This is a genomic window from Microbacterium sp. I2 (genome assembly GCF_051364985.1).
GTDB lineage: Bacteria > Actinomycetota > Actinomycetes > Actinomycetales > Microbacteriaceae > Microbacterium.
Map to the genome: position 1 here is coordinate 57,672 of NZ_JBLWIH010000012.1, position 55,818 is coordinate 113,489.

Genomic DNA, 55,818 nt, shown 5'->3' on the forward strand with positions numbered 1-55,818 from the left:
ACGTGCCTTCGCTGACCGAGCTGCAGCGCGAGCTGCTCGACGCCGCGGTCGGCGCCCTCAAGCCCGGCGGTGTCGTCGCATATGTCACCTGCTCGCCGCACCTCGCCGAGACGGCCGGCGTGGTCGCCGACGTGCGTCGCGAGTGGGGAGCGGCGATCGAAGAGATCTCGGCCCGCGATGTGATCGCGACGCTGTCGGATGCCGATCCCGGTCTTCCGGAGCAGGCTGACGGCAGCGGCCGGGCACAGCTGTGGCCGCACCGGCACAACACCGACGCGATGTCGGTGACGCTGTTGCGCCGCGTGTGATCTGTCGGGTCACGGCCGGGCGCCCGAGTGGTGCTCGACCATAATGGACGCGTGCCCACCACTGACCAGACCGGCCGCGAGGTCGGCATCCGGATCAATCCCAGCGTCCTCGCCGCCGACTTCGTCAACATGCAGGCCGAGCTGGCGCGCATCGCCACCGCCGACTTCGTCCATGTCGACGTCATGGACAACCACTTCGTCCCGAATCTGACGTTCGGGCGCCAGATGGTCGAGCGCATCCAGGCCACCAGCCCGGTGCCGCTCGATGTGCACCTGATGATCTCCGATCCCGATCGGTGGGCTCCGGGTTATGCCGAGCTGGGGGCGGCATCCGTCACGTTCCACCTCGAGGCGGCCACCGAGCCTGTCGCGCTCGCGCGGCGCCTGCGGTCGATAGGAGCGCGGGCGGGGGTCGCCGTCAAGCCCGCGACGCCCGTGGACGGGCTGTTCGACCTGCTCGACGACTTCGACCAGATCCTCGTCATGACCGTGGAGCCCGGCTTCGGTGGGCAGTCGTTCATGCCCGAGACGATGCCGAAGCTGCGTCGCCTGGCCGACGAGGCGCGGCGCCGAGGCTCGTCCGTGTGGCTGCAGGTGGACGGCGGGATCGGCGAGTCCACGATCGCTCAGGCTGCCGAGGCGGGCGCCGACACCTTCGTCGCCGGCTCGGCGGTCTTCGGTGCAGACGATCCCACGAACGCCATCGCGGGTCTCCGCGCCGCCGCGAAACAGCATCGGGTATGAGCGATCAAGAGGTCCCGGCCCGCCGGGGCATCCGGCGCGTCCTCGACGCCTACAGCGGCGAGCACGCCGTGTACGGCCTCGTCCTGGTCACCGCGCTCATCGCGGTCGGCTGGGAGGACGAGACCGACCTCGAGGTGCTGATCTTCGTCGTGGGGACGGTCCTGGTGTTCTGGCTCGCTCACATCTACGCCGCTGTCGTCGCGAGCCGCGCGTCCCGGCCCGCGAAGCCGCTCGGCACGGCCGTAGCCGATGGCGTGCGCCACTCGTCGGGCATGGTCGTCGCGATGCTGGTGCCCGCCGTTCTGCTCCTCCTTGGGGCGACGGGGGTCGTCGAGGAGTACACCGCGTACTTCCTGGCCCTGGGGAGCGGGGTCGTGCTCCTCGCGGTCATCGGGTACGCCAACGCCGCGCGCAACGGCAGCCCGCTGGGCTGGCGCATCCTCGGCACCCTCGCGACGACGGCCCTCGGGCTGCTCGTGGTCGGACTCAGCATCCTCGTCCACTGACGTCACGCGGGTCCGCGGGTCATCCCAGTGGCGATAACCTGGCATGGTGAAGACGTTCGACACGCTGTTCGCCGAGCTCGCCGCGAAGGCGGCCGAGCGGCCTGAGGGATCGGGTACCGTCGCGCAGCTGGACGCGGGCGTCCACGCCATCGGAAAGAAGATCGTGGAAGAGGCCGCCGAGGTGTGGATGGCGGCCGAGTACGAGTCGACGGATGCCGCAGCCGAGGAGATCTCGCAGCTGCTGTACCACCTTCAGGTGCTGATGCTCGCGAAAGGGCTGACCCTCGAGGATGTCTACCGACATCTCTGAGCGCGCATCCCCGTCCGCCCACGAACCCGAAAGCCCCGCTGCCATGCTGCGAATCGCCGTGCCGAACAAGGGCTCGCTCGCCGAGACCGCCTCCGAGATGCTTCACGAGGCCGGCTACACCGGTCGCCGCGATCCGAAGGACCTGCACGTCATCGACCCTCAGAACGAGGTCGAGTTCTTCTATCTGCGCCCCAAGGACATCGCGACCTACGTCGGCTCCGGCGCCCTCGACGTGGGCATCACCGGCAGAGACCTGCTGCTCGACGCCCGCATGCCCGGGGCGCGCGAGATCGAGGCGCTGGGCTTCGGCGATTCGACGTTCCGCTTCGCGGGCCCGCCCGGCCGGTTCTCGACGGTGAAGGATCTCGAGGGCGTGCGCGTCGCGACCGCGTATCCCGGTCTCGTCGACGGCTTCCTCGACGATCACGGTGTGGCCGTCGACCTCGTGCCCCTGGACGGCGCCGTCGAATCGGCGGTCAGGCTCGGGGTGGCGGATGCGGTGGCCGACGTGGTGTCGACCGGAACCACGCTCCGTCAGGCGGAGCTCGAGATCTTCGGACCGGTGCTCCTGCAGTCCGAGGCGGTTCTCATCACGGGCCCGACCGACGTCGAGGCGACGCAGACGCTGCTGCGGCGCCTGCGCGGCGTGATGGTCGCCCGCCGCTATGTCATGGTCGACTACGACCTCCCCGCCGAGCTCGTCGACGAGGCGGTGAAGATCGCGCCCGGCGTGGAGTCTCCGACCATCTCGCCGCTGCGGGATCCCGCGTGGGTCGCGGTGCGCGTGATGGTGGCCCGCACCGGGGTCAACCACGTGATGGACGCGCTGTACGCCATGGGCGCGCGCGCGATCCTGGTGACGGCGATCCACAACGCGAGGCTCTGATGCCTGAGGTGATGCCATGAGCCTGGTCTGCCGTGTGATCCCCTGCCTGGACGTGGCCGCGGGCCGGGTCGTCAAGGGCGTGAACTTCCAGAACCTGCGCGACATGGGCGATCCGGTCGAGCTCGCGGCGGAGTACTTCCGTCAGGGCGCCGACGAGATCACCTTCCTGGACGTCACCGCGACCGTCGACGACCGCTCCACGACGTACGACGTGGTGCGCCGCACGGCCGAGGAGGTGTTCATCCCGCTCACCGTGGGCGGCGGAGTGCGCTCGACCGACGACGTCGCCCGGCTGCTCTCGGTCGGCGCCGACAAGATCGGCGTCAATTCGGCGGCGATCGCGCGTCCAGTCCTCCTCGACGAGATCGCCGACCGGTTCGGCGCACAGGTGCTCGTGCTCTCGCTCGACGTCAAGCGCACCGACAAGACGGAATCCGGCTTCGTGGTGACCACGCACGGCGGACGCACCGAGACGAGCCTCGACGCCCTCGCGTGGGCGCGCGAGGCGATCGAGCGCGGCGCGGGCGAGCTCCTCGTGAACTCGATCGACGCCGACGGCACGAAGCAGGGGTTCGACCTCGAGCTCGTCGCACTCATGCGGGAGCTGTCGAGCGTTCCGGTCATCGCCTCCGGGGGAGCCGGGCGCGCAGCCGATTTCGGCCCCGCCATCGAGGCGGGTGCCGACGCCGTGCTGGCAGCATCCGTCTTCCACTCCGGCCAGCTGACGGTGGGCGACGTCAAAGCCGCCATCGCCGCTGCGGGAATCGCCGTCCGAGAGGTGCCGTCATGACCGAGTCCGTCGACGAGCGCGTGGGCAGGGTCGCCTTCAACGGCGACGGCCTCGTTGCCGCGATCATCCAGCAGTGGGACTCGCGCGAGGTGCTCATGCTCGGCTGGATGGATGCCGAAGCCCTGCGCCGCACACTCAGTGAAGGTCGTGTCACCTTCTGGTCGCGTTCACGCCGCGAATACTGGCGCAAGGGCGACACGTCCGGGAACATCCAGCTCGTGCGCGGCGCCCGCCTCGACTGCGACGGCGATGCCATCCTCGTCGAGGTCGAGCAGGTCGGTCCGGCGTGCCACACCGGCACGCGGACGTGCTTCGACGCCGATGACCTGGACCCCGTCGTGGCGGAGCGCCAGGCGTGATCCGCCGCGCCCGCCTGCTGGCGGTGGTGGTCACCGTCGCGTGCGGCGCGATCGGCGTCATCTCTTCGACGCAGACATGGCTGACAGCGGTCCTCGACGACGGCGTGGAGCACGCGCTTGAGGTCCCCGGCGCCTCGGCCGTCCCGGTGCTCGCGCCGCTGAGTCTCGCCGTGCTCGCCCTGGGAGCCGCGCTGTCGATCGTCGGCCTCGTGCTGCGGTACGTGTTCGGCGCGCTGTCGGTGCTGATCGGCCTGGTGCTGGCCTGGCTGAGCGCGCAGGTGGCGTTCGCACGCCCGGTCTCGGCCGTGGCGTCCGTCGTCACGGAATCCACCGGCATCGCCGGCGAGTCGTCGGTATCGGATCTCGTCGCGTCGATCACGGCGACGCCATGGCCCGCGATCACGCTCGCGGGATGGGTTCTGCTCGTCGCGGCCGGCTTGTTCACCGTCGCCACAGCGCGGAAGTGGACGGCCACCGGACGCCGCTACCGCACGGAGGAATCCGCCCGTTCCGCGTCCGGCGGATCCCGGCCGCACGACGCCATCGACGACTGGGACGACCTGTCGCGTGGCGAGGATCCCACCACCTGACCGCTAGACTGGCGGCATTCCGCGCTTTTCCAGGAGGACACCCATGAGCAACAACATCGGCGATCCCGGCCACGGACACTCGCCCGCAGCCTGGACGGCCGTCGTGATCATGCTCGTCGCCGTCACCCTGGGAGTGGTCTTCTACTGGTTCGACATGCCCGCTCTGGTGTGGGCATCCGCCGCGCTCCTGGTCGTCGGGCTCATCGTGGGCTGGGCGCTCGCGAAGGCGGGCTACGGCGTGAACGGCTCGAAGTACACCCCGAAAGAGCACTGATCATGCTCGCCGACCTCACGGCCGGCGCGGTTGAGGACGCCGAGCGACGCGCGTCGGCACGCCCGGTTGCGGCGGTCGAGGCCGCAGCTCTCGCACAGCCACCGGCCCGCGACGTCCTCGCCGCTCTCGCCCCCGCTGATCGCGTGAAGATCATCGCCGAAGTCAAGCGTGCCAGCCCGTCCCGCGGCGATCTGGCGGAGATCCCCGACCCCGCGCTGCAGGCCCGCCGGTACGAGGAAGGCGGCGCCTCGGCCATATCGGTGCTCACCGAGGGGCGCCGGTTCAAGGGGAGCCTCGCAGATCTCGAGGCTGTCACCGCTGCGGTGTCGGTGCCGGTGCTCCGCAAGGACTTCATCGCGACCGAGTATCAGGTGCTCGAGGCGCGCGCTTCCGGCGCCGACCTGGTTCTGCTGATCGTCGCGGCACTCGAGCAGGACGTGCTCCAGCGGCTGCACGGGCTCGCCCTCGAGCTCGGCATGACGCCGCTGGTCGAGACGCACTCGAAGAGCGAGATCGACCGCGCCGCCGACATCGGCGCGCGACTGGTCGGTGTGAACGCGCGCGACCTGTCGACATTCGAGCTGGACCGCGACCTCTTCGGCCGCCTGGCCGATCGCATCCCCGCCGACGCCGTCAAGATCGCCGAGTCCGCAGTGCTCGCGCCCGCCGATGTCGCCCACTACCGCGCGGCCGGTGCCGACGTGGTGCTCGTGGGGGAGGCCCTCGTGACGAACGACCCCGTGTCCACCCTGCGCACATTCCTGGAGGCCGGCGCATGACTCTTCGCCAGGCGCCCGGACCCCTCTTCGGAGAGTTCGGCGGCCGCTTCATGCCCGAGTCGCTCATCGCCGCGATCGATGAGCTGACCGAAGAATACGAGGCCGCCAAGGCCGACCCGGCGTTCCAGTCCGAGCTCGCGCGCCTGCTGCACTCGTATGCGGGGCGGCCGTCGCCGATCACCGAGGTGCCGCGCTTCGCCGCCCACGCCGGCGGCGCGCGCGTGTTCCTCAAGCGCGAGGACCTCAACCACACCGGCTCGCACAAGATCAACAACGTGCTCGGGCAGGCGCTGCTGACCAAGCGCCTCGGCAAGACGCGCGTCATCGCCGAGACCGGTGCCGGGCAGCACGGCGTCGCGACCGCGACGGCCGCCGCACTGTTCGGCTTCGACTGCACGATCTACATGGGCGAGGTCGACACCGAGCGCCAGGCGCTGAACGTCGCGCGCATGCGCCTGCTCGGCGCCGAGGTGATCCCCGTCACGACCGGCTCACGCACCCTCAAGGACGCGATCAACGAGGCGTACCGCGACTGGGTGGCGAGCGTCGAGACGACGAACTACATCTTCGGCACGGCCGCCGGCCCGCATCCGTTCCCGGCGATGGTGCGCGATTTCCAGAAGGTGATCAGCGAAGAGGCGCGCGCCCAGCTGCTCGAAGAAGCCGGACGACTTCCGGATGCCGTCCTCGCGTGCGTCGGCGGCGGCTCGAACGCGATCGGCATGTTCGACGCGTTCCTGGACGATGACGGTGTCGCTCTGTACGGGGTGGAAGCCGCCGGCGACGGCGTCGACACCGACCGCCATGCCGCGTCCATCGAACGCGGCCGTCCCGGCGTCCTCCACGGCGCGAAGACCTTCGTCCTGCAGGACGAGGACGGCCAGACCATCGAGTCGCACTCGATCTCGGCCGGGCTGGACTACCCGGGCGTCGGCCCGGAGCACGCGTGGCTCGCGTCGATCGGGCGGGCGCAGTACATTCCCGCCACTGACGATGAGGCCATGCAGGCGCTGCGCCTGCTCTCCGAGACGGAGGGCATCATCCCGGCGATCGAGTCGGCGCACGCCCTTGCCGGCGCCCTCCGGGTGGGGCGTGAGCTCGGTCCCGACGCGATCCTCGCGGTGTGCCTCTCGGGCCGCGGCGACAAGGACATGGACACCGCCGCCCGCTACTTCGAGCTGTACGACGCCGCCGTCGTGGATGCCGCGCCGGCGGACGAGGCGGCCAAGGGAGAGGGCACCAAGCTATGACCTCGCGGGTGGCCGCGGCGATCGACGCCGCACACGCCGCGGGACGCGGCGCCTTCATCGGCTATCTGCCGATCGGCTTCCCCGATCTCGAGACCAGCATCGAGGCGGCGGTGACCCTCGCCGAGAGCGGCGCGGATGTGCTGGAGCTCGGACCGCCGTATTCCGATCCGGTCATGGACGGCACCGTCATCCAGGAGGCGACGCAGGCCGCGCTCGCAGGCGGATTCCGCCTGCGAGACACGTTCACCGCCGTGCGTGAGATCACCCGACGAGTGGATGTTCCGGTGCTCGTCATGACGTACTGGAATCCGGTGCTGCAGTACGGGGTCGACCGTTACGCGGACGACCTGGCGGCCGCCGGCGGCGCGGGGCTCATCACACCCGACGTCACGCCCGAGGCTGCGCCGGAGTGGATCGCCGCCAGCGAGCGGACGGGCCTCGACCGGGTCTTCCTCGCCGCCCCGACGTCGACCGACGAGCGTCTGGACCTGATCATCGCGAACTCGACCGGTTTCGTGTACACCGTCTCGACCATGGGGATCACGGGGGAGAGGGAGCAGCTGGATGCCGCGGCCCGGACGCTCGTCGCTCGGCTTCGTGAGCGCGGCACGACGAGTCCCGACGGTGTGGTGCGCGCATGTGTGGGCATCGGGATCTCCAACGCGGCGCACGTGAGCGGCGTGCTCGAATACGCGGACGGCGCGATCGTCGGCACGGCACTCGTTCGCGCACTGCGGGACGGCGGCCTGGAGGGCCTCTCCGCGACCGCGCGCTCCATCGCTTCGGGCACCACGCGGGCCTCGAACTAGACTTCTGAGGTCGGCCGCCGCCGAACTCCCACCAGCAAGGACACGGTTCTGCCATGATCACCGCCGCCGCGAGCGTCGTCGCCAGCATCCCGAGCCCGTCGATCAGCTACTTCGACTTCGGTCCGCTGCGTATCCACATCTACGCCCTCTGCATCATCACGGGCATCATCATCGCGGTGCTGCTGACCAACCATCGCCTCACAAAGCGCGGCGCCGAGCCGTGGGTGGTCATCGACATCGCGCTGCTCGCGGTGCCGCTGGCGATCATCGCGGCCCGCATCTACCACGTCGTCACGCACTGGGACTTCTACTTCGGCGAGGGGGCGAACCCGCTCTCGGCGCTGTACATCTGGGAGGGCGGCATCGCCATCTACGGCGCCCTCATCGGCGGCGCGGTCGGCGCATGGCTCGGATGCCGATGGACCGGAATCCGGTTCTGGACGTTCGCCGACGCACTGGCGCCGGGTCTTCTGCTGGCACAGGCCATCGGCCGCTTCGGCAACTGGTTCAACCAGGAGCTCTTCGGCCTGCCGACGGATGTCCCGTGGGGTCTCGAGATCGACTATCCGAACCCCGCTTGGCCGATCGGGCTGCCCGAGGGCACCCTCTTCCACCCGACGTTCCTGTATGAGGTGCTGTGGAACGGCCTGGGCGTGCTGGTACTGCTGTGGGTGGGCGCCCGCTTCCGCCTGCAGTGGGGCCGGCTGTTCGCGCTCTACCTGATCTGGTACAGCGCCGGCCGTATCGTGTGGGAGTCGATCCGCATCGATCCGAGCGACATCTTCCTCGGCATCCGCACGAATGTGTGGGCCGCCATCGCCGGGGTCGTCCTCGGACTCGTGATCTTCTTCGTGCAGAAGCGCCGCCATCCCGGATACGAGCCGTCGCCGTATGTCCCCGGACGCGAGTGGACGCCGGAAGGGGCTGTACAATCGCAGGACACCGACGACTTCGTCGACGTCAGCGAACCCCCGACGTCCGTCGTCGACGAACGGGCGCCACAAGCGCAGCCGTGAGCCGGGCTCTCACTCAGAGCCGCCACGATCAACGCGGTCTTCCCCCGAGAACGCGCCCCAGGGCCGACGTCGTCCCATCATGAGCATCAATGTGAGGACGGTAGGTATGGCTTCGAGCCCCCGTCGTCTCGCCTCCACGAAGGCGAACACCCCCGCTGCAGGCCTCGCGGGTCTTCCCCTGAAGCAGGGCATGTACAACCCCGCGTTCGAGAAGGACGCGTGCGGCCTGGCGATGGTCGCGACACTGCGCGGCCACGCCGGCCACGACATCATCGATCTGGCGCTGACCGCGCTGCGCAACCTCGAGCACCGCGGCGCCATCGGGTCCGATGCCGGCACGGGCGACGGCGCCGGCATCCTCACCCAGATGCCTGACGAGTTCCTGCGTGCCATGGTCGACTTCACGTTGCCGCCGGTGGGGGAGTACGCGGCGGGAATGATCTTCCTTCCGCGAGACGACGCGGCGCGTGCCGCCCAGAAGGCCGGGATCGAACGCATCGCGGCATCCGAGAACCTCACCGTGCTGGGCTGGCGCGAGGTGCCGACGTCCGACGAGCACCTGGGAAAGCTGGCGTTCGAGGCCCGCCCCGCGTTCGAGCAGCTGTTCGTCTCGCACCCGGCGGTGGGGGACGCGCCCGCTCTGTCGGGCATCGCGCTCGACCGCCGCACCTTCCGGCTGCGCAAGCGCGCGCGCACCGAGCTCGACGCCTACTTCGTCTCACTGTCGACCCGCACTCTCGGGTACAAGGGCATGGTCACGACGCTGCAGCTCGAGCCGTTCTACCCCGACCTGCAGGACGAGCGCTTCGCCTCCGAGCTCGCCGTCGTGCACTCGCGCTACTCGACCAACACCTTCCCGTCCTGGCCGCTCGCCCAGCCCCTGCGCATGCTGGCGCACAACGGCGAGATCAACACGGTCAACGGCAACCGCAACTGGATGCGCGCGCGCCAGTCGCAGCTCGAGTCCGAGCTGCTCGGCGACATCCGCCCGCTGCTGCCCATCTGCACCGAAGGTGCCAGCGACTCGGCGTCGTTCGACGAGGTCCTCGAGCTCCTCACGCTCACCGGCCGCAGCCTGCCCCACGCCATCATGATGATGGTGCCGGAGGCGTACGAGAAGCAGGCCGACATCGACCCCAAGGTCCGTGCGTTCTACGAGTACCACTCCATGCAGATGGAGCCGTGGGACGGTCCGGCGGCGCTCATCTTCACGGACGGCACGCTCGTCGGAGCGACGCTCGACCGCAACGGTCTCCGTCCTGGCCGCTGGACCGAGACCACCGACGGCCTGGTCGTCATCGGCAGCGAGACCGGTGTGCTGGACTTCGAGCCCGAGCGCATCAAGCGTCGCGGCCGGCTGCGTCCCGGGCGCATGTTCCTCGTCGACACCGCGCAGCGGCGCATCGTCGAGGATGACGAGATCAAGTCTCAGCTGGCCGGCCTCGCCCCGTGGCAGGAATGGCTCGACCACGGCCGGGTCCGCCTGGCGGATCTGCCCGAGCGGGAGCACATCGTGCACCCGATCGCCTCGATCACCCGACGTCAGCGGACGTTCGGCTACACCGAGGAAGAGGTGCGGATCCTCCTCACGCCCATGGGTCAGACCGGAGCCGAGCCGCTGGGCGCCATGGGCTCCGACACCCCCGTCGCGGTGCTGAGCGAGCGGCCCCGGCTGCTCTTCGACTACTTCACGCAGCAGTTCGCGCAGGTCACCAACCCGCCGCTGGACTCCATCCGCGAAGAGGTCGTCACGTCGCTGTCGCTCGGGCTCGGCCCCGAGCGCAATCTGCTCGACTGGGGCGCCGACCACGCACGCGCGATCACCCTGGACTTCCCGGTGATCGACAACGACGAGCTGGCCAAGCTCCAGAACATCGACAAGGCGCTTCCGGGACGGCGATCCGTCACGATCCGCGGCCTCTACCACTTCGACGCCGGCCCCGGCACGATGAAGGCGCGCATCGACGAGATGTGCGCCGAAGTGGATGAGGCGATCGATCACGGCGCGGAGTTCATCATCCTGAGCGACCGCGACTCGAACAAGGACCTCGTCCCCATCCCGTCGCTGCTGATGCTCTCGGCGATCCATCACCACCTGATCCGACGCGAGAACCGCATGAAGGTCGGCCTGGTCGTCGAGGCCGGCGACGTGCGCGAGGTGCACCACGTCGCGACGCTCATCGGCTACGGCGCGTCGGCGGTCAACCCGTACCTTGCGATGGAGACGGTGGAGTACCTCGTCCGCGCCGGCTTCATCACCGGCGTCTCGCCCGAGAAGGCGGTCAAGAACCTGATCTACGCGCTCGGCAAGGGCGTGCTGAAGATCATGTCCAAGATGGGCATCTCGACGGTCTCCTCCTACGCCGGCGCGCAGGTCTTCGAGGCGATCGGCCTCTCGCAGGAGTTCGTCGACACCTACTTCACCGGTACCGAGACCAAGCTCGGGGGCATCGGCATCGAGCAGATCGCGGCCGAGAACCAGGCCCGGCACGACTTCGCGTATCCCGAGGACGCGGCCGTCCGCGCACACGAGCGGCTGTGGACCGGCGGCGAATACCAGTGGCGCCGTGACGGATCGCCGCACCTGTTCAACCCCGACACCGTGTTCCGGCTGCAGCACTCCACGCGCACGCGTCGATACGACATCTTCCGTGAGTACACGAAGCTGGTCGACGACCAGGCGAACGAACTCAAGACCTTGCGCGGCCTCTTCCGCTTCAAGACGGAAGGGCGCAAGCCTGTGCCGATCGACGAGGTCGAGCCGGTCTCGTCGATCGTGAAGCGGTTCTCCACCGGCGCGATGAGCTACGGCTCGATCTCGAGGGAGGCGCACGAGACGCTCGCCATCGCGATGAACCGTCTCGGCGGCAAGTCGAACACCGGCGAGGGCGGCGAGGACGTCGACCGGCTGCTCGACCCGGAACGACGCAGCGCGATCAAGCAGGTGGCATCCGGTCGCTTCGGCGTGACGAGCCTCTACCTCACCGAGGCCGACGACATCCAGATCAAGCTCGCTCAGGGCGCCAAGCCCGGCGAGGGTGGCCAGCTTCCGCCGACCAAGGTGTATCCGTGGGTCGCCCGCACGCGGCACGCGACGGCGGGTGTCGGCCTGATCTCGCCGCCTCCGCACCACGACATCTACTCGATCGAGGATCTCAAGCAGCTGATCTTCGACCTCAAGCGCGCCAACCCGGGCGCCCGCGTGCACGTGAAGCTCGTGAGCCAGTCGGGCATCGGCGCGGTCGCCGCCGGCACTGCCAAGGCGCTGGCCGACGTGATCCTGGTGTCCGGCCACGACGGCGGCACCGGCGCGAGCCCGCTCAACTCGCTCAAGCACGCGGGCACGCCGTGGGAGCTCGGCCTGGCCGAGACGCAGCAGACGCTCATGCTCAACGGCATGCGCGACCGCGTGGTGGTGCAGGTCGACGGGCAGCTGAAGACCGGCCGTGACGTCGTCATCGGCGCCCTGCTGGGCGCCGAGGAGTTCGGCTTCGCGACGGCGCCCCTGGTCGTCTCCGGCTGCATCATGATGCGCGTGTGCCACCTCGACACCTGTCCGGTGGGAGTCGCCACGCAGAACCCGGTGCTGCGCGCGCGCTTCAACGGCAAGCCCGAGTTCGTCGTGAACTTCATGGAGTTCATCGCCGAGGAGGTGCGCGAGTACCTCGCCGAGCTGGGCTTCCGCTCGCTCGACGAGGCGATCGGCCACTCCGAGCTGCTCGACGTGAACGGCGCCATCGAGCATTGGAAGGCGAGCGGGCTCGACCTCACCCCGGTGCTCGAGGGTCCGGTCTTCTCCGCCGAGGAGCCGCGGCGCAACACCACCGTGCAGCTGCACGAGCTCGACAAGCACTTCGACGTGCAGCTCATCGAACCGGCCCAGGACGTCCTCGCCCACGGCGGCCAGATCACGATCGACCTGCCGATCCGCAATACGGAACGCGCCGTCGGCACTCTGCTCGGACACCACGTCACGCGGGCACGAGGCGAGAACGGGCTGCCGTCGGGCAGCATCGTGGTCAACCTCACCGGGTCGGCAGGGCAGTCGCTCGGAGCCTTCATGCCGGCCGGCATCACGCTGCGGCTGGAGGGCGACTCCAACGACTACGTGGGCAAGGGTCTCTCGGGGGGCCAGATCGTCATCCGGCCGCCGCGTCGCGCCGCCTTCGACGCATCGCAGAACGTCATCGCCGGAAACGTCATCGGCTACGGCGCGACGCAGGGCACGCTGTTCCTGCGCGGCGTCGTGGGGGAGCGGTTCTTCGTCCGCAACTCCGGCGCGACCGCGGTGGTGGAAGGGGTCGGCGACCACGCCCTCGAGTACATGACCGGTGGCCTGGCCGTCATCCTCGGCGCCACCGGCCGAAACCTCGGCGCGGGCATGTCGGGCGGCACCGCCTATGTGTACAAGCTCGACCGCAAGCTGGTCAACCGTGAGGCGCTGGCCACCGGTGAGCTCGAGCTGGGCGAGCTCGGATCCGGGGATGCCGCGATCCTGCGCGACCTGCTCGTGCAGCACATCGCCGAGACCGAGTCGTCGCTCGCCCAAGCGCTGCTCGACGACTTCGAGAGCGAGCTCGACAATTTCGTCAGGGTCATGCCGCGCGACTACGCCGCGGTGCTTCAGACCCGTCAGGACGCCGTCGCCGAGGGGCTGGACCCCGACGGCGACGTCGTCTGGAACCGCATCCTGGAGGTGACGGGTGGCTGACCCGAAGGGCTTTCTGAAGGTCACCGAGCGAGAGCTGCCTCCGCGGCGGCCCGTGCCGGTGCGCATCATGGACTGGAAAGAGGTCTACGAGCCGGGTGACACAGCGGTGCTGCGCCGCCAGGCCGGGCGCTGCATGGACTGCGGCGTGCCCTTCTGTCACAAGGGCTGCCCGCTGGGCAACCTCATCCCGGAGTGGAACGACCTGACGTGGCGCGGCGAAGGCCGCGCGGCGATCGAGCGGCTGCACGCGACCAACAACTTCCCGGAGTTCACCGGTCGCCTCTGCCCGGCCCCGTGCGAGAGCTCCTGCGTGCTGGGCATCAACCAGCCGGCGGTCACGATCAAGCAGGTCGAGGTCTCGATCATCGACGAGGCCTTCTCGAACGGCTGGGTCGAGCCCGAGCCGCCCGGGCGCCTCACCGGCAAGACGGTCGCCGTCGTGGGTTCGGGGCCGGCGGGCCTCGCGGCCGCACAGCAGCTGACCCGTGCCGGGCACACTGTCGCGGTGTTCGAGCGCGACGACCGCATCGGCGGACTCCTGCGCTACGGCATCCCCGACTTCAAGATGGAGAAGAAGCACCTCGAGTCGCGTCTTCGCCAGATGCAGGACGAGGGCACGCGCTTCCGTGCCGGCGTCGAGATCGGCACGGACATCTCGTGGAGCGATCTGCGGGCGCGCTACGACGCGGTCGTCATCGCCACTGGCGCGACGGTCCCGCGAGACCTCCCGATCCCTGGCCGGGATCTGGCCGGCGTTCACTTCGCGATGGAGTACCTCGTCGAGTCGAACAAGGCGGTCGCCGGTGATGCGGTGCCCAATCAGATCACCGCGGAGGGCAAGCACGTCGTCGTCATCGGCGGTGGCGACACCGGTGCGGACTGCATCGGCACGGCGCACCGGCACGGCGCGCTGAGCGTGACGAACCTGGCCATCGGTCGCCGCCCTCCGGGCGAGCGCCCCGAGCACCAGCCGTGGCCCATGACGCCGACTCTCTTCGAGATGCAGTCGGCGCACGAAGAGGGCGGCGAACGGTCCTTCCTCGCCTCCACCGTCGAGTTCCTCTCGAACGACGTGGGCGAGGTGCGCGCGCTGCGCGTCGCCGAGACCGAGTTCGTCGATGGCCGGCGCGTACCCAAGAGCGGCACCGAGCGCGACATCCCCGCCGACCTCGTGCTCATCGCGATGGGCTTCACCGGTCCCGAGCAGGCGCTTCTCGACCAGCAGCTCGGAGCGCAGTTCAGCGACCGCGGCAGCGTGCACCGCGACGACGACTACCAGACCACTGCTCCCGGGGTCTTCGTCGCCGGCGACGCCGGCCGAGGCCAGTCGCTCATCGTGTGGGCGATCGCCGAGGGCCGTGCGGCTGCCGCGAGCGTCGACCGCTACCTCATGGGCGAGACCCAGCTGCCTTCGCCCGTCCGCCCGCAGGATGTCGCCATCGGTCTGCAGCCCGCGTAGGCTGGCCGAGGCATTCGCCACCTTCACACCCACCCGGAGAAAAACCACGGATGAGACGCGCCAAGATCGTCGCCACCCTGGGACCCGCCACGTCGACGTATGAGATGGTCCGCGCGATCATCGACGCCGGCGTGGATGTGGCCCGATTCAACCTGAGCCACGGGGACTACTCGGTCCACGACAACAACTTCGCCAACGTACGCAAGGCCGCGGATGACGCCGGTCGCGCGGTCGCGATCCTGGTCGACCTGCAGGGCCCCAAGATCCGCCTCGGCAAGTTCGAGAACGGACCCCACGAGCTCGCCGCCGGCGACATCTTCAAGATCACCACCGAAGACGTCCTCGGCACCAAAGAGATCGTCGGCACGACCTTCAAGGGTCTTCCGAACGACGTCAAGCGGGGCGACTTCCTGCTCATCGACGACGGCAAGGTCCGTGTCGAGGTCGTCGAGACCGACGGCACGGTCGTCACCACGAAGGTCATCGTGGGCGGTCCGGTGTCGAACAACAAGGGCATCAACCTGCCCGGCGTCGCCGTCAATGTCCCGGCTCTGTCCGAGAAGGACGAGGCCGATCTGCGCTGGGGTCTGCAGGCCGGAGCCGACATCATCGCGCTGTCGTTCGTCCGCAGCGCCAAGGACGTCCAGCGCGTCCACGTGATCATGGCCGAAGAGGGACGCCACGTCCCGGTCATCGCGAAGATCGAGAAGCCGCAGGCGGTCGACAACCTCGAAGAGATCATCGACGCGTTCGACGGCATCATGGTCGCCCGCGGCGACCTGGGCGTGGAGCTTCCGCTGGAGGCGGTGCCGATCGTCCAGAAGCGCGCGGTCGAGCTCTGCCGCCGCATGGCCAAGCCGGTCATCGTCGCGACGCAGATGCTCGAGTCGATGATCGAGAACCCGGTTCCCACGCGCGCCGAGACCAGCGACGTCGCCAACGCGGTGCTCGACGGCGCGGACGCGGTGATGCTGTCGGGCGAGACCAGCGTCGGCAAGTATCCGGTCATCGTGGTCGAGACCATGGCCCGCATCATCAACTCGACCGAGGAGCACGGCCTGGAGCGCATCCTGCCGCTCACCACGAAGCCGCGCACCCAGGGCGGCGCCATCACGCTGGCTGCGATGGAGGTCGCGGAGTTCGTCGACGCGAAGTACCTCTGCATCTTCACCGAGTCCGGCGACACGGCGCGTCGCATGTCGCGCCTGCGTCCCCGTATCCCCATGATCGGGTTCGCTCCCGATCCGGCGATCCGCCGCCGCATGGCTCTCACGTGGGGCGTGCGCTCGACCCTCGTCGAGCACGTCGCCCACACCGACCTGATGTTCATCCAGGTCGACGACTATCTGCTGTCGAACGACCTCGCGAAGGTCGGCGACAAGGTCGTGGTGATCTCCGGCTCGCCCCCCGGGATCATCGGCTCGACGAACGACATCCGCATCCACAAGGTGGGCGACGCCGTCCACGGCAAGGCCCCGATCTACAAGACACGGGACTGACGGATCCTTCTTGACGGGAGGGTGCGACCACTACTGTGGGTCGCACCCTCCCGTTCTCTGTGAAAGGTGACGCCGATGTCCTTGTTCGGTGAACTGTTCTGGTTCCTGCTGTGGAGCTTCTATTTCATCGCGTACCTCTACGTGGTGATCGTCATCATCACGGACCTGTTCCGCGACCACGAGCTCAACGGCTGGTTCAAGGCGCTGTGGATCATCGCCCTGGTGTTCGTACCGTTCCTCACGGCGCTGATCTACATCATCGCCCGCGGCAAGGGCATGGCGCAGCGCTCGCAGTCGTACCGCCGCGGTGTGGTGCCGGAGTCCGACGACTATCGTCCGGCTGCTTCGACGAGCCCCGCGGACGACATCGCCAAAGCCAAGGCGCTCCTGGACGCCGGCACGATCTCGCAGGGCGAGTTCGACGCCCTCAAGAGCAAGGCGCTCGGAAACCAGTACTTCGGCGCGTAGCAGCCGATGACATGAGCGGATGCCTCGGCCCGGGGCATCCGCTCATCGCTGTCTTGACCGTGCCGGTGGTGGGAGTCGTCCCCACGGCCCCTCTGCGGTGCCGGTGGTGGGAGTCGTCCCCACGGCCCCTCCACGCGCCGCTGGCGCGTCGCGCGGAGCCTCTGGCCGCGTGGGCCCACCCACAAGCGCGCTCTTCCCAAGCCCCGACCGGCACGGCAGAGGGGAAGGCACCCTTCGGGCGGCTTCCCCTCAGCCGTGCCGGTGGTGGGAGTCGAACCCACACGCCCTTTCGGGCAACCGAGTTTGAGTCGGTCGCGTCTGCCATTCCGCCACACCGGCCCGCGCCTCGCGGCGCGTCCGCGAACGACCATACCGTAGGATTCAATGGTGACTGAGCAGGAGCAGACCGCCGCATCGACGGCTTCCACCCCACGTCGTGTCGTGGTGGCCGAGGACGAATCGCTGATCCGACTCGACATCGTCGAGATCCTCCGCGACAACGGCTTCGATGTCGTCGGAGAGGCAGGTGACGGCGAGACCGCGGTGGCGCTTGCCACCGAGCTGCGCCCCGACCTCGTCATCATGGACGTCAAGATGCCGCAGCTCGACGGCATCTCAGCCGCCGAGAAGCTCAGCAAGAATCACATCGCCCCCGTCGTGCTGCTCACCGCCTTCAGCCAGAAGGAACTCGTCGAGCGTGCGAGCGAAGCGGGCGCTCTCGCCTATGTCGTCAAGCCGTTCACGCCGAACGACCTGCTGCCCGCGATCGAGATCGCCCTGGCCCGCTACGAGCAGATCATCACGCTCGAGGCCGAGGTCGCCGACATGGTCGAGCGCTTCGAGACCCGCAAGCTGGTCGACCGCGCGAAGGGCCTCCTCAACGAGAAGATGGGCCTGTCCGAGCCCGAGGCGTTCCGCTGGATCCAGAAGGCGTCCATGGACCGCCGTCTCACCATGCAGGACGTCGCGAAGGCGATCATCGAGCAGCTCGCGCCCAAGAAGGGCTGAACAGGACTTCGACGACAGCGGATGCCCCGACCGGGGCATCCGCTTCGTTCATGTCTGGGGGAGTGTCTTGATGTGGTTGGTGATGCGGACCGTCGAGCAGCGCCGGCCCTGATCGTCGGAGACGACGATCTCGTGGACCGCGATGCTGCTGCCGAGGTGCACCGGCGTGCAGACGCCGGTCACGTATCCGCTCGTCGCCGAACGCGTGTGGGTGGCGTTGATGTCCACGCCCACCGCGAGCCTGCCGGGACCGGCGTGATAGTTCGCGTGCATCGATCCGAGAGACTCGCCGAGCACGACGTATGCCCCTCCGTGGAAGAGCCCGACCGGCTGCGTGTTGCCCTCGACCGGCATGCGCGCGACGGCTCGCTCGGGGGTGAACTCGAGCCATTCGAACCCCATGCGCTCCGCGAGCGCGCCGAGTCCCCGCCCGAGCGCCCATTCCAGCGCGTTCTGGTGAGAGACGGACTGTTCGGGCATGGCGGCACCTTCGGTCTTGCAGGTCGTGGGGGCGATCTGGCTGTCCGCGGGCCTGGCTAGGCTTGCAGGGTGACGGACTTCGCAAAGCCTACCCTTCTCGTCGTGGACGGCCATTCGCTGGCGTATCGCGCCTTCTACGCCCTCCCGGTCGACAACTTCTCGACGAAGGACGGCCAGCACACGAACGGGATCTACGGGTTCCTGGCCATGCTGATCAATCTCATCAAGGCCGAGAAGCCCACGCACCTGGCGGTGGCGTTCGACACGTCCAGGCAGTCCTTCCGCAGCCGCGAGTACCCGGAGTACAAGGCCAACCGCTCCGAGACGCCGTCCGAGTTCAAGGGGCAGATCCCGCTGCTGCAGGACTGCCTCGCAGCGATGAGCATCCGTGTGCTGCAGCAGGAGGACATCGAGGCCGACGACATCCTCGCGACGCTCGCCACGCAGGCGGCGGCCGACGGCTTCCGCGTGCTCGTGTGCTCCGGCGACCGAGACACGATCCAGCTCGTCAATGACGACATCATCCTGCTGTATCCTAACGTGCAGGGAGTGTCGCAGCTCAAGCGCTACGACCGGGAGGCGGTCATCGAGCGGTACGGCGTGCCGCCCGAGCAGTATCCCGACATCGCCGCACTGGTCGGCGAGACCAGCGACAACCTTCCCGGTGTCCCGAAGGTGGGGGAGAAGACCGCCGTCAAGTGGCTCACCCAGTTCGGCTCTCTCGACGCGCTGCTCGAGGGCGCCGAGACCATCAAGGGCGTCGTCGGCAACAACCTGCGCGAGCACGTCGAGGACGTCCGGCGCAACCGCATGCTCAACCGCCTCATGACCGACGTCGAGCTGCCTCTCGGCCCGGGAGATCTCGAGGTGCAGCCGATGGATGCGCAAGCGGTCCGCGACATCTTCGCCCGCCTCGAGTTCAAGACCCTCATCCCCCGCGTGGCCGAGCTCGCCGGCATCGAGCAGCAGATGGCGGCCGTGACCTCCGCCGCGGCGATGCTGGCGCCGACGGCCGAAGAGCCGGCACCGGGCGATCTCGTGGCGTGGCTGGACAACGCGGCCGGCGACGTCGGCGTCACCGTCGTCGTCGAAGGCGGCCTGCCGCGACGGGTCGGTTTCGCCACGAAGGATTCTGCGGTCGAGGCAACGCTCACTCCGGAGGTCGAGCAGGCCATCTCTCCGTGGCTCGCCTCGGACGCCGCGAAGGTCTTCAGCGACGCGAAGCCGCAGATCAAGGCGCTGCGGCGCGCAGGGCTCGCGATCGGCGGGCTCTCGTTCGACGTGATCGTCGCCGGCTGGCTGCTGCGGCCGAGTTTTCCCGACAAGTCGCTCGCGCATCTGGTCGACAGGTACCTCGACGAGGAGCTGCCCGAAGCCGATCCCACGCAGCTCGTTCCCGAGACGGAGGGTGCCACTCCGGGCCAGCTGTCCTGGTACATCCTGCGGGTGGCCGAAGCCGTGCGAGCCGAGATGGCGCCCAGCGTCGCGACCGTCCTCCGCGACATCGAACTGCCCACGCTCCTGGCCCTTGCCGACATGGAGCTGGCAGGGGTCGCGGTGTCGCATGACACGCTGGCGGAGTTCTCGGGCGAGCTCGCCCAGCGCGCCGACGCGCTCGCCCAGGCCGCGTACACGGCGATCGGGCGCGAGGTCAACCTCGGGTCGCCCAAGCAGCTTCAGGAGGTGCTGTTCGACGAGCTGCAGCTGCCCAAGACCCGCAAGACCAAGACCGGCTACTCCACGGATGCCGCGGTGCTCGCCGATCTGCAGGAAACCAATCCTCACCCCTTCCTGGACCTCCTCCTGCAGCATCGAGAGGCGACGAAGCTGCGCCAGATCATCGAGTCGCTCGACAGCGCCATCGGCGGCGACGCGGCGATCGGACCCGACGGCCGTATCCACACGACGTACGTGCAGACCGGCAGCCAGACGGGCCGCCTCTCGAGCACCGACCCCAACCTGCAGAACATCCCGATCCGCACCGAAGAGAGCCGCCGCATCCGCTCCGCCTTCGTCGTGGGCGAGGGCTACGAGACGCTTCTCACGGCCGACTACTCGCAGATCGAGATGCGCATCATGGCCCACCTGTCGGAGGATCCCGGCCTCATCGAGGCCTTCAACTCGGGGGAGGATCTCCACCGCTTCGTCGGAGCCCGGGTGTTCGCCGTGGCGCCTGAGGACGTGACGCCCGCGATGCGCACGAAGGTCAAGGCCATGTCGTACGGTCTCGTCTACGGGCTGTCGGCCTTCGGGCTCTCGAAGCAGCTGCGCATCGAGCAGTCCGAGGCCAAGCAGCTCATGATGGAGTACTTCGCCCGCTTCGGCGCGGTCCGCGACTACCTGCGCTCCTCGGTGGAGCAAGCGCGCATCGACGGCTACACCGAGACGATCTTCGGTCGCCGGCGACCGTTCCCGGATCTCGCCAGCCCGAACCGCGTGCTGCGCGAGAACGCCGAACGCGCCGCACTGAATGCGCCCATCCAGGGCAGTGCCGCCGACATCATGAAGATCGCCCTCTTCCACATCCACGACGACTTCGCGGCTCGCGAGATGCGGTCGCGCGTGCTGCTGCAGATCCACGACGAGCTCGTGATCGAAGTCGCACCGGGGGAGTGGGATGCCGCGGAGCAGGTGGTCAGTCAGCGCATGGGCGATGCCGCGGAGCTCTCGGTGCCGCTCGAGGTTCAGATCGGGCGCGGCGGAGACTGGAACTCGGCCGGCCACTGAGCGTGGTCGCGGCATCTCGGTCTGATGCGACCGGGACGCGCGTTTGTCGAGACCCCGTGTCATCCCTAGGCTCGACGCATGACTGAAGAAACCCGCACGCCCACGCAGATCGACAAGATCGCCGATGCATGGGTGGACACACTCGCCGAGCTCGAACCGACGCTGGCGACCTACATCGGCCGTGACGAATTCAACGACCGCTTCGGCGACTACAGCCCGGCCGGCCAGGAGCAGCTCATCGCCGAAGGGCGCAAGACTCTGTCGGACCTGAAGGCCGCAGACCCCGTCGACGACATCGACGCCGTCACCCAGGAGGATCTCGCACGCGAGATCCAGCTCGGAATCGACCTGCACGACGCCCAGTGGCACCTGCGCGACCTCAATGTGATCGCGTCGCACGCGCAGAACATCCGTCAGGTGTTCGACCTCATGCCGACCGCCTCGACGGACGACTGGTCCGTCATCGCCACACGCCTCGGCGCGGTCTCGGGTGCGATCGACGGGTACGTCGAGTCGCTGCGCGAGGGCATCGCCCGCGGTGTCGTCCCTGCCCGACGACAGGTGGTCGAGGTGGTCACGCAGATCGCGCGCTACACCGAGGACGGCGGGTTCTTCGCCTCGTTCGCGGCGCATGCTGCTCCGGACGAGGGTCAGCTCCCGGCATCCCTGGCCCGCGATCTGGCCGACAACGCCAACGCTGCCCGCGTCGCGTACGACACGCTCGCACAGTTCCTGTCGTCCGAACTGGCGCCCGCCGCAGCCGAGAAGGATGCCGTCGGTCGCGAGCTGTACGCGCTGCACTCGCGTCGCTTCCTCGGGGCGACAGTCGACCTTGACGAGACCTACGAGTGGGGCGTCGAGGAGCTCGCCCGCATGGTGGCCGAGCAGGAGTCGATCGCGAACGAGATCAAGCCCGGCGCGTCGGTCGAAGAGGCCGTCGCCTTCCTCGAGCAGGACGCGAGCCGCAAGCTGCACGGCACCGAGGCGTTGCAGAAGTGGATGCAGGAGACCAGTGACCGCGCCGTCGCCGAACTGGGCCGGACCCACTTCGACATCCCCGAGCCCATCCGTCGCCTGGAGTGCATGATCGCGCCGACGAAGGAAGGCGGCATCTACTACACCGGCCCGACCGACGACTTCTCGCGCCCCGGTCGCATGTGGTGGTCGGTTCCCGAGGGCGTCGAGGACTTCGACACGTGGCGAGAGCTCACCACGGTGTACCACGAGGGCGTTCCCGGCCATCACCTGCAGATCGCGCAGGCGGTCTACAACCGCGCGCAGCTCAACTCGTACCGACGCCTGCTCGGCGGCACGTCGGGGCATGCCGAAGGATGGGCGCTCTACGCCGAGCGCCTCATGGAGAAGCTGGGCTACCTCGACGACCCGGCCGACCGGCTGGGCATGCTCGACGGCCAGCGCATGCGTGCTGCACGCGTCGTGCTCGACATCGGTGTGCACCTCGAGAAGCAGCGACCCGACGGCGCGGGCACCTGGGACGCCGACTTCGCTCTCGAGTTCATGCGCCACAACGTGAACATGTCGGACGAGTTCGTGACCTTCGAGGTCAACCGCTATCTCGGATGGCCGGGGCAGGCGCCGTCGTACAAGGTGGGTCAGCGGATCTGGGAGCAGCTGCGCGACGAGGTGGCCGAGCGCGAGGGCGCCGACTTCTCGATCAAGCGCTTCCACAAGCGCGCGCTCGACATCGGCGGCGTCGGGCTCGACACCCTGCGCATGGCGCTCTCGCGCTGATGAGATGCCCGGCCGCTGAGCGTGTCGACGCTCAGCGGCCGGGCATCGAGCCGTGCAGCAGCTCCACGACCTGCTCGTCGGTCGTCTGTGTGAAGTCGTCGTAGAACTGCCCGACCGCCCAGAAGTCTCGCTCCAGGTGCCGGCAGACGAACTCGTCGATCGCATCGGGGGGCGGCTGCCACCGCGCCGGCGCCACCGGCACGGCCAGCACGATCCGGTCAGGGTCGCGTGCTCGCAGCGCGCGGCAGGCAGCGGCGGCGCTCGATCCCGTGGCCACGCCGTCGTCGACCACGATCACCGTTCGGCCGGTCAGCTCGGCCGTGCCGGAGCCGAAGGCATCCGTCCTCCTCGCGAGCTCGTCGCGTTCGGCCGCCTCGACGACGTCCAGGTCCCGTTGCGACATCCCCGCCCACTCCATGGCGGACGGCGTGACGATGCGCACTCCGTCGGCGATCGCTCCGACCGCGAACTCCTCGCGCCCCGCGGCGCCCAGCTTGCGGACCACCACCGCGTCGAGAGGGAGCGACAGCTCCGCCGCCACCGCGGCAGCGGTGACGACCCCGCCGCGGGGAATGCCGAGGACGACGGCATCCGTCCCGCGCCAGCGCTCGAGTGATCGCGCCAGCTCGCGGCCCGCATCGGCGCGATCGGCGAACAGGGCCATGCCTCCACGCTACGCCCGTGCCGTCCGCGTGTCTCTGGATGAGCGGTCTGCAGCAGCCGGCGTATGACGGCCGCATTTCGCGGCGCCCCGCGCTTGAATAGCATGAGCGCATGACGGATGCCGCAACCCCGGCCACGACGACGGCGACCACGTCGGAGCGCCTCGATCGCCTGCCCTTCACACGGCAGCACCTGCGGATCCTCACCGGCTCGGGGATCGGCTGGGCACTGGACGCGATGGACGTCGGACTGATCTCATTCGTGATCGCGGCCCTGGCCGCGCAGTGGTCACTGGCGCCCGCCGAGACGGCCTGGATCGCGTCGATCGGCTTCATCGGCATGGCCGTCGGTGCGTCGCTCGGCGGCCTGCTGGCGGACCGGTTCGGACGACGCCAGATCTTCGCGGTCACTCTGGTCGTATACGGCATCGCGACGGGTGCCAGCGCCCTCGTCGGCGGCCTCGCGCTGCTGCTGGTCCTGCGGTTCTTCGTGGGTCTGGGGCTCGGGGCCGAACTGCCCGTGGCGAGCACGTACGTGAGCGAATTCGCGCCCGCGCGCATGCGGGGACGCCTGATCGTGATCCTCGAGGCGTTCTGGGCCATCGGCTGGACCGCCGCGGCGCTCATCGGGTTCTTCGTCATTCCGGGATCCGACGCGGGCTGGCGCTGGGCGTTCGCGCTCGGCGCCGTCCCGGCGGTGTACGCGCTGATCGTCCGCTGGGGTCTGCCGGAGTCGCCCCGCTGGCTGGAGCAGCGAGGTCGCCGCGACGAGGCGGATGCGATCATCCGCTCGTTCGAAGATTCGGCTTCCGTGACGACGCAGGCGCGCCGCCGCCTGACCACCGGGGCGATCGAGATCGTCCGGCCGACCGCCGCGACGGCGCGCGAGCGGCTCGCGGCGCTGTGGTCGCGCGAGTTCCGACGCCGCACCCTGTCGCTGTGGGTGGTGTGGTTCTGCGTGAACTTCTCGTACTACGGGGCGTTCATCTGGATCCCGTCGATCCTGGTCTCCCAAGGCTACGATCTGGTCCGCTCTTTCGGCTTCACGCTCATCATCACGCTCGCTCAGCTCCCGGGCTATGCCGTCGCCGCGTGGCTGATCGAGATCTGGGGACGTCGCCTGACGCTGTCGGTCTTCCTCGCCGGCTCTGCGGTCTCGGCGGTGTTCTTCGGCACAGCATCCAGCGAGACAGCGGTCCTCATCGCCGGAATGGCTCTGTCGTTCTTCAACCTCGGTGCCTGGGGCGCGCTCTACGCGGTCACGCCCGAGACCTACCCCACGTCGCTGCGTGGTACCGGATCGGGCTGGGCGGCCGGCGTCGGACGCATCGCGTCGATCGTCGCACCGCTGTCGGTGCCGTTGCTGCTCGCTGCCGGGGGAGCGCCCGTGCTGTTCGTCGTCTTCGCGGTCTTCTTCGCGCTGGCGGCCGCGGCGGCCTGGGGCCTTGCCGACCGCCGCGGGGCCGCACTCGACGACCGCTGACGCGGCATAGGCTGGGGCGGTGGCATCCGTTCGATACGTCGCGATCGGCGACTCGTTCACCGAGGGCGTCGGCGATGAGCTGCCCGATGGACATGTGCGCGGCTGGGCCGATCTGGTGGCGCAGGGGTGGGCGGATGCCTCGGGCGAGCCGGTCGAGTACGCCAATCTCGCCATCCGCGGCAAGCTCGTGTGGCCGATCGTCGATCAGCAGCTCGAGCCTGCGCTCGCATTGAAGCCGACGCATCTGTCGTTCAACGGCGGCGGCAACGACATGCTCCGGCCGCGGACCAGCATCGCGCGGGTCGTTCAGGCGTTCGAGCACGTGCTGCGCCGTTGCGACGAGGAGGGCGTCCATCTCATCGTGCTCGCGGGGGCCAACCCGTCCGGACAGCTGCCGCTGAGCCGTCTGATCCAGCGCCGCGGCGATCTGCTGTCGGATGCGGTCGCTTCACGGTTGCGCGAACGGCCCGATGTGGCCACGGCCTTCAACTGGTTCGACCGTGAGCTCTCGACGCCCCCGTACTGGTCAGAGGACCGGCTCCACATGAACTCCCGCGGGCATCATCGCGTTGCCGCACGCGTCTTGACCGCCCTCGGCATGGAGCCGCCGGCCGAGTGGTGGTCGCTGCCCCCCTTGCCGGCCGGCGCTCCGCGCGGCTTCGCCTACTACCGCGAGCACGTCGGGCCGTGGGTGCGACGCCGACTCACAGGCACGTCGTCGGGAGACGGCCGAGCGGCGAAGTTCGGCGAGTGGACCCCGATCGTCCCCGCTGCCGGCTGAGCCCGCGGCGTGCGACGCTCGGTCAGGCGGACCGCCTCACCGCGTACACCAGTTCGGCGAACTGACCTGCCTGCCGCACCGACTCGAGGCGCAGGCGGTCCGATTCGAGCCGGCGCGGCAGCAGGGGCCGCCCGGAGACCAGCGTGACCGGGGCCACCGAGACCCGCACTTCGTCGAGGAGACCGGCATCGGCGAACTGCCCCACCAGGTCACCGCCACCCACGAGCCACACGTCGCGGCCGGCCGCGGCATCCCGGATCTCATCCCAGGCGGCCGACACATCGCCCGAACGGAACCGGATGTCTGCACCCGGCACAGCAGGGAGCTCGCGCGATGACAGGACGAACGACGGCTTTCCCTGGTACGTCCAGGCCTCCGGCTTCTCGAGCACGTTCTCATGGGTGAGGATCCACTCGTAGGTCGTCGATCCCATCACCAGTGAGCCGACCCCTTCGAGGAAGTCGCCGAAATCATTCTCGGCGTCGTCGGCTCCGGGAACGGCGAAGAGCCACTGCAGCGAATCGGTGTCGTCGGCCAGGAAGCCGTTGAGGGTCGTGGCGGTGTTGTAGATCACGCGTGTCATGGCGGCAAGAGTAGCGAGGGGCTCCGACTCAGCCGCGACGCCGGTGTCTGCGCGGCACGCGCGGCGGATCCATGCCGAGCCGGATTCGCGTGCGCTTGCGCTCGACCAGGATGAACGCGGTGCCCAGCAGCCACAGCGGGAGCTGAGTGAGGAACGCGATTCGGAAGGCGTCCAGCGAGTACGTCGACGGCGTGCCCGCGCCCTGCAGGTCGAGCGCGAGTCCGATCAGCAGGATCGCGACGAGGGCGGCCAGGAAGCCGCCCGCGTTGGTCACGCCGGTCGCCGTGCTCAGGCGATGCGAGGGGTTGTGCGTACGGGCGTGGTCGAACGCGATCATCGATGCCGGACCACCCATGGCGAGGGCGACGGCCAGGGCGAACAGCAGCCACAGCGGCGCCGGGCCGGGATAGGCGATCACCGCGAGCCAGGCCACGACCTGCACCCCGACGGCGGGGAGTACGAGGGCCTTGGAGCGCAGGTGCGGGCTGCGCCGCGAGAACTCTCCCATCACCGGGCCGAGGACCATGCCCACCACGACGTAGGTCGACATGATGGTCGCTGCCTCGGTGACCGTACGCCCCTCTCCGGCGGTGAGGAAGGGCATGCCCCACAGCAGCACGAAGGCCGTGCCGGCGAACGGAGTAGTGAAATGCGACCAGAACGCGAGGCGGGTGCCCGGGTGTGCCCATGCCGCGCGGATGCCGACGCCGGTGTCGATCGCCGACGTGACGACGCGGATCGCGCCGGTATCGGTGTCGACCGAGACGTCTTCGTCGCGGTCCGGCGGGTGGTTGCGGATCAGCAGGGCGACCAGGATGGCGAACAGCACACCGAGGCCGGCGACGCTGCCGAACGTGATGGTCCAGGTCGTCGCGTGGAGGAGTGCCGCGAGAGGGATGAGTGCGACCAGCTGCCCGGTCTGCCCCACGATGCCGGTGAACTGGACCATCAGCGGTCCGCGCTGCGCGGGGAACCACGTCGCGATCAGTCGCAGCACCCCGGGAAAGATCGCCGCATCGCCCGCGCCGAGCAGCATCCGGGCGACGATCGCGACGCCCACGTTGGGGGAGAGGGCCATCGTGAGCTGGCCGACCGCCATCAGCAGCATCCCGATCGTCATGATCGGGCGCGCGCCGAAACGGTCAAGCAGCACCCCGATCGGAATCTGCATGCCGCCGTAGACGGCGAGCTGGACGACCGCGAACAGCGACAGCGTAGCGGCGTCCGCGTCGAAGCGGGCGGCGGCGTCGACGCCGACGGCACTGAGCGAGGACCGGTTCGTGATCGCGAGAACATAGGCGGACACGCCCACCGTCCAGATGAGCCATGCCCGAGCTCCCGGACCGGCGAGGGGAGTCCGGATCACGCAGGGCACGCTTCCACAGTAATCAGACTCCTCCTGTCAAGCCCCTCCCTGTGAGCCGGCAGGTAAGTCACTGTGTATGCGGGACGATTCCGTTCCGAAACAGGGGAGGGCTGATCGCCGCGCCCCGGAAAGGAGCCTGGCATGAGCATCGGAGCAGGCATTGCGCTGTTCGCCATCGGCGCCATCCTCGCGTTCGCGGTGAACGTGGAGGTCGAGTGGGTGAACCTGGACATGATCGGGTACATCCTCATGGCCGCCGGAGCGGTCGTCTTCGTGGTCGGCATCGTGCTGATGGCACGCCGTCGGCGCACCGAGTCGGTGACTCACACCGCCGTGGACCCGTCCGCGGGAGACCGTGTGACGCGTCGCTCGACGAGCGCGCCGGACGACTCGGTCGGCCTCTGACACAGAGCTGATCGCGGGGCGGCACCTCAGGGTGCCGCCCCGCCTCGCGTGTGTGATCCGTGAACCGGCTCGGGCTCACACAGCGGTCGAGCGCGGGTCGGGGGCCCGCAGTAGCGTGGGAACGTGACGCTTCTGCCGGATCCGGTATGGCCCGTGATCGTCCTCGCAGCGATCTCGCTGGTGGACGCCGTGCTGTGCATCAAGCCGGTCCGGTTCATCGCGCAGTGCTTCGAGGACGTGAAGTGGCCGAAGAGCCGCTGGTGGATGATGGCGCCGATCAAGTTCGCAGCCACCGCGGGTCTGATTCTGGGGATCTGGATCCCCGGGCTGGCTGCGCTGACGACCGTGTGCCTTGTCGCATACTTCGTCGTCGCGATCACGATGCACATCAGGGCGCGGGACTTCGGCCGCAATCTGTTCGTCAATGCGATCGGGATGCTGGTGCTGTGCGTCGCGACGGGCGTGTACTGCTTCGTCGTCTGAGCGGGCTGGCGGGTCTTACGAAGAAGCCGAACCGGATGCTGCGACCTGACCCCGCAGCCCTTCGATGCCGTGCAGCTCGACTGATGCCTGGAGGAGCTCCGCGTGTCGGGATCGCAGCGATTCCCAGCACTCCCGCGACATCGTGTAGCGGTGGTGTGGCACGGCGACGCCCTCGCGTGCGACGTTGACGGTGCCGTCCGCCTCGTATCCCACACGACGCGAGACCGCGTTGGACGGACCGTTGTCGGCGAAGGCGCCGGAGGTCGCCTCGTGTGCGTCGAGGCCTGCGAAGATCAGGTGCAGCGCGAGGACGCGCATGCGGGTTCCGATGCCGTGCCCCTGATGGGCCGAACCGAGCCACGATCCGGTCTGAATGCGGCGCAGCACGCTCCAGTCATCCGCGACCAGGCCTTGGACTCCCACCGGAGTGCCGTCGATCACCACAGCGAACTCGATTGCGAAACGGGACGGCGACACCTGGGAACGCAGATTCCACTGATACGTCAGAACGCTGCGGGCGACCTCTTCGGGCGTTCCTCGCGTCCACGGGTGCTCGAACGGCATCGCGTCCGCGGCATGGACCCCGCGGGAGGCCACCGCGGCGAGTTCGACCAGCGTGTCATCGTCGATCCAACGCAATTCGAGGTCACCCGCGCGCACGCGGACGGCAGAGGCCGGCCAGAGCCTCGTCAACAGGTCAGGGTGCGACATCCCGGCAGTTTGACAGAAAACCGACTGTGCAGTCGGGCGCGACAGAACGAGGGTGCCGATGTGCTGACGTGCGATACGCCTTTCGCGGCATCCGCGGCCGAGGGTCGCCGCCCGCTGCCGTGGGCGTGGTTCTAGACGTGGTTCTAGAAGGGTGCGTCGTGGGTGGTGTAGTCGCGGGGTGTGGTGAAGACGGGCACTCTGCGTTCGGGTTGCACGACGTACCGGCGTCCGGTGGGTGAGAGCCACTCGATCGCGCCGCCGCTGCCTTCGAGCTGGGTGACGATCCAGTCGGTGTTGTCTTTGACGAGGTGGTGATTCTGGCAGAGCGGGGCGTGGTTGTCCAGGCTGGTGTGGCCGCCGTCGGTCCACCGGATCTGGTGGTCGATCTGACAGCGGGAGGCGGGCATGGTGCAGCCCGGTCCCATGCACCGGTCGGCCCGCCATTTCACGAGTTTGCGGAGGGGGGTGGGTGGGTCGTAGCGGTCGCGGCCCACGGAGAGGACCATGCCGGTCTCGGGGTGGGTGAGCACCCGCATCCACTTCCCCTCACCCCCACACAACTCCCGCGCCACCGTGAGGGGGATGGGGCCGATGCCTTCCACCACCGCCGGATCACAGGTCTCCGCAGCCTCATCGTTCAGCAGGGCCAGGGCGGGCACGGTGACCACCACGGTGGCGCGGATCCCGGAGCCTGCTGCCGGTGTCGCGGTGGTGGTGCCGTCGATGAGCAGGTCGCACACCACATCCGCACGCACCTGATCCAACGTCCGGGTATCCCCGTGCCCGCCCCGAGCCTTCCCGTCGCCGCGAGCCTCCTCGTCGCCGTCGTCTTGGGTGTGGTCGCGGTGGCGGCCGGTGATGGTTTTGGCGATCGCGGTGACCCGCCCGTGGATGGCATGCAACTCCACCAGCGGCCCGTACACGGACAGGGTGCCCATGCCGTCCCGTCCCGGATCGACCCAGACCCGCCGCTCCCGCAACGCTTCTTGGTGCCGCTCCTGCAATGTCGCCGCCTGCACCGTCTGGATCATGGTGCGCAGCCCGCGCCGGAACGTGCCCACCGGTTCCGCTTCCGCCAACCGGACCGCCCGATCAACGACCTGCCCCCGCAGCCCTGCCGGGACCTCGTCGATCAAATCCACGAACACCTCGGCATGCTTCTCCGTGATCCGCCCCGCCCCCAACGACGCCAACACCACCGGGTACCGGCCGGTCAACGCCTCCGCCAGCATCAGGAGCCGGCCGGCGGTGTATTCGGTGACCCGCATCGCCGCGGCCAGCTCCAACCGGATCGACCGCTCCACAATGTCCAACACCCCGACACCACGACCCACCGCCTCGGCCAGCAACTCGCGGCGCATCGCATCGATCCGCACGAACCGTTCCGCGGCGAACACCGACATCATCGTCGCCGTCTCCGTCACCAGATCCACCGCATCCGGCACCGGCATCCACTCCACCGCATCCGCACCCCACGGATCGAACTCGGAAGCGTCTGCCATGCACCAATACTAGTATCTAGATACGAATCAAGCAATGGTTCGAAGACATTGTTTCGTTGATTTTCTGGAGCTTTTTAAGCTTGAACTGCATTCCGCACCAGCCCAGCCACACACCGAGGAGAGGAGAGTAGGCTCGTTGATAGGTTCGATTCTGCAAGACACCCGCGAGCACCCGCCACGCACGACCGCTCGACCGCGACCGGTGGCCCTGTCGCGGATCGGCTCGTATGCTCCCACCATGGTCACCGAGGATGAAACTCCCGCGGACGCCGCAGCCTCGGGCCCGTCAGAGCTGGCTCGAGCGCTCGTCGCGGAGAGTTCGTACCTGACTCTTGCCACCGCCGGTGGCGACGGCATCCCGTGGGCCTGTCCCGTGTGGTTCGCGGCACGCGATCTCGATGTCTTCGTCTGGGCTTCGAAACCGGGTGCCCGACATTCGCGGAACATCGAGGAGAACTCGCGAGTCTCGCTCGTGATCTTCGACTCGAGCAGACCACCGGGGGAGGGGAGTGCCTTCTACGTCGCGGCAGCGGCCGAACTGGTCCGCGAGTCGGCCTTCGCCGATGCCCTTGCGCTCTACAACGCGCGGTCTCTGGATCAAGGATTGGGGGAGTGGGATCCCGCACGGCTTCGCGACCCGGCCCGTCACCGCCTGTATCGAGCGGTCGCCCTGGAATCATTCGTGCTCGACGATCACGACGAACGAGTCAAGGTCTCGTAGTCACCACGCACCACACGACGCGCCGGAAGCGGATGCGTCGGCACTGCTCAATCGAGGAGGTGCCGAAGGTAGCGTTCCGGGGCGGCGAGGTACGACCTCCAGTGCTGCACGAGTTCGAGGTCCTCCCAGCGAGCCTCACGAAGACCCCACTCACCGACTTCCACGATCTTCGCGCCAGGGAGTGACGCGAGGACAGGAGAGTGCGTCGCGCACAGGACCTGTCCACCTTCGGCGGCAATGCGATGCAAGGTCGAGATCAAGGTCAGCGTGGACGCGAACGACAGCGCGGCCTCGGGCTCATCGAGACAGTAGAAGCCGGGGGAGTCGAATCGAGTGTCGAGCACCGCGAGGAAGGACTCGCCGTGGCTCATCTCGTGGAAGACCGGTTCCCCGCGCGCCGACGGGTTCTCTTCGAGGTACGTGTAGAACGAGTGCATGGTCTCGGCGCGGAGGAAGTAGCCCCACCGCGGAGCGCCGATCCCGCGCTGCAATCGCAGCCAATCCGAGAGAATCGACTCACTGCGTCGCGTGCTGTGACGTGCCGAGGTGGAGCCGCCCTCGGGGGAGAAGCCGTAGGCCATCGCCACCGCCTCCAGCAGGGTCGACTTGCCGGAGCCGTTCTCGCCGACGAGGAACGTCACGCCAGCGGCAAGCTCGAGGCCCTCGTCGAGCAGCTGCGCCACCGCAGGGATCGTCGCCGGCCACTGCCCGCGATCACCTGAGGGGGCATCGTCGCCGGGCGTGATCGCGACGACAGGCGGTTGTCGGAAGTCTGCCGGGCGCACCCTGGCAGTGTCGCACGGCCCAGCGACCTTGTGCCGCGGCGCTACGCCGAGAGCAGCCGCTCACGCACCTCGCGGCGCAGCACCTTGCCGATCAGCGAGCGCGGAAGCTCATGCACGGCGACGATCCGACGCGGCACCTTGTACGCCGCGAGTCGGGTGCGGCAGTAGTCGCGCAGCGCCTCGACGTCCAGCTCGGCACCCTCGCGGAGAACGACCGCCGCCGCGACCTCTTCACCGCCACTCGAACGCGGCAGAGGCACGACCGCCGCTCCGACGACGTCTGGATGAGCCTCGAGTGCGTCCTCGACCTCGGTGGGCGACACGTTGAAGCCGCCGGTGATGATGAGCTCCTTCAGCCGGTCGACGATCGTGACGAAGCCGTCTGCCGAGACAGAGGCGATATCGCCCGTGCGCAGCCACCCGTCCGGCAGAAGCGTCGCCGCGGTGTCACCCGGCCGCCCCCAGTACCCCTGGAACACCTGAGGTCCTCGGATGAGCAGCTCCCCGGGCTCGCCCAGCGGCCGGTCGACGGTGGGGTCGTCCGGGTCGACGACGCGGAGCTCGGTACTCGGGAACGGCACGCCGACGGTGCCCGGCCTGCGCGTGGGGCCCATCGGGTTTCCCACGGCGACGGGGGAGGTCTCGGTCATCCCGTAGCCCTCCACGAGAAGACCGCCTGTCGCCTCTTCCCATCGGTCGACGGTTGCGACCGGCAGGCTCATCGCTCCCGAGATGGCGAAGCGAACGGTCGAGAGGTCGAGTGTGCCGCGGGAAGCGGCGCGCGCCAGCTGGTCGTAGATGGGAGGCACAGCCGGCAGAAACGTCGGGGGAGTCTTGCGCGCGGCGTCCTTCACGAGATCCAGGTCGAACTTCGGGAAGAGCACGAGCTGCGCGCCGATGCTCATCGCGAAGGTGAGACACAGCGTCATCCCGTACGCGTGGAACAGCGGAAGCACACCGTAGAAGACCTCCTCACCCTCCACCAGTCCCGGCACCCACGCCCGGCCCTGCAGGGCATTGGCGAGCAGATTCGAATGCGTGAGAATCGCGCCCTTCGGGGTTCCCGTGGTGCCGCTCGTGTACTGCAGCAGTGCGATGTCGTCGACGGCGGGTCCGGCGACCCTACGCGAGACCCGGCGATGGCCGAGCAATCTGCTCCAGCTCACCGAGCCGCGAGTCGTGGGTGGGGTCGTCAGCTGGGCTCGCGACGCGCGGGCCCGGGCGACGGGGACGCGCAGGAGCAGACGTTTGGCGAAAGGGAGCGCCGCCGTGATATCGACGCTGACGATCCGCTCCAGCTTCAAATCAGATGGGAAGTCGGCCAGCGTGTCCACGGTCTTGTCCCATGCGATCGCGATGCGAGCGCCGTGGTCCTCGAACTGGTGACGCAGTTCACGTGCGGTGTAGAGGGGATTGTGCTCGATCACGATCGCGCCCAGGCGAAGAGCGGCATAGAACGCCACGACGTGCTGCGGACAGTTCGGCAGCACGATCGCCACCCGATCGCCCTTGCGCACACCCAGCCGGCGCAGGCCTTCTGCGGCACGCTCGATCTGCTCACCCAGATCGCGGTATGTCGTCACCGCACCGAAGAACTCCAGCGCCGGACGCCGCCCGAAGGTGCGAACGCTCTCAGCCATCATCTCTGTCAAGGTCTGCGTCGGCTCGTCGATCTCGGCGGGAACACCGTCTGCGTACGCAGAAAACCACGGCCTCGACTCGAAAGGGTTGCTGCTGCTCGACATGCTTCTATCCTGCCCGCGATGTCGACGACGTGGTCCTCGCGTGCGGGAAGGGTGCTCTATCCCTCTCGACGTGGCGCCACGCTGGGGTCCAGTGCCATCACAACGTGGGGATCGTCGACGGATGCCGCGGGCGCGGCCCCGATCCGCACCTCCGAGCCCAGCGCGGGCACCTGCGGCTGGAGCAGCGTCCTGTCCGCGTTCGACCGCGCCAGCCACGACAGGATCGCCCGGTTCGTCTCCTCGGGCTTCTCCTGCTGGATCCAGTGGCCGCAATCCAGACTGACGACTTCCACACGAGGTACGAAGTCCGCCAGTCTCTCCGACCTCTGCACCGCATCCCGGTCACCGTAGATCATGAGCGTGGGCTGTTGGATGATCGGGTCCGCGTCTGCCAGCAGCCTCCAGTTGCGATCGAGGTTCCGGTACCAGTTCACGCTGCCGGTGAACCCCGTCGACTCGAACGCGGACACGAAGACCGCCAGTTCGCCGTCGCTCATGACGGGCTCGCCCAGCGGCGTTTCCGTCCTCGCGAGATCGATCAGCGCCATCCCCGCCTGCGGCTCGACGGGTGGGATGTTCTTCCGGTACAGGTTGCGAAGGAACTGATAGGTGTTCTCGTCGAAAACCGCGTCCGCGACGCCCGGCCAGCGATTGAAGTGGACGAAATAGAAGTCACCACCGAGCACCTCTTCCATGACCTCGATCCAGGGCCGCTCTCCGCGCGCCTGGTAGGGGAGGCTCAGATTGATCACCCGGTTCACGCGGGCCGGGTGCAGCAGGGTCAGGCCCCACACGACCATCGCACCCCAGTCGTGACCGACGAAGGTGGCATCCTCGTAGCCGTAGTGATCGAGAAGTGCGACGAGATCGCCCGACAAGTGCTCGATGTCGTAGTCCGCGACCTCGCTCGGGCGCGATGAGTTGCCGTAGCCCCGCTGATTCGGGACGATGACGTGGTAGCCGGCGGCAACGAGCGCGGGCACCTGGTAGCGCCACGAATACGCGTGCTCCGGCCACCCGTGACAGAGCACGATCGGGTTTCCGGCGTGCTCTCGCCCGGCCTCGAAGACCTCGAGCCGGACACCGTTGACGGGGATGAGGGTGGGCTCCGGAAAGCCGGTGAGATCGGTCATCGTCCTACTTCCTGTGTGTGAGTGAAGGTGTCTGTCACGGTAGGTCGCATTGTGGACACGATCGGACCTAAATACCTGACAGGCTCAGAAAATGCGAGATGATCCCACCGGTCGGGCGCTGCACCTGCTCTCACTTCTTCAGGCCCACCGATGGTGGCGAGCCGCAGAACTGGCCGAACGCCTCGAGGTCACGGAGCGCACCGTGCGCCGTGACATCGACCGGCTGCGCGACCTGGGCTATCCGGTTGACGCGATCACCGGAAAGTACGGGGGATACCGCCTCGCCGCAGGGTCGCACGTGCCTCCCTTGGTCCTCGACGACGACGAGGCGGTCGCGGTCGCTGTCGGACTGCGCTACGCCGCGGAGGCCGCCATCGGCGGCATGGAGGAGACTTCGCTGCGCGCGCTGACGAAGATCGAGATGCTCCTGCCGCAGCGGCTGCGCCGACGGGTCTCGGCGCTGCATTCGAGCGTCGCGTCGATACGGTGGGAGCCCGACAACGACGTGGTCGATCCGGAAGCCCTCAGCGTGCTGGCGGCGGCGTGCCGAGAGCAGGAGGTCGTGCGCTTCGACTACCGGGGCCGCGACGGCACCGACACGCATCGCCTCGTCGAGCCGCATCAGCTGGTGACGACCGGACAGCGCTGGTACCTCGTCGCGTGGGATCAGGGACGCAGCGACTGGCGCACATTCCGCTTGGACCGACTGCGGCGGCCTACGCGGGCGGGCGGGCGATTCACGCCACATCAGATTCCCGGCGACGGCGCGGCGGACTTCGTCGAGCACTCACTCGAGTCGGTGATCCCGAAGAGGTGAGGCGACACACCGAGACGATCAGGGGAACCGGCACGCCTCCAGGGGAGGCGACGACGTGGCCGTCAGCTCAAGAAGACGGAGAGCGGCCCGGCGAGGGATTGACCTTGATCGTAGCCGCCCCGCGCGGCCGGCATTCGCGTGGACGGATCCAACGCGTTGGCGTTGAACACGTCGCCCGAGCCGGCATCCGGGACGATGGTCTCGACTCGACTCCCGCCTGTGCGCAGTTCGTCGACCTGGGTGGCGAGATCCATGCCCCACTCGAGCGGGTGCCGGGATCTGCCGCTGAATGGTTCCAGCACGAGTACTCGGCCGTATCCAGCCCCGAGGTCGGCGTTCGATCCGCGTCGATAGGCCCCGTTGATGTATCGGTTCTCGCCGATGGGGTACGGCGTCATCGGCGAGGTGCTGGCGGCAACGGCATCCACCAGCTCGACTCCGCTGTCGCGGTCGAACACGACCGGCTCCGCCGTGTGCGCGTCCACAGCAGTGATGAGCACTCGCTGCCGGGGCCACCGGTGGTGGGGAAGACGGGCTGCGACGATGCTGCGCCAGCGCGCACCGTCGGCGCCGTCGGACGCGTCCATGTCAAGAGCCGCCGCGCTGAAGCGCCGGCGCATGTCGGAAGCATCCGTCGAAGAGGCGATGATCTGATCCGACCACTCCATGTAGGCCGGGCCGGAAACGCGCGCAGCGCGCCTGTCACCCGTTCCGGTCCCGCCCGCAGATGGCGGAGGTGTTTCGGCGATGATGGCGGCATACAGGTCGGCCGGTCGTGTGCCGCTGGTGATCTGGGCAGCGACGGTAGATCCTGCCGAGGTCCCGATGATCAGATCGGCCGCGGCGAGATCAACTCCGGCGTCGGACAGTCCGGCGATGAGACCGAGCTGCCAGGCATTGCCGGCGGCTCCTGCGCCCGCGAGGACGAGGGCCGTGCCGGAGCGATGTTCTTGGACGCTGTCAGAGATCGTGTCCGCGGTGTGGGGAGGTGCATGAGTCATGGTCGTAGCCTTCTGAGAGTGCGTGCAGCGCTCCCTGCGACGGCTACGTCAGTCGCGCGATCGTGAACTCGAAGGAGCGCCCAGAGTGGACAGTGTGTGCATCGGGCTCGCCTCCTCGAATCGTGTCACGTTCACCGAAAGTATAGGAGGGACAGTCTTTCCACGGCCATGCGCACTCGATGTTTGATGAGCAGCGGGCACGTTGAAACGGACCGATGGATCGCGCAATGTGAGCGACCAAGGACGCTGTTCGCCGCGCGAACCAGGGGAGGTGAGGCACGCCGGCCAACTCGCACGAGACCGAAGGTATCGTCCTCAAGCTGACATAATGTGGATTATCGGATATCTCCCGCAACAGCGGGATCCCGGAGCCGGACCGCATCCCGTCCGTACATCGCGGCATGGTCGAGCAACTCCCGTCGACCGGTCCGCCGCGCGATCTTCAGCGTGAAAGCGCGCAGATCGTCGAGCCGATCGGCCATACACGCACGTACGGCCGCAGGCGACGCCGATGTTCCATACGCATCGATGAGCGTCGACAGACGGTCGTCACGGTCGAGATCCTGTGCGCCGTACGCATCTTCGACGTACGGCACGATCCGGTAGGCCAAGTACGCCAGATCCCACAGACGCGGGCCCGGCGACGCATAGTCGAAGTCGATCGCCCCGACCAGCACGCCGTCGCGCTCGATGAGGTTGTAGGTCGCGAAGTCGTTGTGGCAAACCACCTCGACCGGCTCACGGATCGGCGCCCGCCATGACAGCGATCCCTCGTGAACGAGCGGCTCGCTCGCGTCGTGGATGCGCCGCAGCAACTGGGCCGCCTGGACGAGGACCCGCTCCGACCACAGCACATCCGGCGGAGCGTTCGACAGTTGCCGACCAGGCAGGTACGACAACACCTCGCGCCCGCGCTCGTCGACTCCCATGGCCCGCGGGATCTGCGTGATCTCCGCTCCGGCGAGGACATCGAGCAGACGGTGGACAGCGGGCGTCCACTCTCCGGCCATGCGGCGCACGGTATCGCCCACGCGCACGACCGGATCCATATGCCCTCCGGTCAGAACCTCCTCGTCGTCGACCATGGTGCGTCAGACGGTCCAGGCACCCTCGCGCATGAGCACCCGGCCGGCGAGCTCGTTCGATTCGCGCCAGGCCTGGATCTTCATCGGTTTCAGCACGAGGAACACATACCCGGCGAGTCCACGCGGGTCCCAGTCCGCCTGAGACGCGTACGCCTCGCCGATGACCGCATCGTCGTCGACACCCAGCGACCGCTCCAGCACGGCGTCCATCAGCACGACATCTCGCGTGGGCCCGACGGCCAGACGCGCGCGACCACCGCCGGCGATGTTGCGCGCCGTCACCGAGCCGCCGTCCAGCGCGATCACGGCGCGGTCGTCGACCCACGCGAGCGACAGCGGGACGAGGTGAGGTTCGCCATCCGCCGATGCCGTCGAGACCCACACATCCGCGGCGGGAGCGGTCAGCAGCTTCAGCGCGTCGGCCTTGCGGGTGGCGCGATCTCGGGGCTCGGGCATCCGTGGTGTCCTTTCGTCGGCGCGAGCCATTCTGGCAGAGCCGCCGCACCGATTCGGACGCGTGGCGCCTTGTCTCTACGCTCGAAGCATGCTGGAGTCGCTCACCGGGTTCGTGGTGGTGGGCGTCGCGATCGTCGTCGGCTGGATCATCGGGCGCATCGACTTGCTCGGCGAGCATGCACGACCGGTTCTGGCCCGCCTCACGTTCTTCGTGCTCTCGCCTTTCCTGCTGTTCGTCGTGCTCGCGCAGGCCGACGTGCGCACGCTCTTCTCGGCGCTGCTGCCGGTGTCGGCGGTCGCCGCCGTGACGGTCATCGCCGCCCACGCAGTCATCGCCCGGCTGGCATGGCGACGCTCGGTCGGCGAGACCCTGATCGGCGCCCTGAGCGCCGGCCAGGTGAACTCGAACAACATCGGGATCCCGCTGTCGGTGTATCTGCTCGGCAGCGCGGCGTATCCGGCACCGGTGATCCTGATGCAGCTGCTGGTCTTCACGCCCATCACGATGGCGATCCTGGATGCCGTCACCACGACACGCTCATCGCTGTGGCGCGCGATCGCCAAGGTCGTGACGAACCCCATCGTGCTCGGCTCGGTGCTCGGCACGCTCGTCTCGGTCTCGGGGGTCGACCTCCCGCCGATCGTGATGGAGCCGGCACAGCTGCTCGCGGATGCCTGTGTACCGCTGCTCCTGATCGCCTACGGGATCTCGCTGCACGGTCAGCGTGTACTGGGCGCGTCCGGCCGCCGGCGCGATATCGTCCTGGCCGCTACCCTCAAGCTCGTCGCCATGCCCGTCATCGCGTGGGCGGTCGCCGAGTTCGTGTTCGACCTGTCGGCGCACGATGTGCTGATCGTGACGGTGCTCGCCGCTCTGCCGACCGCGCACAACGTCTTCAACTACTCGCAGCGGTACGACATCGGCGAGACGATCTCGCGGGACACCGTGTTCCTGACCACTGTCGGCTGCGTCCCGGTGCTCATCGCGATCACCCTGCTCCTCGGATGACGCGCGGGTTCACGCCCGAACGAGATCTCGAATGCTCCCGATCACGAGCCGCACACCGCCGTCGGTGCGCAGCACGGTCATCAGAGTGTGGGTGCAGGTGCGGCACCGGATGATGGCAGCATCGTCATCGAGTTCGACGACCGCCTCGGCGAGCGGACCCGCCGAGCCGCACGCACCGCACGTTCCCCTCATCGTCGTGGCGTCGACCGCGAAGATCTCGGCGAGCAGTCCCGCGGCGGCGTTGCCGTCGACGCGGGTCATGGCGTTCTGAGCGCGCATCATGCACCTCCGAATCGTTCGGTCCGGATCCGTCCCGGCTCATGCCCGAGCGCGACAAGCGTGTCGGCGACATGCTCGACGAATCCCGTCGGTCCGCACACGTAGACGATCGGCGCCCGCGCCGGGTCCCAGATCGCCGCACGCAAGGCCGCAGCGTCGAGTCTTCCTGTCCGTCCGCCCCATCCGGCGGGCGCCTCACGCGTGTACGCCCACGTGACCGGCACTCCCCCGCCCTCGGCGCCTCGCAATAGCTCGTCGCGATATATCGCGTCTTGCGGTCGGCGGACGGAGTACAGGAGCCGGAAGGATGCTGTCGCCCCAGCATCCGTCGACGCCCTCGCCATCGCCATCAGAGGGACGATCCCCGACCCTCCCGCCACGAGCTGAACAGGGGCCTCTCCCCCGGCCCGCCACACGAAGTAGCCGCCGAGAGGCCCCTTCACCTCGAGCTCGTCACCGACCGCGACATCGCGTACGAGGTACGGCGACACCTCGCCGTCGGGGACCTCGTCGACGGCGAGCTCGACCACGTCACCGGCGCCGTACGAGCCCAGCGAGTACGAGCGCACCGCCTGATAGCCGTCCTCCGCGGTCAGCCGCACGTCGACGTGCTGCCCGGCATCGTTCCCCGGCCACTCGTCGACGGCCAGTCGCAGGATGCGCGCGGACGAGGTGACGGCGGTCGCTTCCACGACGCGCGCCCCACGCCATCCGCCGACAGTCACCAATACCGTTCCTCGGTCCACGGGTCGCCGTGCATGTTGTAGCCGTTCTGCTCCCAGAACCCCGGCTCGTCCTCGTCCATGAGCGTCAGCCCGCGCACCCACTTCGCGCTCTTCCAGAAGTAGAGATGCGGAATCAGCAACCGAGCCGGGCCGCCGTGCTCGGGGTCGAGCGGCTCACCCTCGAACTCGAACGCGACCCATGCGCGGCCGTCCCGCACCTCGTCGAGCGGGATGTTCGTCGTGTAGCCGCCGTACGAATGCGCCATGGCGTACGAGGCGTCCGACTCGACGTGCTCCAGCAGCGTGTCGAGCGAGACACCGCGCCACGACGTGCCGAGCTTGGACCAGCGCGTCACGCAGTGGATGTCGGTGTGCACGTCCTCGATCGGCAGTGACTGGAACTCGTCCCACGTCCACGACACCAGGGCTCCGGCTTCGGTGCGGATGTCGAACCGCCACTCGTCGAGATCGATGCGCGGAGTCGGTCCGGCCGACAGAACCGGGAAATCCTCGGTCAGATACTGTCCCGGTGGCAGATGCGGATCGCTCTCGCGACGACGTGACCCGAAGCCCCTCGAGATGACTGCCATCTGCGATCCCCTTCCGTGCGACTTCGTCACGCTCACGGTAGCGCGCTGATCGCGACACACGCAGATTCTGGTGCCAGAGTTCGAGTTCGGGTCTAAGCTTTAGCCGCATCACGTTCAGGGAACTCTCAGAAAGGACCCTCCCATGTCCACCGAATCCGCGGCCGAGAAGTCGGCCGTCAACGGCATCCGCACCGCCCTCGGGATCGGCGGCGTCCTCGCGGTCATCGTCGGCATCCTGATCCTCGTCTGGCCCGGCAAGACCGCCATGGTGGTGACCGCGATCATCGCGATCTACGCCATCGCCGCGGGCCTCGTCTACGCCGGTCTCGGGATCTTCTCCAAGACGAAGGGCGGCTGGGCGCGCGTCGGCCACATCCTGCTCGGCATCCTGTTCATCATCGGCGGCGTCGTCGCGCTGTTCAACCTGGGTCAGACCGCGGTCTGGCTCGCGCTGTTCATCGGCATCCTCGTCGGCATCATGTGGATCGTCGAGGGCGTCGTCTCGCTCTCCACGCTCGGCGACGCTGCATCGAAGGGCTGGACGATCTTCTTCGCGATCCTCAGCATCATCGCGGGAATCGTCGTGCTGTTCTCGCCCGTCTGGGGCACGGTCGTGCTGTGGTGGCTGCTGGGCATCTCGCTCGTCGTCCTCGGCATCATCAACATCGTCCGCGCCTTCACGTTCGGCAAGCGCGACCTCTGATCCACGCCAGAATCGAGAACGGCCCCGGAAGCGATGCTTCCGGGGCCGTTCTGTTGCCTCCAGTGGTCAGGTCACAGGCAGGTGACGCTGCCACCAGTCCACGATGGCCTCGAAGCGCTCCACGCGGTGACGCGGCTGACCCGATCGCGTGAGTTCGTGGTTCTCTCCCGGGAAGACCAGCATCTCGGCCTCGGTGCCCTGTCGCTTGAGGGCGGAGTAGTAGCGCGTCGCCTGCTCGAGCGGGCAGCGGAAGTCGAGCTCGCTGTGGATCACGAACGTGGGCGTCCGAACCTTGTCGACCACGGCCATCGGGCTCTGCCGCGCGATGTCGTCGGCCGACAGGCCCACATACTCGTCACCGAAGAAGGTGCCGATGTCGCTCGTGCCCTGGAAGCTGACCGGGTCGAGGAAGCCCCGCTCCACGATGGCGCCCGCGAACCGGTGATCGTGTGCGATCACCCACGCGGTGAGATAGCCGCCGTACGAGCCGCCCATGACTCCCACGCGCTCCCCGTCCAGGCGGGCGTCGTCGGCGAGAGCGCCCTCGAGGAAGTCGATGACGTCGGCGAAATCGAGGGTGCCCATCTGCTTCCGGATGCTGCGCCCATGAGCCCGTCCGTATCCCGCCGAGCCGCGGGGGTTGCAGTAGACGACCGCATAGCCCGCGTCCACGAGCACCTGGGTCTCGTCGAACAAGTGAATGCCGTACGGCATACGGCCCGCCGTGGATCTGCAGGATCACCGGGAACGGTCCGTCTCCCTCGGGAGTGGCCACCCAGCCGTGCACGGGATAGCCGTCACGCCCGGTGACGGTGAGCTCACGCGGGAGTGCGATTCCGGATGCCGCGGCCCCGGCGCCGAAGGCCGTCAGAGTGCGCGCCTCCCCCGCCTCGACCAGGACCAGCTCGCCGAAGGAATCGGGTCGCGCCACCGACGCGACGATCCGCCCGTCATGCGCTGCGTGACCACCGACCTCGACGTCGCCGCCGAGCACTTCGGAGACCTCACCGGCGCGCGTGACCCGGAGAAGCCGGACACGCCCGCGTGTGGTGTCCTGCACGAGGAAGTCGTCACCGTGGACAGTGATGTGGCTGTCGCCGAGCTCGATCGTCTCAGCGTCTGTGAGCCGGCGCGGCCCGTCGGCCTCGATCAGCCAGAGGCCGACACCCGGCGCGATGAAGTCGATTCCATCGCCGACCTCGTGGGCGAGCACCGCGACGGCGCCGTCCTCGGCGGTCTCGAGGCCGTCCAGTGCGAGGCCGGCATGGACGCCCAGAAGCTCACGCTCACCCGACCCGTCCACAGCGAAGGCCAGCAGGCGGGAGCGCAGGTCACGACGATCGGGCTCGATGATGTCCGGCACCGTGAGCAGCTCTCGACCGTCTGCGGTGAACGCGAGTCCGCTGTACGAGCTGTCACCGGATGTGATCTGGCGCGCCTCAGCGGCGACGATCGTCTTCGTCGGCGCCGTGGCGTCGTCGGCACGCACGGCAGCGGCCGGCTCGTATAACGGCTCGCCCTCGACCGAGGGAACCGGGATCACGAAGACGTGGGCCGGACGATCGGCGACGTAGCCGACGCCGTTGGCGTGCCACCGGATGCCGGTGATGTGGCGCGGAGCCTCGGCCGCGGCATCCAGCCCCTCCACACTGCCGTAGCGGCCGTTCTCGGGAACGCGCGCCAGGAAGGCGAGTGTCGTCCCGTCCGGTGACCATGCGAAGTGCTCGACGCCGAGGACCGCGTCGGTCGCCTGGACGGGCTCACCGCCGGCAGCGGAGGCGACGTGCACCTGCGGCTTGCCCTTGGCATCGGCGCGGACGAACGCGAGCCGCGTGCCGTCAGGCGAGAGTCGCGGCGACGCATCGGCCGTCCCACGCGTGAGACGCCGCGGCGCACCGTCCGGAAGGTCCACACGCCACACCTGACCGACGCCGCGATTGGCCACAAGATCGGGCCGGGACGTCGCGAAGACCGCGAACGATCCGTCGGGAGCGATGTCGGGGCGACCGACCGAGATGAGCTCGTCGATGTCTTCAGCGCGCACCGGTCACTCCCCCGCGAACGACGAGACGTCGCCGACGAGACGCGTGTTGCCGGCGGGAACCGGGTCGAGCGTGGCCGCGGCGACCTCGGCCGCGAACTCCGACACGTTGTACAGCTTGCCGGCGTCTTCACGGCGGGCCGCGATCGCCCCCGGGTTCGCACGCTCCAGCAGGGTGGCCGTGATGGTGCCCTCGATCATGTCGCCCGACACCACGACGAACTCGACACCTCGCTCCTCGAGAGCGGGGATGCGCTCGCGGAGGGCGTCCTCGCCCGCCCGCTTCGACAGTGCGACCGGCTCGTACTCGGGCATCGTGGGCGTCGTGCGGATGAAGTGCGCCTGATGACTGGTGACGAACACCACGCGTGATCCCTCGCCCAGAAGCGGCAGGGCCGTCTCGAGCACGCGCACCTGCGCATCGCGGTTCAGCTGCAGGGCGTAGTCCTCGGCCATGCCCGACTCCATGCCGCCGGAGGCATTGAGCACGAGGATGTCGAGCCCGCCGAACGCACGCTCGACCTCGTCGAACATCGCCTGCACCGAGGCGGAATCCGTCAGATCCGCGCCCACGACCAGCACCTCGACGCCGAGTTCACGCAGCTGAGCGCCGAGCTTCTCGGCTCGCGGCGCCTTGTTGCGGTAATTGATGACGATGTTCGCTCCCGCCTCGGCCAGATAGCGCGCGGTGTCGGCGCCGATGCCGCGCGAGGAGCCGGTCACGAGAGCAGTCCGGCCGCTCAGCGAACCGGCGGGAAGCGGTGTGGAATTCGGGTCGTTTGACACAGTCACCCAACGACCCTACCTGGTAGCTTTGAGGCAAGAGGAGGCGCATCGTGGAGCTCATCCAGACCATCGAGCAGTGGGCGTGGATCGGCTGGCTCGTGCTGATACTCGCGTTTCTCGTCATCGAGATGCTCACGCTCGATTTCACCTTCCTGATGCTGAGCATCGGCGGGCTGGCCGGCCTCGGATCCGACCTGCTGGGCGCACCGCTGTGGCTGCAGGTGATCATCGCCGCCGCCGTCGCCGCCGTGCTCGTGCTCGTGCTGAGGCCCCCGCTGCTGCGACGGCTCCGGCGCGGCGAGGACCCGACGCTGTCCAACGTCGACGCGCTCCTCGGCCTGCGCGGAACGGTGGTGTCGACCGTCGGCGTCCACACCGGTCAGGTCAAACTCGCCAACGGAGACGTCTGGACCGCGCGCACCGAGGCCGGCGAGCTCGAACCCGGCATGTCCGTGCGCGTCAGCCGCATCGACGGCGCGACCGCTGTCGTCAGCTCGCTCGAACAGCCCGGAACCACCCCGCACCCCGACCAGGAGCACCGCATATGAACGATCTCGAGTCCGTCATCCCCGCGGCGATCGGATGGCTCCTCGCGATCGCGGTCTTCATCTTCGTGCTGGTCGTCATCGCCCGCTCGATCCGGATCATTCCGCAGGCCAGCGCCGGCATCGTGGAGCGTCTGGGGCGCTATCACAAGACGCTCATGCCCGGGTTGAACCTCCTCGTGCCCTTCGTCGACCGACTCCGGCCGCTGATCGACATGCGCGAGCAGGTCGTGTCGTTCCCGCCGCAGCCGGTCATCACCGAAGACAACCTCGTGGTGTCGATCGACACCGTCGTGTACTTCCAGGTCACGGATGCGCGTGCAGCCACCTATGAGATCGCCAACTACCTCGGCGCCGTCGAGCAGCTGACCACCACGACACTGCGCAACGTCGTCGGCGGGCTCAACCTCGAAGAAGCGCTGACGAGCCGCGACAACATCAACGGGCAGCTGCGCGTCGTCCTCGACGAGGCCACCGGCAAGTGGGGCATCCGCGTCGGCCGCGTGGAGCTGAAGGCGATCGATCCGCCCCACTCCATCCAGGACTCCATGGAGAAGCAGATGCGCGCCGAGCGGGACCGCCGCGCTGCGATCCTCACGGCCGAAGGCTCCAAGCAGTCGCAGATCCTCGAGGCCGAGGGGCGCCGGCAGGCTGAGATCCTCAAGGCCGAAGGCGACAAGCAGGCCGCCGTCCTGCGCGCTCAGGGCGAGGCCGAGGCGATCGAGATGGTCTTCAACGCGATCCACGTCGGCGACCCCGACGAGAAGCTCCTCGCTTATCAGTACCTGCAGACGCTTCCGAAGATCTCCGAGAGCCCGTCGAGCAAGCTGTGGATCATCCCCAGTGAGCTCACCGAGGCACTCAAGGGCATCGGCGACGCCTTCGGCGGCCGCGCATCGACATTCCCGCCCTCGCCTTCGCGCCCGTCACGCGGGAGCGGACGCTCGAGCACGACGGCCGACGAAGCGCTGGCACAGGCGCAGGCAGCGGCATCCACCGCCGACGACATCGCTGCGCAGGCCCGGGAGTCCACGCCCGGCGCCGCGGGCGGCGACCTCGCACACTGACCCTGGGATGCCACACCCCTGGTTCGAGGGAGCCGCGACGCCGCGCATCCTCGCGCATCGTGGACTGGTGACTCCGGAGGACGCCGCCGGCGGCATCGCCGAGAACTCGTTCGCGGCCGTCGCCGCGGCCCACTCGGCGGGAGCCGCGTACATCGAGTCGGACTGCCACCTCACCGCCGACGGCGTGGTGGTGCTGTTCCACGACGACGATCTGTCGCGCGTGACGGGAGACCCGCGACGCGTGGCCGATGTCACGTCGCGCGATCTCGAGGCGCTGATGGCCACTCGCGGCGGCCTCATCACGCTGCAGCAGGCGCTCGAGACGTTCCCTGGCGTGAGGTTCAACCTCGACGTGAAGGCCGAGGGCGCTGCCGAGTCCGTCGGCAGGGCGGTGGCCGCGCATGGTGAACGCGTGCTGCTGACGAGCTTCTCCGACGCCCGGCGCCTCGCCGCGCTTGCTGCCGCTCAACAGGCGGGCGGAGGCATCCGGCCGGCGACGTCGGCCGGCACCCGCACCATCGCGCGCGTCCTCGCCGCCGTCGCGTCGCGCTCGGACCGGCTCGTCGCCCGCGCACTCGGCGCCGTTGACGCACTGCAGGTGCCCGAGCGTCAGAGCCGTCTGCGCGTCGTCTCGCCGCGCCTCATCGCCGCCGCGCATCGGCACGGAGTGGAGGTCCACGTGTGGACCGTGAACCGCCCCGACGACATGCGCCGACTCGTGGACATGGGTGTGGATGGTATCGTGACGGATCGCGCTGACGTCGCCCTTGCGACGCTGGCCTGAACCCGACCGGCGGCGTCCCGCGCCCGCTGTGCATCCACTGTGAAATGCCGCTCAACTCGGCTGCTTCGGATGATCCCCACAGGTGGCTTCGTTATACCTGTACAGCGACGAGAGGACCACAAAATGGCAGACCGCAGTCTGCGCGGCATCCGACTCGGCGCCCAGAGCCTACAGAGCGAAGAGGGCGTCGTGTTCCATGAACGCGCACAGCACACCTACACCTGCACATCGTGCGGACGTGACACGATTCTTACCTTCGCGGCCGATGCCGAAGTCCCGCCCGCTTGGGAGTGCCGCACGTGCGGCGCCGAAGCGCTGCTGCGGGTGGGCGACGGCACGGCGACCGTCGATCACTCCGGCGACAAGACCCCGCGCAGCCACTGGGACATGCTGCTCGAGCGTCGTTCGCTCCCCGAGCTCGAAGAACTCCTCGAAGAGCGCCTCGCCTATGTCCGCGCCCGGCGCGGCGCCGGCGAGGACATGACGGTCGACAAGCTCAGCGCCTGATCCCCGATCCGCGACGCCGGCCCTACGGGGCCGGCGTTTTCGCGTGCCCGCGCGCCCGCAGTCGCACGATCAGACCGAGTGCCAGGAGCGCCGCCACACTCCCCCACGACAGCACGGCGTTCAGCCACGGTCCGATGATCACGGCGGGCGTCAGTCCGGTGTGAAGCGGCACGTCGGTGAGCATGTGGCCGGGTTCGTCGGCCGGCAGCCCCTCGATGGTCGTGCCGTCCGTGGCGATCACCTGGCTCGTGCCCACGGTCGAGAGGTTCACCACGGCGCGCCCGGTCTCGATCGCCCGCAGCCGGGCCACCGCGAGCTGCTGCAGATTCTCGTCGGTGCCGCGGAAGTCCGCGTTGTTGGTCTGGAACAAGTAAACCCGCGCGCCGTCGCGTGCACCTTCCCAGACCAGGGCGTCGTAGATCACGTCGAAGCAGATGGCCAGACCCGCCGGAGTGCCGTCGATGTCGAACACCGGAGTGTTCCGGCCCGGTGTGTAGTCTCGCCCGATCATGCGAATCAGGTCCGGCGCGATGGAGTCGTAGAACTGGCGATCAGGAACGTATTCTCCGAACGGCACCGGGTTGCGCTTGTCATACGTCTGCTCGATACCCTCGCCCGCGCGCCACAGGAACGACATGTTGAAGTAGGCGTCGCCTCGCTGATCGACGCGGTTGGCGAGCAGCGGAGCGTCCAGCTGTCTCGAAACCCTGTCGAGGGCGGATGCCGCAGCCGGCGATTCCGCCGGGTCCAGGTCGACGCTCCCCTCCGGCCACAGCACGACATCCACGCCCTCCGCACCGAACAGCGGCATCGTCGCCTCGTACTGGGTCTCGAGGACGTCGCCGGCGGTGCGCTCGTCGAAGTACCCGGCAGGGCCGTTGCCCTGAACGCTTGCGACGCGCATGACGCCCGCGGGCGTGGTCTGCCACGCGGGAACCAGCGTCAGCACCGCGACGACCATAGCGAGAGCGATCGGCGGGAGCAGGTTGCGGTAGCCGCGCGACCTGCCGCGCCGGGGCATCCGAACCATCTCGATCGCTGCTGCGACGACAGCCACGACGAGGAACGTCAATCCCGCGGTGCCCGTCCACGACACCACCTCGATGAGGGGCCCGTTCACCTGGCTCGTTCCCACGCGCCCCCACGGGAAGCCGCCGTACGGAAAGCCACCGGTGACGGCTTCGCGGGCGGTCCACAGGCCCGCCACCAGCGCCGGCAGCAGCACCAGCCGGGCACGGCGGCCGGGGGCCGCACGGGGCACCCAGCGGTATGCGAGGGCGACGAGCACAGCGCCTGCCGCCACGAACAGCGCCTCGAATCCGGAGAGAGCGAGCCACGGCAACGGCCCCACCCACTCGGACGTGAAATCGACGTTCATCAGGTAGAACGCCAGGCCGTACGCCAGGCCGGCCAGGAACGCCCCGCCGACGCGTCGTCCGATCAGAGCGAGGAGGCCCAGCGCGACCGAGATGAATGCCATCGGCCACCAGGCGACGGACGGGAACGCGACGTCCAGCAGCAGACCGCCCGCGGCCGAGAGCGGCACGGCCGCCCACAGCGGGAGCAGGGGGCGCGGTGCGGCGTCGGAAGGCACGGAGTCCACCCTAAGCGAGCACAGACGCCCGTCCTGTGCACCGCATCACCTTAGGGCTGTCAGACTCCCGAATAGGCCACGATGCCGCGACGCACCGCGTCGAGAGCCTTACGGGCGGTCGAGGCGACCGGCTGGTCCGCCACCAGCGAGAGCTGGTCGAGCAGGTCGATCGTCTGCTTCGTCCAGCGAACGAAGTCCCCGGCCGCCATGTCGGCCTCGCTCAGCACGGCGTCCAGCGTGCCGCCGCGCGCCCACGCGTGCATTGCAGGAGCGAGGCTGGCGGACGGCGCCTCCGACCCTGGCAGCCGATGATCGCGTTCCAGATCGTCGAGCGACTGCCACAGGTCCAGTGTCGCGGTGAACGCCGGACGGAACGGTCCGCGCGGCAGGCCCCGCTCCCCGGGGCCGGCGTCGTCGCGGCGCGGCTCGAACACGAGCGCGCATGCCAAAGCGGCCAGGGCCGGCGCATCCAGGTCGCGCCAGAGCCCTCGCCGCAGCGACTCGGCCACCAGCAGATCCCGCTCGCCGTAGATGCGCCGCATCGTGCGCCCGGCGTCGGTCAGCGTGTGCGTCTCGTCGTCGGCGACGCGCACGTAGTCGAGCTCGATGAGGACGTCGACCACGCGATCGAAGATCCGCGCGACGGTGCCGGTGCGCATCTCGATCTGCTGACGGAGCTTGCCGATCTGGCGCTTGAGAGTGAAGTAGCGCTCACCCCACCGCGCGTGCTTCTCGCGGTCAGGGCACTGGTGGCACGCATGCCGCAGCATCCGCTTGCGCAGGCTCGCGATCTGGCGCTGACGTTCGTCCCGGGTGCGCCGCGAGGCATTCGCGTCCTTGCGGTTGAGCTTCTCGAGATCGCTCAGCTCGCGCCGGATCCCCGCGTACTCGGCGAAGTCGCCGCGATCGCACGTCATCGCCTTCTCGTAGCCGGCGAGCGACTCCTCCTGCTCGCGCACCTCGCGCGCGAGGCCGACCACCGACCGGTCGGCCTGGAACTGTGCGAACGACGATTCCAGGATCTCGCGGGCGCGTGGCCGGCCGAACTGGTCGATGAGGTTGACCGCCATGTTGTACGTCGGACGGAAGCTCGAGTTGAGTGGGTAGGTGCGCCGCGACGCCAGCGCGGCGACCGCCTGGGGGTCAAGCCCCTCGGTCCACTGGATGACGGCGTGGCCCTCGACGTCGATGCCACGACGCCCGGCCCGGCCGGTGAGCTGGGTGTACTCCCCCGATGTGATCGCGACCCGCGCCTCGCCGTTGAACTTCTCGAGCTTCTCGAGCACCACCGTACGCGCGGGCATGTTGATGCCCAGCGCGAGGGTCTCGGTCGCGAACACGGCCTTGACGAGCTTGCGCTGGAACAGCTCTTCGACGACCTCTTTGAAGGCCGGCAGCAGGCCGGCGTGGTGCGACGCCACACCGCGCTCCAGATTGTCGAGCCACTGCCAGTAGCCCAGAACCGCCAGATCCTCTTCCAGGAGGTTGCGGGTGCGCTCCTCAACGATCGCGCGGATCTCACGGCGCTCGTCCTGCGAGGTCAGGCGCACACCCGCGCGCCGGACCTGCTGCACTGCGCCGTCGCAGCCGGCGCGGCTGAAGATGAAGAAGATGGCCGGCAGCAGGTTGGAACGCGAGAGCAGCTCGACCACGTCCGGGCGGTCGAGGCGTTCCACGCGCTGGACGTTCGCGGAGCGCACCGGCCGCTTCATCCCCCGGTTCGGACGGCGACGGGATGCCTCGTACCCGGCGTGACGAGCACTGTTCGCGGCCTGCACACGACGGTTGTTGTCGAAGTTCGACCCCTTGAACGAGCGGATCCGCATCAGTTCCTGATTCACCTGCGCGGTCGCGACGCCCGCGCGGTCATCGAACAGCGGCAGCAGATCGCCGCGCACCAGCACGTGCTGCTCGAGCGGTACCGGGCGTGTCTCCGAGACGATCACCTCGGTGTCGCCGCGGACGGTGTCGAGCCAGTCGCCGAACTCCTCGGCATTGGACACGGTCGCCGACAGCGATACCAGACGCACGCTGGGCGCGAGGTGGATGATGACCTCCTCCCACACCGCGCCGCGGAAGCGGTCGGCGAGGTAGTGCACCTCGTCCATGACCACGTAGCGCAGTCCGCGCAGCGCCGGCGAGTCGGCGTACAGCATGTTGCGCAGCACCTCGGTCGTCATCACGACGACCCGGGCGTTGCCGTTGATGTTGGTGTCGCCGGTCAGCAGCCCGACTTCATCAGGGCCGTACACGTCCTGCAGCTCTCGGAACTTCTGGTTCGACAGCGCCTTCATCGGCGTCGTGTAGAACGCCTTGTCTCCGTAGCCGCCGACCACCGGCTCGCGCATCGCGAGATGCACCGCGAACTCGCCCACGATGGTCTTGCCGGCGCCGGTCGGCGCCGCGACCAGGACGCTCCGCCCCTCCTCGAGCGCCTGGCATCCCGCGATCTGGAACGGGTCGAGAGTGAAGCGCTGGGATGCTGCGAACGCCGCCGTGATCGGGTGGCTCCGGTCCAGCTGCGCGGCGTCGCGGGCTCGCGAGTACCGCTCCGCCGGACCGGGCTCGGTCATACGCCCGCCTCAGGCGGCAGGAACGCCATATTCCGTTTGGCCTTGCGCCTGTCGAAGAGCATCGACAGGCCCGCTGCCGCGAAGAACAGGACTGTCAGGATGCCGGCGAGCATGAGCATGCTCACCACATCGGCCGCGGGCGTGGCCAGCGCGGCGAACACGGTCGCGATGAGGATGGCGACGCGCCAGCCCTTGAGGATCGCCTTGCCCGACATGACGCCGGCGACGTTGAGCGCTACCAGGAACACCGGGAGCACGAACGAGATGCCGATCACGATCATCAGCTTGAAGACGAAGTCGTAGTACTGCTGGGCGTCGTAGAAGTTGACTCCACCCTCGGGCGTGAAGCCCCACATCAGCTCGATCACATGCGGCACGACGAGCACCCCGATGTAGCAGCCCGCGAAGAACAGCGGCACGGCCGCAGCCACGAACGCGATCGTGTACCGGATCTCTTTGCGGGTGAGGCCGGGCATGATGAACGCCCAGATCTGCCACAGCCAGACGGGCGCCGACAGGAAGATGCCGATCGAGAAGGCGATGCGCATCCTCATGTCGAACGGTGAGGTCACGGCGCTGAAGTTGAGCGCCGCGAAATTATCGCCGCGGTCTTCGCTGATCTGGCGGATGGGGCCGGTGACCCAGTGGATGATCGGGTCGGTGATGATGAAGGCCACCACCATGCCGACGACCAGTGCGATCGCGGCGATCATGAGACGCTTGCGCAACTCGACCAAGTGCTGGCCGAGCGACATGCGCTTGTCGCGCTTCGGCGACTCCGGCCCGTTCAGGGGCACGGAGCCGGCTGTTGCCACCATGCCGCTAGGGCTTGGGATCCGGCGTGCCGTCGGTCCGGGGCGCGGAGGCGGCAGCGGAGGTCGAGTCGACCGTGGAGGCCTGCCCGTCAGCGGGCTTGTCCTCCTCCTTCATTGCCTTCATCTCGCCCTTGAACACGCGGGCCGACTGCCCCATGCTCTTCGCCAGCGCGGGAAGCTTCGCCGCGCCGAACAAGAGGAGGATGACGACGAGCAGAATCAGCAGGTGCCAGCCGTTGAGATTGCCGAACATGAGATGCTCCGTCGTTTTGCGTCAGCGGGAATTTGTCACAAGTCTAACCATGCGCGAGCCGAACGTCGCGGCTGATCAGCGATACTGCGCGAGTCCCGCCTCCGCCCACTCGGCCACCGCGCGACGGGCGGCCGCCGGCTCGAGCACCTCGAAGACACCGCCGCGGCGGGCGGCGAGACGACGCAGACTCAGCTCGTCGGCGACCCGCATGGTCGCGACGATGGTGGCATCCGGACCGTTGCCGTCGACCGTCTCGATCGTGGCACGGTCGAGATAGTCACCCAGAAGCGGCGCGACCGCCTGTGAGAACCGCACCCGCGCGACGACATCTCCCTCCCCCGACTGGAACCACCCGGATCCCGGGTCGCCGGTGTGCGTGATGGGGATGTCGGTGAGCTCGAGATCGCTGACGCGGTCCAGGTGGAAGGTGCGCATCGCCTCGCGCAGGTGGCACCACCCCTGGAGGTACCACTGGTCTCCGGCGATGTGCACCTTGACGGGATCCACGGTGCGCGTGGTGGGCGCGGCATCCGGCGCCTTATAGGTGAACGAGACCGCCACGCCACGCCGAACAGCCGTGGCGACGCGGTCGCGGGCGGCATCGACCGGCTCGGGTGCGACGATCACCTCGGCCGGGGTCCCCGACGCGCCGCGCGCCAGCTTGGCCAGCAGCCCCGCGTACAGCTCGGTGTCACCGACTCCGGGGATCGAGCGAGCCAGCTGCAGGCCCGCCAGCAGTGCCGCGGCCTCTCGTGCGGTGAGCTTCGGGGCCCGCTCGAGGGCCACCGAGTTGGTGATCACGATGAGATCGCGCTCGTCGAGCAGATCCCAGTCGATGTCGAACAGATCGTTGGCCATCTGCCAGTAGCCCTGTTCGCCGGGGAGGCCGATCACTGTCAGCTTCTCGACCATCGCGCGCATCTGATCGGTCGACACGTCGAACTCGTCCGCGGCCTCGGCGAGCGAGACCTCGCCCTTGCCGATCAGGTACGGCACGAGCTGCAGCATGAGCGCCGCGCGGTCGGTCGCCACCAGCGGCTTGCGCGCGGTCATGACGGACTCCCGGGCTCCGTGGACTCGCGGTGCAGATCCCGCGTGGCGGCGAGGCGGTCGATCACTCGGTCGCGCAGATCAAGGGGGTCCACGACCCGCACCTCGGGACCGTACGAAGCCAGCTCGTCGGCGAAGATGTGGGCGTCCACGTACGGGACGCGGATCCCCTGCTCAGCGGGCTTGGCCCGCCGGGCCAGCCGCAGCGCGGCCTCGGTCCCGGGGTTCACCTCGAGGAGCGCGGTGTGCCGGGCCGCGACCTCTTCGAGCCCCGCCAGGGCGCGCTCGCCTGCGCCGTCGCGGAGGGCCGCGTCGAAGGACTCGCGCGTGATCGTCACCGCGCCCACGATGCGCGAGAGCAGGAACGTCCGGTCCGCGGCGACGTCCAGGTCGATGCCGAACACGTGCCAGCGACCCTCGTACTCGACGAGCGCGAGCGGCTGCACGCGCCGGACGCGTGGCGCCTCTTCACCCGGCTTCAGATAGGGGAAGGTGACGACCCGGCTCTGCTCGATGGCCTGCTGCAGTGCCGGAAAGGAGGGGTCGTGCAGGCTCAGGCGGGGCGAGAAGCCGATGATCGGCTCGTCGACGAGATCGCCGAGCGCCCGGATCTTGCGCAGCCCGCTTCGCGCGTCGTCCGACATGGAGCTCTCGCTCCAGACTCCGCCGGCGAGGTTGAGCAGCGCCAGCTCCGCCGCCGTGAACTCGATGTCTTCGGGCAGCTCGTACTCGGCCGTCGGGATCCGGTAGCGCGCTTCGCGCAGGTCGTCGGGGTCGGCCCAGTCGCCGATCGTCTCGATCGGCACGCCCAGGCCCCGCAGGCTCTCCTTGTCGCGCTCGAACATCTTCTCGAGCGCGTCCTTGGATGCCCCGGCATCGCTCTGCTCCCGGTATCCGGCCACAGAGGACAGGATCGTGTCCTTCGTCAGGCCCTGATCGGTCGCGATGAGCGCGACCACGAGGTTGACGAGCCGCTCTTCGGGCGGGATCTTCGCGGGAGCGGTGGCAGGCACTCGCCTATCTTAGGTCGCGCGAGCGGCGCTCACGCGGCGCGCCGCCTACGATTGCGGCGCGGCGTCCAGACCCAGGATGTCGATCACGAACACCAGGGTGGAGTTCGCCGGAATGGCTCCCTGCTCCTGGTCGCCGTACCCGAGCTCGGGCGGGATGACGACGAGCACCTGGGAGCCCACGGTCTGCCCTTCGAGCGCCTGTGCGAACCCGGGAACGACGCCGTCCAAGGTCATCGACGCCGGCTGTGCCTCCCACGACGAGTCGAAGGGCTCGTCCTCGCCCCACACGACACCGGTGTAGTGCACGCGCACCGGTTCGTCGCCGGTGACCTCAGGACCGTCACCCCGCTTGATCGTCTGGATCGCGAGCTCGGCCGGCGGCGCGCCGTCGGGGATGATGAGGCCGGGGTGGCCGTCGGGCGCACGCACGACCGTCGGCATGCCGGTGCCACTGTTGAACTGGTTCGCACCGTTTGCGGCGCGCAGATACACCTTGCGCACGTCCACGACAGCGACCGCGGAGTCGTCCTCGGCGAGTCCCAGGCTCGCAGCCGACTCGGGCTCGATGTCGCCGGGGGCGAGAGCGATCGCCACACGCGAGCCCTCGGTCGCGCACTGCAGCGCCTCGTCGAAGCCGGGGAAGTTCTGCGTCCACTGCGACACCGGGTACACGCGCGACAGGTCGCCGTCGTACGGCGTCGCCACCAGCGGCTCGCCCGTCTCGCCGCTGAACAGAGCGACGTCCACGACGACGAGCTGATCGGATGCCGTGATCGCGGTGCCCTCACCGGCCTCGACGTCTTCGAACGCGAGATGCGGCGCACGCAGCGGCGTGAACACGTCCACCTCGGGCTCGGAATCCGCGTCACCGGTCACCTCGATGAGGTCCATCACATCTGCGTCGGAGACCGCGGGGCGGGAGCAGTCGGCGGTGTTCGGCAGGGAGCAGCCGGCCAGGCCGACGGTCACCAGGCCCAGGACGGCGAGGGCAGCGGGGTAGGAGCGCACCGGAACAGTTTAGGCGGACTCGGAAGACGGTC

General features: G+C 68.6%; 56 protein-coding genes, 1 tRNA gene and 1 pseudogene (2 of these 58 running past the window's edge). 32 read left to right on the top strand and 26 right to left on the bottom strand.

Features of this window, described 5'->3' with window-relative positions:
• The 17 genes from ACLKM7_RS11610 to ACLKM7_RS11690 form a co-directional block, all read left to right on the top strand.
• Positions 1–308, top strand: partial view of an RsmB/NOP family class I SAM-dependent RNA methyltransferase gene (locus tag ACLKM7_RS11610; RefSeq protein WP_436447329.1) — the final stretch only. Its footprint begins 1,063 nt before the window's first position; the window shows 308 of its 1,371 coding nt (coding positions 1,064–1,371); the start codon falls outside the window, past its left edge; its stop codon occupies positions 306–308.
• Between the two features lie 51 nt (positions 309–359).
• Positions 360–1,052: a ribulose-phosphate 3-epimerase gene (rpe, locus tag ACLKM7_RS11615; RefSeq protein WP_436447330.1), complete on the top strand. Its 693-nt coding sequence runs from the start codon at positions 360–362 to the stop codon at positions 1,050–1,052.
• Positions 1,049–1,558, top strand: a complete 510-nt coding sequence (locus tag ACLKM7_RS11620; RefSeq protein WP_436447331.1) for a hypothetical protein — start codon at positions 1,049–1,051, stop codon at positions 1,556–1,558. Before rpe ends, ACLKM7_RS11620 begins: the two co-directional genes overlap by 4 nt.
• A gap of 46 nt (positions 1,559–1,604) precedes the next feature.
• On the top strand, positions 1,605–1,868 hold the full coding sequence (locus tag ACLKM7_RS11625; protein WP_168913874.1) for a phosphoribosyl-ATP diphosphatase: 264 nt from the start codon (positions 1,605–1,607) through the stop codon (positions 1,866–1,868).
• 43 nt (positions 1,869–1,911) lie between these two features.
• A complete protein-coding gene (gene hisG, locus ACLKM7_RS11630) occupies positions 1,912–2,754 on the top strand; it encodes an ATP phosphoribosyltransferase (RefSeq protein ID WP_436447332.1) in 843 nt (280 codons plus the stop codon).
• A 16-nt stretch (positions 2,755–2,770) separates the two neighbouring features.
• Positions 2,771–3,544 (top strand): imidazole glycerol phosphate synthase subunit HisF, encoded by a 774-nt coding sequence (gene hisF, locus ACLKM7_RS11635; RefSeq protein ID WP_436447333.1) that lies wholly within the window; start codon positions 2,771–2,773, stop codon positions 3,542–3,544.
• The gene (gene hisI, locus ACLKM7_RS11640; RefSeq protein ID WP_436447334.1) at positions 3,541–3,903 is read left to right on the top strand and encodes a phosphoribosyl-AMP cyclohydrolase; all 363 of its coding nucleotides are present in this window, start codon (positions 3,541–3,543) and stop codon (positions 3,901–3,903) included. Before hisF ends, hisI begins: the two co-directional genes overlap by 4 nt.
• Complete coding sequence (locus ACLKM7_RS11645) at positions 3,900–4,493, top strand: Trp biosynthesis-associated membrane protein (RefSeq protein ID WP_436447335.1); 594 nt, start codon at positions 3,900–3,902, stop codon at positions 4,491–4,493. Before hisI ends, ACLKM7_RS11645 begins: the two co-directional genes overlap by 4 nt.
• Positions 4,494–4,536: 43 nt before the next feature.
• On the top strand, positions 4,537–4,767 hold the full coding sequence (locus tag ACLKM7_RS11650) for a DUF6704 family protein (protein ID WP_436447336.1): 231 nt from the start codon (positions 4,537–4,539) through the stop codon (positions 4,765–4,767).
• 2 nt (positions 4,768–4,769) lie between these two features.
• On the top strand, positions 4,770–5,546 hold the full coding sequence (trpC, locus tag ACLKM7_RS11655; protein ID WP_436447337.1) for an indole-3-glycerol phosphate synthase TrpC: 777 nt from the start codon (positions 4,770–4,772) through the stop codon (positions 5,544–5,546).
• The gene (gene trpB, locus ACLKM7_RS11660; protein ID WP_436447338.1) at positions 5,543–6,796 is read left to right on the top strand and encodes a tryptophan synthase subunit beta; all 1,254 of its coding nucleotides are present in this window, start codon (positions 5,543–5,545) and stop codon (positions 6,794–6,796) included. The genes trpC and trpB overlap by 4 nt, the downstream gene beginning before the upstream one ends.
• Positions 6,793–7,605 (top strand): tryptophan synthase subunit alpha, encoded by an 813-nt coding sequence (gene trpA / locus ACLKM7_RS11665; RefSeq protein ID WP_436447339.1) that lies wholly within the window; start codon positions 6,793–6,795, stop codon positions 7,603–7,605. The genes trpB and trpA overlap by 4 nt, the downstream gene beginning before the upstream one ends.
• 53 nt (positions 7,606–7,658) lie before the next feature.
• On the top strand, positions 7,659–8,621 hold the full coding sequence (gene lgt, locus ACLKM7_RS11670; protein ID WP_436447340.1) for a prolipoprotein diacylglyceryl transferase: 963 nt from the start codon (positions 7,659–7,661) through the stop codon (positions 8,619–8,621).
• 106 nt (positions 8,622–8,727) lie between these two features.
• Positions 8,728–13,332: a glutamate synthase large subunit gene (gene gltB / locus ACLKM7_RS11675; protein ID WP_436447341.1), complete on the top strand. Its 4,605-nt coding sequence runs from the start codon at positions 8,728–8,730 to the stop codon at positions 13,330–13,332.
• Positions 13,325–14,791, top strand: coding sequence for a glutamate synthase subunit beta (locus ACLKM7_RS11680; protein ID WP_436447342.1), 1,467 nt, complete (start codon positions 13,325–13,327; stop codon positions 14,789–14,791). The genes gltB and ACLKM7_RS11680 overlap by 8 nt, the downstream gene beginning before the upstream one ends.
• Before the next feature lie 50 nt (positions 14,792–14,841).
• Positions 14,842–16,290 carry a pyruvate kinase gene (gene pyk / locus ACLKM7_RS11685; RefSeq protein ID WP_436447343.1) on the top strand — a complete coding sequence of 483 codons (1,449 nt, stop codon included), beginning with the start codon at positions 14,842–14,844 and terminating at the stop codon, positions 16,288–16,290.
• Positions 16,291–16,365: 75 nt separating this feature from the next.
• Positions 16,366–16,758: a PLDc N-terminal domain-containing protein gene (locus tag ACLKM7_RS11690; RefSeq protein WP_436447344.1), complete on the top strand. Its 393-nt coding sequence runs from the start codon at positions 16,366–16,368 to the stop codon at positions 16,756–16,758.
• Between the two features lie 256 nt (positions 16,759–17,014).
• On the opposite strand, the gene ACLKM7_RS11695 is transcribed toward ACLKM7_RS11690, so the two are convergent.
• Positions 17,015–17,097, bottom strand: a tRNA-Leu gene (locus tag ACLKM7_RS11695).
• Positions 17,098–17,142: 45 nt separating this feature from the next.
• Here ACLKM7_RS11695 and ACLKM7_RS11700 point away from each other — a divergent pair.
• Positions 17,143–17,766, top strand: a complete 624-nt coding sequence (locus ACLKM7_RS11700; RefSeq protein ID WP_109209425.1) for an ANTAR domain-containing response regulator — start codon at positions 17,143–17,145, stop codon at positions 17,764–17,766.
• A 48-nt stretch (positions 17,767–17,814) separates the two neighbouring features.
• Here the strand turns inward: ACLKM7_RS11700 and ACLKM7_RS11705 are convergent, their stop codons facing one another.
• The gene (locus ACLKM7_RS11705) at positions 17,815–18,246 is read right to left on the bottom strand and encodes a PaaI family thioesterase (RefSeq protein WP_436447345.1); all 432 of its coding nucleotides are present in this window, start codon (positions 18,244–18,246) and stop codon (positions 17,815–17,817) included.
• 69 nt (positions 18,247–18,315) lie between these two features.
• Here ACLKM7_RS11705 and polA point away from each other — a divergent pair, with 69 nt between their 5' ends.
• On the top strand, positions 18,316–20,973 hold the full coding sequence (gene polA / locus ACLKM7_RS11710; protein ID WP_436447346.1) for a DNA polymerase I: 2,658 nt from the start codon (positions 18,316–18,318) through the stop codon (positions 20,971–20,973).
• 78 nt (positions 20,974–21,051) lie between these two features.
• Positions 21,052–22,725 (top strand): DUF885 domain-containing protein, encoded by a 1,674-nt coding sequence (locus tag ACLKM7_RS11715; RefSeq protein ID WP_436447347.1) that lies wholly within the window; start codon positions 21,052–21,054, stop codon positions 22,723–22,725.
• Positions 22,726–22,756: 31 nt separating this feature from the next.
• Here the strand turns inward: ACLKM7_RS11715 and ACLKM7_RS11720 are convergent, their stop codons facing one another.
• Positions 22,757–23,389 (bottom strand): phosphoribosyltransferase, encoded by a 633-nt coding sequence (locus tag ACLKM7_RS11720; RefSeq protein ID WP_436447348.1) that lies wholly within the window; start codon positions 23,387–23,389, stop codon positions 22,757–22,759.
• A 110-nt stretch (positions 23,390–23,499) separates the two neighbouring features.
• On the opposite strand from ACLKM7_RS11720, the gene ACLKM7_RS11725 reads away from it, so the two are divergent.
• Both ACLKM7_RS11725 and ACLKM7_RS11730 read left to right on the top strand, forming a co-directional pair.
• On the top strand, positions 23,500–24,870 hold the full coding sequence (locus ACLKM7_RS11725; protein WP_436447349.1) for an MFS transporter: 1,371 nt from the start codon (positions 23,500–23,502) through the stop codon (positions 24,868–24,870).
• 19 nt (positions 24,871–24,889) lie between these two features.
• Positions 24,890–25,651 (top strand): SGNH/GDSL hydrolase family protein, encoded by a 762-nt coding sequence (locus ACLKM7_RS11730; protein WP_436447350.1) that lies wholly within the window; start codon positions 24,890–24,892, stop codon positions 25,649–25,651.
• A 22-nt stretch (positions 25,652–25,673) separates the two neighbouring features.
• Here ACLKM7_RS11730 and ACLKM7_RS11735 read toward each other — a convergent pair whose 3' ends face one another.
• Positions 25,674–26,234, bottom strand: coding sequence for a dihydrofolate reductase family protein (locus tag ACLKM7_RS11735; protein ID WP_436447351.1), 561 nt, complete (start codon positions 26,232–26,234; stop codon positions 25,674–25,676).
• 28 nt (positions 26,235–26,262) lie between these two features.
• A complete protein-coding gene (locus tag ACLKM7_RS11740) occupies positions 26,263–27,600 on the bottom strand; it encodes an MFS transporter (RefSeq protein WP_436447352.1) in 1,338 nt (445 codons plus the stop codon).
• Between the two features lie 141 nt (positions 27,601–27,741).
• Here ACLKM7_RS11740 and ACLKM7_RS11745 point away from each other — a divergent pair, with 141 nt between their 5' ends.
• Together ACLKM7_RS11745 and ACLKM7_RS11750 are read left to right on the top strand one after the other, a co-directional pair.
• Positions 27,742–28,005 (top strand): DUF6458 family protein, encoded by a 264-nt coding sequence (locus tag ACLKM7_RS11745; RefSeq protein WP_436447353.1) that lies wholly within the window; start codon positions 27,742–27,744, stop codon positions 28,003–28,005.
• A 123-nt stretch (positions 28,006–28,128) separates the two neighbouring features.
• On the top strand, positions 28,129–28,488 hold the full coding sequence (locus ACLKM7_RS11750; RefSeq protein WP_436447354.1) for a DoxX family protein: 360 nt from the start codon (positions 28,129–28,131) through the stop codon (positions 28,486–28,488).
• 15 nt (positions 28,489–28,503) lie between these two features.
• Here ACLKM7_RS11750 and ACLKM7_RS11755 read toward each other — a convergent pair whose 3' ends face one another.
• Together ACLKM7_RS11755 and ACLKM7_RS11760 are read right to left on the bottom strand one after the other, a co-directional pair.
• Complete coding sequence (locus ACLKM7_RS11755; protein ID WP_436447355.1) at positions 28,504–29,199, bottom strand: GNAT family N-acetyltransferase; 696 nt, start codon at positions 29,197–29,199, stop codon at positions 28,504–28,506.
• 143 nt (positions 29,200–29,342) lie between these two features.
• A complete protein-coding gene (locus ACLKM7_RS11760) occupies positions 29,343–30,701 on the bottom strand; it encodes a DUF222 domain-containing protein (protein ID WP_436447356.1) in 1,359 nt (452 codons plus the stop codon).
• A gap of 238 nt (positions 30,702–30,939) precedes the next feature.
• Here ACLKM7_RS11760 and ACLKM7_RS11765 point away from each other — a divergent pair, with 238 nt between their 5' ends.
• The gene (locus ACLKM7_RS11765; protein ID WP_436447357.1) at positions 30,940–31,422 is read left to right on the top strand and encodes a pyridoxamine 5'-phosphate oxidase family protein; all 483 of its coding nucleotides are present in this window, start codon (positions 30,940–30,942) and stop codon (positions 31,420–31,422) included.
• 47 nt (positions 31,423–31,469) lie between these two features.
• Here the strand turns inward: ACLKM7_RS11765 and ACLKM7_RS11770 are convergent, their stop codons facing one another.
• From ACLKM7_RS11770 to ACLKM7_RS11780, 3 genes are read right to left on the bottom strand one after another with little or no spacing between them, the layout of a single operon-like run.
• A complete protein-coding gene (locus ACLKM7_RS11770) occupies positions 31,470–32,207 on the bottom strand; it encodes an AAA family ATPase (RefSeq protein WP_436447358.1) in 738 nt (245 codons plus the stop codon).
• A 41-nt stretch (positions 32,208–32,248) separates the two neighbouring features.
• The gene (locus tag ACLKM7_RS11775) at positions 32,249–33,952 is read right to left on the bottom strand and encodes a long-chain-fatty-acid--CoA ligase (RefSeq protein ID WP_436447359.1); all 1,704 of its coding nucleotides are present in this window, start codon (positions 33,950–33,952) and stop codon (positions 32,249–32,251) included.
• Between the two features lie 56 nt (positions 33,953–34,008).
• Entirely contained in the window at positions 34,009–35,085 is a 1,077-nt protein-coding gene (locus ACLKM7_RS11780; RefSeq protein ID WP_436447360.1) for an alpha/beta fold hydrolase, read from the bottom strand.
• Positions 35,086–35,176: 91 nt separating this feature from the next.
• Here ACLKM7_RS11780 and ACLKM7_RS11785 point away from each other — a divergent pair, with 91 nt between their 5' ends.
• Positions 35,177–35,902, top strand: coding sequence for a helix-turn-helix transcriptional regulator (locus ACLKM7_RS11785; protein WP_436447361.1), 726 nt, complete (start codon positions 35,177–35,179; stop codon positions 35,900–35,902).
• Between the two features lie 62 nt (positions 35,903–35,964).
• On the opposite strand, the gene ACLKM7_RS11790 is transcribed toward ACLKM7_RS11785, so the two are convergent.
• The 3 genes from ACLKM7_RS11790 to ACLKM7_RS11800 form a co-directional block, all read right to left on the bottom strand.
• Positions 35,965–36,903 carry a patatin-like phospholipase family protein gene (locus ACLKM7_RS11790; RefSeq protein WP_436447362.1) on the bottom strand — a complete coding sequence of 313 codons (939 nt, stop codon included), beginning with the start codon at positions 36,901–36,903 and terminating at the stop codon, positions 35,965–35,967.
• Positions 36,904–37,238: 335 nt separating this feature from the next.
• Complete coding sequence (locus ACLKM7_RS11795) at positions 37,239–37,988, bottom strand: phosphotransferase (protein ID WP_436447363.1); 750 nt, start codon at positions 37,986–37,988, stop codon at positions 37,239–37,241.
• Positions 37,989–37,994: 6 nt separating this feature from the next.
• Positions 37,995–38,444, bottom strand: a complete 450-nt coding sequence (locus ACLKM7_RS11800; RefSeq protein ID WP_436447364.1) for a pyridoxamine 5'-phosphate oxidase family protein — start codon at positions 38,442–38,444, stop codon at positions 37,995–37,997.
• An 88-nt stretch (positions 38,445–38,532) separates the two neighbouring features.
• Between ACLKM7_RS11800 and ACLKM7_RS11805 the strand changes: the two genes are divergently transcribed.
• A complete protein-coding gene (locus ACLKM7_RS11805) occupies positions 38,533–39,453 on the top strand; it encodes an AEC family transporter (RefSeq protein WP_436447365.1) in 921 nt (306 codons plus the stop codon).
• A gap of 9 nt (positions 39,454–39,462) precedes the next feature.
• On the opposite strand, the gene ACLKM7_RS11810 is transcribed toward ACLKM7_RS11805, so the two are convergent.
• Genes ACLKM7_RS11810 through ACLKM7_RS11820 form a run of 3 tightly spaced genes read right to left on the bottom strand, consistent with a single transcriptional unit; the run spans position 39,463 to position 41,047 of the window.
• The gene (locus tag ACLKM7_RS11810; RefSeq protein WP_436447366.1) at positions 39,463–39,735 is read right to left on the bottom strand and encodes a DUF6510 family protein; all 273 of its coding nucleotides are present in this window, start codon (positions 39,733–39,735) and stop codon (positions 39,463–39,465) included.
• The gene (locus tag ACLKM7_RS11815; RefSeq protein ID WP_436447367.1) at positions 39,732–40,457 is read right to left on the bottom strand and encodes a ferredoxin reductase; all 726 of its coding nucleotides are present in this window, start codon (positions 40,455–40,457) and stop codon (positions 39,732–39,734) included. The genes ACLKM7_RS11810 and ACLKM7_RS11815 overlap by 4 nt, the downstream gene beginning before the upstream one ends.
• Positions 40,454–41,047 (bottom strand): sulfite oxidase-like oxidoreductase, encoded by a 594-nt coding sequence (locus tag ACLKM7_RS11820; protein WP_436447368.1) that lies wholly within the window; start codon positions 41,045–41,047, stop codon positions 40,454–40,456. Before ACLKM7_RS11820 ends, ACLKM7_RS11815 begins: the two co-directional genes overlap by 4 nt.
• Before the next feature lie 142 nt (positions 41,048–41,189).
• Between ACLKM7_RS11820 and ACLKM7_RS11825 the strand changes: the two genes are divergently transcribed.
• The gene (locus tag ACLKM7_RS11825) at positions 41,190–41,750 is read left to right on the top strand and encodes an HdeD family acid-resistance protein (protein WP_436447369.1); all 561 of its coding nucleotides are present in this window, start codon (positions 41,190–41,192) and stop codon (positions 41,748–41,750) included.
• A 66-nt stretch (positions 41,751–41,816) separates the two neighbouring features.
• Here ACLKM7_RS11825 and ACLKM7_RS11830 read toward each other — a convergent pair.
• Together ACLKM7_RS11830 and ACLKM7_RS11835 are read right to left on the bottom strand one after the other, a co-directional pair.
• Positions 41,817–43,794, bottom strand: a pseudogene (locus ACLKM7_RS11830) (S9 family peptidase).
• A gap of 3 nt (positions 43,795–43,797) precedes the next feature.
• Complete coding sequence (locus tag ACLKM7_RS11835; RefSeq protein WP_436447370.1) at positions 43,798–44,583, bottom strand: SDR family oxidoreductase; 786 nt, start codon at positions 44,581–44,583, stop codon at positions 43,798–43,800.
• A 44-nt stretch (positions 44,584–44,627) separates the two neighbouring features.
• Between ACLKM7_RS11835 and ACLKM7_RS11840 the strand changes: the two genes are divergently transcribed.
• The 4 genes from ACLKM7_RS11840 to ACLKM7_RS11855 all read left to right on the top strand — a co-directional run bounded on the left by ACLKM7_RS11840 (position 44,628) and on the right by ACLKM7_RS11855 (position 47,480).
• Positions 44,628–45,125 carry an NfeD family protein gene (locus tag ACLKM7_RS11840; RefSeq protein WP_436447371.1) on the top strand — a complete coding sequence of 166 codons (498 nt, stop codon included), beginning with the start codon at positions 44,628–44,630 and terminating at the stop codon, positions 45,123–45,125.
• Positions 45,122–46,189 (top strand): SPFH domain-containing protein, encoded by a 1,068-nt coding sequence (locus ACLKM7_RS11845; protein ID WP_436447372.1) that lies wholly within the window; start codon positions 45,122–45,124, stop codon positions 46,187–46,189. The genes ACLKM7_RS11840 and ACLKM7_RS11845 overlap by 4 nt, the downstream gene beginning before the upstream one ends.
• 7 nt (positions 46,190–46,196) lie before the next feature.
• Complete coding sequence (locus ACLKM7_RS11850) at positions 46,197–46,973, top strand: glycerophosphodiester phosphodiesterase family protein (RefSeq protein ID WP_436447373.1); 777 nt, start codon at positions 46,197–46,199, stop codon at positions 46,971–46,973.
• Positions 46,974–47,096: 123 nt separating this feature from the next.
• Positions 47,097–47,480, top strand: coding sequence for an RNA polymerase-binding protein RbpA (locus ACLKM7_RS11855; RefSeq protein ID WP_436447374.1), 384 nt, complete (start codon positions 47,097–47,099; stop codon positions 47,478–47,480).
• Positions 47,481–47,502: 22 nt separating this feature from the next.
• Here ACLKM7_RS11855 and lnt read toward each other — a convergent pair whose 3' ends face one another.
• From lnt to ACLKM7_RS11895, 8 genes are all read right to left on the bottom strand, one after another.
• Positions 47,503–49,074, bottom strand: coding sequence for an apolipoprotein N-acyltransferase (gene lnt / locus ACLKM7_RS11860; protein ID WP_436447375.1), 1,572 nt, complete (start codon positions 49,072–49,074; stop codon positions 47,503–47,505).
• A gap of 59 nt (positions 49,075–49,133) precedes the next feature.
• On the bottom strand, positions 49,134–51,647 hold the full coding sequence (locus ACLKM7_RS11865; RefSeq protein WP_436447376.1) for a DEAD/DEAH box helicase: 2,514 nt from the start codon (positions 51,645–51,647) through the stop codon (positions 49,134–49,136).
• Complete coding sequence (gene tatC, locus ACLKM7_RS11870; protein WP_436447415.1) at positions 51,644–52,402, bottom strand: twin-arginine translocase subunit TatC; 759 nt, start codon at positions 52,400–52,402, stop codon at positions 51,644–51,646. The genes ACLKM7_RS11865 and tatC overlap by 4 nt, the downstream gene beginning before the upstream one ends.
• 67 nt (positions 52,403–52,469) lie before the next feature.
• Positions 52,470–52,715, bottom strand: a complete 246-nt coding sequence (gene tatA, locus ACLKM7_RS11875; RefSeq protein ID WP_436447377.1) for a Sec-independent protein translocase subunit TatA — start codon at positions 52,713–52,715, stop codon at positions 52,470–52,472.
• Between the two features lie 75 nt (positions 52,716–52,790).
• Complete coding sequence (locus tag ACLKM7_RS11880; RefSeq protein WP_436447378.1) at positions 52,791–53,768, bottom strand: helix-turn-helix transcriptional regulator; 978 nt, start codon at positions 53,766–53,768, stop codon at positions 52,791–52,793.
• A complete protein-coding gene (locus tag ACLKM7_RS11885; protein ID WP_436447379.1) occupies positions 53,765–54,778 on the bottom strand; it encodes a helix-turn-helix transcriptional regulator in 1,014 nt (337 codons plus the stop codon). The genes ACLKM7_RS11880 and ACLKM7_RS11885 overlap by 4 nt, the downstream gene beginning before the upstream one ends.
• A 45-nt stretch (positions 54,779–54,823) precedes the next feature.
• A complete protein-coding gene (locus ACLKM7_RS11890; RefSeq protein ID WP_436447380.1) occupies positions 54,824–55,786 on the bottom strand; it encodes an FKBP-type peptidyl-prolyl cis-trans isomerase in 963 nt (320 codons plus the stop codon).
• A 9-nt stretch (positions 55,787–55,795) separates the two neighbouring features.
• Positions 55,796–55,818 carry the 3' portion of a tRNA (adenine-N1)-methyltransferase gene (locus ACLKM7_RS11895; protein ID WP_436447381.1) on the bottom strand. The gene runs 1,027 nt beyond the window's last position, so only the last 23 of its 1,050 coding nucleotides appear in the window; its start codon lies off the right edge, out of view; it ends in the stop codon at positions 55,796–55,798.

Excerpts from the sequence above, each read along its gene's own strand:
- ACLKM7_RS11690 (WP_436447344.1), top strand. The coding sequence starts at position 16,366 with ATGTCCTTGTTCGGTGAACTGTTCTGGTTCCTGCTGTGGAGCTTCTAT.
- ACLKM7_RS11825 (WP_436447369.1), top strand. The coding sequence starts at position 41,190 with ATGTCCACCGAATCCGCGGCCGAGAAGTCGGCCGTCAACGGCATCCGC.
- hisI (WP_436447334.1), top strand. The coding sequence starts at position 3,541 with ATGACCGAGTCCGTCGACGAGCGCGTGGGCAGGGTCGCCTTCAACGGC.
- trpA (WP_436447339.1), top strand. The coding sequence starts at position 6,793 with ATGACCTCGCGGGTGGCCGCGGCGATCGACGCCGCACACGCCGCGGGA.
- ACLKM7_RS11755 (WP_436447355.1), bottom strand. The coding sequence starts at position 29,199 with ATGTCGCACCCTGACCTGTTGACGAGGCTCTGGCCGGCCTCTGCCGTC.
- pyk (WP_436447343.1), top strand. The coding sequence starts at position 14,842 with ATGAGACGCGCCAAGATCGTCGCCACCCTGGGACCCGCCACGTCGACG.
- trpB (WP_436447338.1), top strand. The coding sequence starts at position 5,543 with ATGACTCTTCGCCAGGCGCCCGGACCCCTCTTCGGAGAGTTCGGCGGC.
- gltB (WP_436447341.1), top strand. The coding sequence starts at position 8,728 with ATGGCTTCGAGCCCCCGTCGTCTCGCCTCCACGAAGGCGAACACCCCC.
- ACLKM7_RS11725 (WP_436447349.1), top strand. The coding sequence starts at position 23,500 with ATGACGGATGCCGCAACCCCGGCCACGACGACGGCGACCACGTCGGAG.
- ACLKM7_RS11865 (WP_436447376.1), bottom strand. The coding sequence starts at position 51,647 with ATGACCGAGCCCGGTCCGGCGGAGCGGTACTCGCGAGCCCGCGACGCC.
- ACLKM7_RS11745 (WP_436447353.1), top strand. The coding sequence starts at position 27,742 with ATGAGCATCGGAGCAGGCATTGCGCTGTTCGCCATCGGCGCCATCCTC.
- ACLKM7_RS11705 (WP_436447345.1), bottom strand. The coding sequence starts at position 18,246 with ATGCCCGAACAGTCCGTCTCTCACCAGAACGCGCTGGAATGGGCGCTC.
- ACLKM7_RS11715 (WP_436447347.1), top strand. The coding sequence starts at position 21,052 with ATGACTGAAGAAACCCGCACGCCCACGCAGATCGACAAGATCGCCGAT.
- hisG (WP_436447332.1), top strand. The coding sequence starts at position 1,912 with ATGCTGCGAATCGCCGTGCCGAACAAGGGCTCGCTCGCCGAGACCGCC.
- ACLKM7_RS11800 (WP_436447364.1), bottom strand. The coding sequence starts at position 38,444 with ATGCCCGAGCCCCGAGATCGCGCCACCCGCAAGGCCGACGCGCTGAAG.
- trpC (WP_436447337.1), top strand. The coding sequence starts at position 4,770 with ATGCTCGCCGACCTCACGGCCGGCGCGGTTGAGGACGCCGAGCGACGC.
- ACLKM7_RS11735 (WP_436447351.1), bottom strand. The coding sequence starts at position 26,234 with ATGACACGCGTGATCTACAACACCGCCACGACCCTCAACGGCTTCCTG.
- tatA (WP_436447377.1), bottom strand. The coding sequence starts at position 52,715 with ATGTTCGGCAATCTCAACGGCTGGCACCTGCTGATTCTGCTCGTCGTC.
- ACLKM7_RS11850 (WP_436447373.1), top strand. The coding sequence starts at position 46,197 with ATGCCACACCCCTGGTTCGAGGGAGCCGCGACGCCGCGCATCCTCGCG.
- ACLKM7_RS11880 (WP_436447378.1), bottom strand. The coding sequence starts at position 53,768 with ATGACCGCGCGCAAGCCGCTGGTGGCGACCGACCGCGCGGCGCTCATG.
- ACLKM7_RS11795 (WP_436447363.1), bottom strand. The coding sequence starts at position 37,988 with ATGGTCGACGACGAGGAGGTTCTGACCGGAGGGCATATGGATCCGGTC.
- lgt (WP_436447340.1), top strand. The coding sequence starts at position 7,659 with ATGATCACCGCCGCCGCGAGCGTCGTCGCCAGCATCCCGAGCCCGTCG.
- ACLKM7_RS11805 (WP_436447365.1), top strand. The coding sequence starts at position 38,533 with ATGCTGGAGTCGCTCACCGGGTTCGTGGTGGTGGGCGTCGCGATCGTC.
- ACLKM7_RS11820 (WP_436447368.1), bottom strand. The coding sequence starts at position 41,047 with ATGGCAGTCATCTCGAGGGGCTTCGGGTCACGTCGTCGCGAGAGCGAT.
- ACLKM7_RS11855 (WP_436447374.1), top strand. The coding sequence starts at position 47,097 with ATGGCAGACCGCAGTCTGCGCGGCATCCGACTCGGCGCCCAGAGCCTA.
- ACLKM7_RS11650 (WP_436447336.1), top strand. The coding sequence starts at position 4,537 with ATGAGCAACAACATCGGCGATCCCGGCCACGGACACTCGCCCGCAGCC.
- ACLKM7_RS11785 (WP_436447361.1), top strand. The coding sequence starts at position 35,177 with ATGCGAGATGATCCCACCGGTCGGGCGCTGCACCTGCTCTCACTTCTT.
- hisF (WP_436447333.1), top strand. The coding sequence starts at position 2,771 with ATGAGCCTGGTCTGCCGTGTGATCCCCTGCCTGGACGTGGCCGCGGGC.
- ACLKM7_RS11845 (WP_436447372.1), top strand. The coding sequence starts at position 45,122 with ATGAACGATCTCGAGTCCGTCATCCCCGCGGCGATCGGATGGCTCCTC.
- ACLKM7_RS11780 (WP_436447360.1), bottom strand. The coding sequence starts at position 35,085 with ATGACCGATCTCACCGGCTTTCCGGAGCCCACCCTCATCCCCGTCAAC.
- ACLKM7_RS11790 (WP_436447362.1), bottom strand. The coding sequence starts at position 36,903 with ATGACTCATGCACCTCCCCACACCGCGGACACGATCTCTGACAGCGTC.
- ACLKM7_RS11720 (WP_436447348.1), bottom strand. The coding sequence starts at position 23,389 with ATGGCCCTGTTCGCCGATCGCGCCGATGCGGGCCGCGAGCTGGCGCGA.
- ACLKM7_RS11775 (WP_436447359.1), bottom strand. The coding sequence starts at position 33,952 with ATGTCGAGCAGCAGCAACCCTTTCGAGTCGAGGCCGTGGTTTTCTGCG.
- tatC (WP_436447415.1), bottom strand. The coding sequence starts at position 52,402 with ATGTCGCTCGGCCAGCACTTGGTCGAGTTGCGCAAGCGTCTCATGATC.
- ACLKM7_RS11700 (WP_109209425.1), top strand. The coding sequence starts at position 17,143 with ATGGTGACTGAGCAGGAGCAGACCGCCGCATCGACGGCTTCCACCCCA.
- ACLKM7_RS11620 (WP_436447331.1), top strand. The coding sequence starts at position 1,049 with ATGAGCGATCAAGAGGTCCCGGCCCGCCGGGGCATCCGGCGCGTCCTC.
- ACLKM7_RS11810 (WP_436447366.1), bottom strand. The coding sequence starts at position 39,735 with ATGATGCGCGCTCAGAACGCCATGACCCGCGTCGACGGCAACGCCGCC.
- ACLKM7_RS11760 (WP_436447356.1), bottom strand. The coding sequence starts at position 30,701 with ATGGCAGACGCTTCCGAGTTCGATCCGTGGGGTGCGGATGCGGTGGAG.
- ACLKM7_RS11765 (WP_436447357.1), top strand. The coding sequence starts at position 30,940 with ATGGTCACCGAGGATGAAACTCCCGCGGACGCCGCAGCCTCGGGCCCG.